Source organism: Campylobacter concisus, from assembly GCF_015230015.1.
Lineage (GTDB): Bacteria > Campylobacterota > Campylobacteria > Campylobacterales > Campylobacteraceae > Campylobacter_A > Campylobacter_A concisus_AF.
Map to the genome: position 1 here is coordinate 1 of NZ_JAAKZC010000010.1, position 56856 is coordinate 56856.

The 56856-nt window shown below is 38.1% G+C and carries 59 protein-coding genes, 5 tRNA genes and 2 pseudogenes (1 of these 66 only partly in view); 21 read left to right on the forward strand and 45 right to left on the reverse strand.

The window, feature by feature from the left end; all coding sequences use genetic code 11:
- Nucleotides 1-61 precede the first annotated feature (61 nt).
- From G6W42_RS06355 to G6W42_RS06370, 4 genes are all read right to left on the reverse strand, one after another.
- Complete coding sequence (locus tag G6W42_RS06355; RefSeq protein WP_194173371.1) at nt 62-478, reverse strand: hypothetical protein; 417 nt, start codon at nt 476-478, stop codon at nt 62-64.
- Nucleotides 479-481: 3 nt separating this feature from the next.
- On the reverse strand, nt 482-1366 hold the full coding sequence (locus G6W42_RS06360; RefSeq protein WP_194173372.1) for a hypothetical protein: 885 nt from the start codon (nt 1364-1366) through the stop codon (nt 482-484).
- Between the two features lie 264 nt (nt 1367-1630).
- A complete protein-coding gene (locus tag G6W42_RS06365) occupies nt 1631-1981 on the reverse strand; it encodes a hypothetical protein (protein WP_194173373.1) in 351 nt (116 codons plus the stop codon).
- A gap of 542 nt (nt 1982-2523) precedes the next feature.
- Nucleotides 2524-2742, reverse strand: coding sequence for a hypothetical protein (locus tag G6W42_RS06370; protein ID WP_012140307.1), 219 nt, complete (start codon nt 2740-2742; stop codon nt 2524-2526).
- Between the two features lie 734 nt (nt 2743-3476).
- Between G6W42_RS06370 and G6W42_RS06375 the strand changes: the two genes are divergently transcribed.
- Genes G6W42_RS06375 through G6W42_RS06385 form a run of 3 tightly spaced genes read left to right on the forward strand, consistent with a single transcriptional unit; the run spans nt 3477 to nt 4461 of the window.
- On the forward strand, nt 3477-3686 hold the full coding sequence (locus G6W42_RS06375; protein WP_103558097.1) for a helix-turn-helix domain-containing protein: 210 nt from the start codon (nt 3477-3479) through the stop codon (nt 3684-3686).
- On the forward strand, nt 3686-4153 hold the full coding sequence (locus G6W42_RS06380) for a hypothetical protein (protein WP_194173374.1): 468 nt from the start codon (nt 3686-3688) through the stop codon (nt 4151-4153). Before G6W42_RS06375 ends, G6W42_RS06380 begins: the two co-directional genes overlap by 1 nt.
- 11 nt (nt 4154-4164) lie before the next feature.
- Nucleotides 4165-4461, forward strand: coding sequence for a hypothetical protein (locus G6W42_RS06385; protein ID WP_194173375.1), 297 nt, complete (start codon nt 4165-4167; stop codon nt 4459-4461).
- A gap of 7 nt (nt 4462-4468) precedes the next feature.
- Here G6W42_RS06385 and G6W42_RS06390 read toward each other — a convergent pair whose 3' ends face one another.
- The 6 genes from G6W42_RS06390 to G6W42_RS06415 form a co-directional block, all read right to left on the reverse strand.
- Nucleotides 4469-4747 (reverse strand): addiction module antidote protein, encoded by a 279-nt coding sequence (locus G6W42_RS06390; protein WP_009293986.1) that lies wholly within the window; start codon nt 4745-4747, stop codon nt 4469-4471.
- Nucleotides 4744-5037, reverse strand: coding sequence for a type II toxin-antitoxin system RelE/ParE family toxin (locus tag G6W42_RS06395; RefSeq protein WP_012139914.1), 294 nt, complete (start codon nt 5035-5037; stop codon nt 4744-4746). Before G6W42_RS06395 ends, G6W42_RS06390 begins: the two co-directional genes overlap by 4 nt.
- 129 nt (nt 5038-5166) lie before the next feature.
- A complete protein-coding gene (locus G6W42_RS10825; RefSeq protein WP_430640610.1) occupies nt 5167-5421 on the reverse strand; it encodes a tyrosine-type recombinase/integrase in 255 nt (84 codons plus the stop codon).
- A gap of 284 nt (nt 5422-5705) precedes the next feature.
- Nucleotides 5706-6716 carry a hypothetical protein gene (locus G6W42_RS06405; RefSeq protein ID WP_194173377.1) on the reverse strand — a complete coding sequence of 337 codons (1011 nt, stop codon included), beginning with the start codon at nt 6714-6716 and terminating at the stop codon, nt 5706-5708.
- Nucleotides 6717-6749: 33 nt separating this feature from the next.
- The gene (locus tag G6W42_RS06410; protein WP_430640611.1) at nt 6750-8891 is read right to left on the reverse strand and encodes a DNA translocase FtsK 4TM domain-containing protein; all 2142 of its coding nucleotides are present in this window, start codon (nt 8889-8891) and stop codon (nt 6750-6752) included.
- Between the two features lie 89 nt (nt 8892-8980).
- Entirely contained in the window at nt 8981-11296 is a 2316-nt protein-coding gene (locus G6W42_RS06415; protein ID WP_194173378.1) for a flagellin, read from the reverse strand.
- A 141-nt stretch (nt 11297-11437) separates the two neighbouring features.
- Between G6W42_RS06415 and G6W42_RS06420 the strand changes: the two genes are divergently transcribed.
- The 4 genes from G6W42_RS06420 to G6W42_RS06435 all read left to right on the forward strand — a co-directional run bounded on the left by G6W42_RS06420 (nt 11438) and on the right by G6W42_RS06435 (nt 13917).
- On the forward strand, nt 11438-12184 hold the full coding sequence (locus G6W42_RS06420; protein ID WP_194173379.1) for a YaaA family protein: 747 nt from the start codon (nt 11438-11440) through the stop codon (nt 12182-12184).
- 124 nt (nt 12185-12308) lie between these two features.
- The gene (locus tag G6W42_RS06425; protein WP_012001719.1) at nt 12309-12611 is read left to right on the forward strand and encodes an HU family DNA-binding protein; all 303 of its coding nucleotides are present in this window, start codon (nt 12309-12311) and stop codon (nt 12609-12611) included.
- Between the two features lie 71 nt (nt 12612-12682).
- Nucleotides 12683-12769: transfer RNA gene (locus G6W42_RS06430), tRNA-Leu, on the forward strand.
- A 104-nt stretch (nt 12770-12873) separates the two neighbouring features.
- The gene (locus tag G6W42_RS06435; RefSeq protein ID WP_194173380.1) at nt 12874-13917 is read left to right on the forward strand and encodes a Cj0814 family flagellar-dependent secreted protein; all 1044 of its coding nucleotides are present in this window, start codon (nt 12874-12876) and stop codon (nt 13915-13917) included.
- Nucleotides 13918-13953: 36 nt separating this feature from the next.
- On the opposite strand, the gene G6W42_RS06440 is transcribed toward G6W42_RS06435, so the two are convergent.
- The 4 genes from G6W42_RS06440 to fliL form a co-directional block, all read right to left on the reverse strand.
- Nucleotides 13954-14742, reverse strand: coding sequence for a cell surface protein (locus tag G6W42_RS06440; protein ID WP_194173381.1), 789 nt, complete (start codon nt 14740-14742; stop codon nt 13954-13956).
- Between the two features lie 11 nt (nt 14743-14753).
- Nucleotides 14754-15557, reverse strand: a complete 804-nt coding sequence (locus G6W42_RS10370; RefSeq protein WP_196779956.1) for a hypothetical protein — start codon at nt 15555-15557, stop codon at nt 14754-14756.
- Nucleotides 15558-15696: 139 nt separating this feature from the next.
- On the reverse strand, nt 15697-16041 hold the full coding sequence (gene acpS / locus G6W42_RS06450; RefSeq protein ID WP_109147236.1) for a holo-ACP synthase: 345 nt from the start codon (nt 16039-16041) through the stop codon (nt 15697-15699).
- The gene (gene fliL / locus G6W42_RS06455; protein WP_002942267.1) at nt 16038-16574 is read right to left on the reverse strand and encodes a flagellar basal body-associated protein FliL; all 537 of its coding nucleotides are present in this window, start codon (nt 16572-16574) and stop codon (nt 16038-16040) included. Before fliL ends, acpS begins: the two co-directional genes overlap by 4 nt.
- A gap of 58 nt (nt 16575-16632) precedes the next feature.
- On the opposite strand from fliL, the gene ybaK reads away from it, so the two are divergent.
- A complete protein-coding gene (gene ybaK / locus G6W42_RS06460) occupies nt 16633-17115 on the forward strand; it encodes a Cys-tRNA(Pro) deacylase (protein WP_194173382.1) in 483 nt (160 codons plus the stop codon).
- On the opposite strand, the gene G6W42_RS06465 is transcribed toward ybaK, so the two are convergent.
- Both G6W42_RS06465 and G6W42_RS06470 read right to left on the reverse strand, forming a co-directional pair.
- Nucleotides 17104-18090, reverse strand: a complete 987-nt coding sequence (locus tag G6W42_RS06465; protein WP_194173383.1) for an SAM-dependent methyltransferase — start codon at nt 18088-18090, stop codon at nt 17104-17106. The two genes, ybaK and G6W42_RS06465, sit on opposite strands and share 12 nt — an antisense overlap.
- Nucleotides 18087-18695, reverse strand: coding sequence for a trimeric intracellular cation channel family protein (locus G6W42_RS06470; protein WP_194173384.1), 609 nt, complete (start codon nt 18693-18695; stop codon nt 18087-18089). Before G6W42_RS06470 ends, G6W42_RS06465 begins: the two co-directional genes overlap by 4 nt.
- A gap of 117 nt (nt 18696-18812) precedes the next feature.
- Here G6W42_RS06470 and G6W42_RS06475 point away from each other — a divergent pair, with 117 nt between their 5' ends.
- Complete coding sequence (locus G6W42_RS06475) at nt 18813-19478, forward strand: lipid-binding SYLF domain-containing protein (RefSeq protein ID WP_194173385.1); 666 nt, start codon at nt 18813-18815, stop codon at nt 19476-19478.
- 108 nt (nt 19479-19586) lie between these two features.
- Here the strand turns inward: G6W42_RS06475 and G6W42_RS06480 are convergent, their stop codons facing one another.
- Nucleotides 19587-19796, reverse strand: coding sequence for a hypothetical protein (locus tag G6W42_RS06480; protein ID WP_002942234.1), 210 nt, complete (start codon nt 19794-19796; stop codon nt 19587-19589).
- Nucleotides 19797-19946: 150 nt separating this feature from the next.
- Between G6W42_RS06480 and G6W42_RS06485 the strand changes: the two genes are divergently transcribed.
- The 10 genes from G6W42_RS06485 to modD all read left to right on the forward strand — a co-directional run bounded on the left by G6W42_RS06485 (nt 19947) and on the right by modD (nt 27073).
- Nucleotides 19947-20393: a transcriptional repressor gene (locus G6W42_RS06485; RefSeq protein ID WP_194173386.1), complete on the forward strand. Its 447-nt coding sequence runs from the start codon at nt 19947-19949 to the stop codon at nt 20391-20393.
- A 101-nt stretch (nt 20394-20494) separates the two neighbouring features.
- Nucleotides 20495-20818: an HMA2 domain-containing protein gene (locus tag G6W42_RS06490; RefSeq protein WP_002942231.1), complete on the forward strand. Its 324-nt coding sequence runs from the start codon at nt 20495-20497 to the stop codon at nt 20816-20818.
- Entirely contained in the window at nt 20811-21461 is a 651-nt protein-coding gene (locus G6W42_RS06495; RefSeq protein ID WP_194173387.1) for a ferritin-like domain-containing protein, read from the forward strand. Before G6W42_RS06490 ends, G6W42_RS06495 begins: the two co-directional genes overlap by 8 nt.
- A 31-nt stretch (nt 21462-21492) precedes the next feature.
- A complete protein-coding gene (locus G6W42_RS06500; RefSeq protein ID WP_242042706.1) occupies nt 21493-21804 on the forward strand; it encodes a hypothetical protein in 312 nt (103 codons plus the stop codon).
- 9 nt (nt 21805-21813) lie between these two features.
- On the forward strand, nt 21814-22128 hold the full coding sequence (locus tag G6W42_RS06505; RefSeq protein ID WP_012001863.1) for a hypothetical protein: 315 nt from the start codon (nt 21814-21816) through the stop codon (nt 22126-22128).
- Entirely contained in the window at nt 22128-22433 is a 306-nt protein-coding gene (locus G6W42_RS06510; RefSeq protein ID WP_194173389.1) for a YtxH domain-containing protein, read from the forward strand. Before G6W42_RS06505 ends, G6W42_RS06510 begins: the two co-directional genes overlap by 1 nt.
- A complete protein-coding gene (locus tag G6W42_RS06515) occupies nt 22402-24492 on the forward strand; it encodes a heavy metal translocating P-type ATPase (RefSeq protein ID WP_430640609.1) in 2091 nt (696 codons plus the stop codon). Before G6W42_RS06510 ends, G6W42_RS06515 begins: the two co-directional genes overlap by 32 nt.
- Before the next feature lie 14 nt (nt 24493-24506).
- Nucleotides 24507-25970: an alanine/glycine:cation symporter family protein gene (locus G6W42_RS06520; RefSeq protein ID WP_194173390.1), complete on the forward strand. Its 1464-nt coding sequence runs from the start codon at nt 24507-24509 to the stop codon at nt 25968-25970.
- A 10-nt stretch (nt 25971-25980) separates the two neighbouring features.
- Nucleotides 25981-26238, forward strand: a complete 258-nt coding sequence (locus G6W42_RS06525; protein WP_194173391.1) for a helicase — start codon at nt 25981-25983, stop codon at nt 26236-26238.
- 1 nt (nt 26239) lies between these two features.
- Entirely contained in the window at nt 26240-27073 is an 834-nt protein-coding gene (modD, locus tag G6W42_RS06530) for a ModD protein (protein ID WP_194173392.1), read from the forward strand.
- 547 nt (nt 27074-27620) lie between these two features.
- Here modD and G6W42_RS10830 read toward each other — a convergent pair.
- The 14 genes and pseudogenes from G6W42_RS10830 to G6W42_RS06595 all read right to left on the reverse strand — a co-directional run bounded on the left by G6W42_RS10830 (nt 27621) and on the right by G6W42_RS06595 (nt 44856).
- On the reverse strand, nt 27621-28781 hold the full coding sequence (locus G6W42_RS10830; RefSeq protein WP_430640612.1) for a methyl-accepting chemotaxis protein: 1161 nt from the start codon (nt 28779-28781) through the stop codon (nt 27621-27623).
- Nucleotides 28782-28790: 9 nt separating this feature from the next.
- Nucleotides 28791-29588, reverse strand: a pseudogene (locus G6W42_RS10835) (nitrate- and nitrite sensing domain-containing protein); the annotation flags it as partial.
- A 278-nt stretch (nt 29589-29866) separates the two neighbouring features.
- Nucleotides 29867-32434: a molybdopterin-dependent oxidoreductase gene (locus G6W42_RS06540; protein ID WP_194173394.1), complete on the reverse strand. Its 2568-nt coding sequence runs from the start codon at nt 32432-32434 to the stop codon at nt 29867-29869.
- 9 nt (nt 32435-32443) lie between these two features.
- Nucleotides 32444-33019 carry a cytochrome C gene (locus G6W42_RS06545; protein WP_194173395.1) on the reverse strand — a complete coding sequence of 192 codons (576 nt, stop codon included), beginning with the start codon at nt 33017-33019 and terminating at the stop codon, nt 32444-32446.
- A 98-nt stretch (nt 33020-33117) separates the two neighbouring features.
- Nucleotides 33118-33540, reverse strand: coding sequence for an EamA family transporter (locus G6W42_RS06550; protein WP_021085058.1), 423 nt, complete (start codon nt 33538-33540; stop codon nt 33118-33120).
- Between the two features lie 51 nt (nt 33541-33591).
- A complete protein-coding gene (locus G6W42_RS06555) occupies nt 33592-34515 on the reverse strand; it encodes a Dyp-type peroxidase (protein WP_194173396.1) in 924 nt (307 codons plus the stop codon).
- Between the two features lie 23 nt (nt 34516-34538).
- Nucleotides 34539-35234 (reverse strand): DUF4230 domain-containing protein, encoded by a 696-nt coding sequence (locus G6W42_RS06560; protein ID WP_002942821.1) that lies wholly within the window; start codon nt 35232-35234, stop codon nt 34539-34541.
- Nucleotides 35235-35290: 56 nt separating this feature from the next.
- Nucleotides 35291-36124 carry an MBL fold metallo-hydrolase gene (locus tag G6W42_RS06565; RefSeq protein WP_194173397.1) on the reverse strand — a complete coding sequence of 278 codons (834 nt, stop codon included), beginning with the start codon at nt 36122-36124 and terminating at the stop codon, nt 35291-35293.
- A 92-nt stretch (nt 36125-36216) separates the two neighbouring features.
- A complete protein-coding gene (gene ilvA / locus G6W42_RS06570; protein ID WP_009293964.1) occupies nt 36217-37428 on the reverse strand; it encodes a threonine ammonia-lyase in 1212 nt (403 codons plus the stop codon).
- A 14-nt stretch (nt 37429-37442) separates the two neighbouring features.
- On the reverse strand, nt 37443-38552 hold the full coding sequence (gene trmA, locus G6W42_RS06575; RefSeq protein ID WP_194173398.1) for a tRNA (uridine(54)-C5)-methyltransferase TrmA: 1110 nt from the start codon (nt 38550-38552) through the stop codon (nt 37443-37445).
- A gap of 2 nt (nt 38553-38554) precedes the next feature.
- Nucleotides 38555-40258, reverse strand: a complete 1704-nt coding sequence (locus G6W42_RS06580; protein ID WP_194173399.1) for a Na+/H+ antiporter NhaC family protein — start codon at nt 40256-40258, stop codon at nt 38555-38557.
- 9 nt (nt 40259-40267) lie between these two features.
- Nucleotides 40268-41014: an SDR family NAD(P)-dependent oxidoreductase gene (locus tag G6W42_RS06585; protein ID WP_194173400.1), complete on the reverse strand. Its 747-nt coding sequence runs from the start codon at nt 41012-41014 to the stop codon at nt 40268-40270.
- A gap of 8 nt (nt 41015-41022) precedes the next feature.
- Nucleotides 41023-42234 carry an ankyrin repeat domain-containing protein gene (locus G6W42_RS06590; RefSeq protein WP_194173401.1) on the reverse strand — a complete coding sequence of 404 codons (1212 nt, stop codon included), beginning with the start codon at nt 42232-42234 and terminating at the stop codon, nt 41023-41025.
- Nucleotides 42235-42270: 36 nt separating this feature from the next.
- A complete protein-coding gene (locus tag G6W42_RS06595) occupies nt 42271-44856 on the reverse strand; it encodes a bifunctional aconitate hydratase 2/2-methylisocitrate dehydratase (RefSeq protein WP_194173402.1) in 2586 nt (861 codons plus the stop codon).
- A 122-nt stretch (nt 44857-44978) separates the two neighbouring features.
- Between G6W42_RS06595 and G6W42_RS06600 the strand changes: the two genes are divergently transcribed.
- A complete protein-coding gene (locus tag G6W42_RS06600; RefSeq protein WP_194173403.1) occupies nt 44979-45437 on the forward strand; it encodes a methylated-DNA--[protein]-cysteine S-methyltransferase in 459 nt (152 codons plus the stop codon).
- Between the two features lie 39 nt (nt 45438-45476).
- On the opposite strand, the gene G6W42_RS06605 is transcribed toward G6W42_RS06600, so the two are convergent.
- From G6W42_RS06605 to G6W42_RS06640, 8 genes are all read right to left on the reverse strand, one after another.
- Complete coding sequence (locus tag G6W42_RS06605; RefSeq protein ID WP_194173404.1) at nt 45477-48572, reverse strand: type I restriction endonuclease subunit R; 3096 nt, start codon at nt 48570-48572, stop codon at nt 45477-45479.
- A gap of 10 nt (nt 48573-48582) precedes the next feature.
- Nucleotides 48583-49710 carry a restriction endonuclease subunit S gene (locus G6W42_RS06610; RefSeq protein WP_194173405.1) on the reverse strand — a complete coding sequence of 376 codons (1128 nt, stop codon included), beginning with the start codon at nt 49708-49710 and terminating at the stop codon, nt 48583-48585.
- A 129-nt stretch (nt 49711-49839) separates the two neighbouring features.
- Complete coding sequence (locus tag G6W42_RS06615) at nt 49840-51393, reverse strand: type I restriction-modification system subunit M (protein WP_194173406.1); 1554 nt, start codon at nt 51391-51393, stop codon at nt 49840-49842.
- A gap of 10 nt (nt 51394-51403) precedes the next feature.
- Nucleotides 51404-52417, reverse strand: a complete 1014-nt coding sequence (locus G6W42_RS06620; protein ID WP_194173407.1) for a bifunctional 3,4-dihydroxy-2-butanone 4-phosphate synthase/GTP cyclohydrolase II — start codon at nt 52415-52417, stop codon at nt 51404-51406.
- Nucleotides 52418-52977: 560 nt separating this feature from the next.
- A tRNA-Asp gene (locus tag G6W42_RS06625) sits at nt 52978-53054 on the reverse strand.
- Between the two features lie 11 nt (nt 53055-53065).
- Nucleotides 53066-53141: transfer RNA gene (locus G6W42_RS06630), tRNA-Val, on the reverse strand.
- Nucleotides 53142-53157: 16 nt separating this feature from the next.
- Nucleotides 53158-53233: transfer RNA gene (locus tag G6W42_RS06635), tRNA-Glu, on the reverse strand.
- Nucleotides 53234-53247: 14 nt separating this feature from the next.
- Nucleotides 53248-53323 (reverse strand) — tRNA-Lys (locus G6W42_RS06640).
- A 153-nt stretch (nt 53324-53476) separates the two neighbouring features.
- Between G6W42_RS06640 and lepB the strand changes: the two are divergent.
- A pseudogene (gene lepB, locus G6W42_RS10535) lies at nt 53477-54175 on the forward strand (signal peptidase I).
- A 162-nt stretch (nt 54176-54337) separates the two neighbouring features.
- Here lepB and G6W42_RS10840 read toward each other — a convergent pair.
- The 6 genes from G6W42_RS10840 to rpsP form a co-directional block, all read right to left on the reverse strand.
- Entirely contained in the window at nt 54338-54859 is a 522-nt protein-coding gene (locus tag G6W42_RS10840; RefSeq protein ID WP_103601355.1) for a ComEA family DNA-binding protein, read from the reverse strand.
- A 136-nt stretch (nt 54860-54995) separates the two neighbouring features.
- Nucleotides 54996-55352: a 50S ribosomal protein L19 gene (gene rplS / locus G6W42_RS06655; RefSeq protein WP_002941851.1), complete on the reverse strand. Its 357-nt coding sequence runs from the start codon at nt 55350-55352 to the stop codon at nt 54996-54998.
- A gap of 8 nt (nt 55353-55360) precedes the next feature.
- Nucleotides 55361-56053, reverse strand: a complete 693-nt coding sequence (trmD, locus tag G6W42_RS06660) for a tRNA (guanosine(37)-N1)-methyltransferase TrmD (RefSeq protein WP_194173409.1) — start codon at nt 56051-56053, stop codon at nt 55361-55363.
- Nucleotides 56050-56580 carry a ribosome maturation factor RimM gene (gene rimM, locus G6W42_RS06665; protein WP_194173410.1) on the reverse strand — a complete coding sequence of 177 codons (531 nt, stop codon included), beginning with the start codon at nt 56578-56580 and terminating at the stop codon, nt 56050-56052. The genes trmD and rimM overlap by 4 nt, the downstream gene beginning before the upstream one ends.
- A complete protein-coding gene (locus G6W42_RS06670) occupies nt 56573-56815 on the reverse strand; it encodes a KH domain-containing protein (protein WP_009293991.1) in 243 nt (80 codons plus the stop codon). The genes rimM and G6W42_RS06670 overlap by 8 nt, the downstream gene beginning before the upstream one ends.
- Nucleotides 56815-56856 carry the 3' portion of a 30S ribosomal protein S16 gene (rpsP, locus tag G6W42_RS06675; RefSeq protein ID WP_009293992.1) on the reverse strand. 186 nt of this gene lie beyond the right edge of the window, so only the last 42 of its 228 coding nucleotides appear in the window; the start codon falls outside the window, past its right edge — the gene reads right to left on this strand; the stop codon is at nt 56815-56817. The genes G6W42_RS06670 and rpsP overlap by 1 nt, the downstream gene beginning before the upstream one ends.

Here is a 56856-nt window from a genome sequence, read left to right on the forward strand (position 1 = left end):
CATAAATACGGCGTAATATGTTTTTCCGCTTCCAGGATTGCCAATTAAATAAGTAATCATATTAAGACTTTGCAACAACAAAAGATAAAATTGTTTCTCGAACAAATTTAAAGACAACAATGCCTATCTTTGTAGCATAGATAAGAAAAAAACTTAAAAAGATAGGCGAAAAAATAGCCATTACATCACAAAGAGCATTCCAAGCGCCGAGCGATTTTATAAACGATAAAGCAGTAGTTAAAATTTTATCATTACCAGTTGGTAAATTATTAACATAATCAACCACAAAGTTAAATTTTGAATATATAAAATTTATTATGTAAAGAACAGCAGTTGCGTAAGAAAGGATTAAACCACCCAAAATGGCATTAATGATAACCATTTTTGAAAAAATGAAAGCACGAAGAGCATAATCAACAATTTTTCCCCATTTAAAGAAGCCAAAAAATGAAACAATCATTGCTATAATAGCTTGCATATCCTACCACCCCATAAAAGTTAAAATAAATAGCTTAATTACAGCAAGCAAGAATAGAACAAAAAAGCCCAAATAAAACAAAATATAAAGAGATGAAGAAACTGGCGAAACAATTTTGCAAAAATCAAAAGTTAAATTCTTAGAAAAATAAGTCATATCAATTTGAAAACTCAAAGGGCAAGTTGTCGGCACTGCCCCTTTTTTCAAAGACATTAAATTTCCGTCTTTAATCTTTTGCAAAGTATCTGCTAGGCTAGCTTTTACATCATTTACAAAGCTAAAACTATCATCAATGGCAGTTTTAAATTGACCTTCAAAAGTATCCGCACTACTTTTTAAACCTTCGTAATCTAATTTAGCAGGTCCAATATTATCATCGCCCTTGCATTCTTCACCTTTGCCATCACTCTTGCCATCTTCTTTGCCGTTGCCGTTATGATTTGGATTTGGCTTTGTTTCTACACCAGTCCCACCGCCACCACTAGAACCATTACCAGAAGAGCCACCACTATTATTATTCGAAGCATTACTATCTTGTCCGTTAGGCTTGTTTCCGTTTTCATTATTGTCCTTTTTATCAGGATTTGGATTATCCTTATTGCTTGAATTTGTAGAGTTGTTATCTTTTTTCTTATCTTTATCTTTGTCAGGTTTAGGATTTTCTTTGTCTTTATCAAGTTTAGGATTTTCTTTGTCTTTATCGCTTGAAATTGTAGAGTTGTTATCTTTCTTTTTATCCTTGTCTTTATCTTTGTCATTCAGGCGAGATTTAAAACGAATTTGAATGCCACTTTTACAATTACCAAGTTTAAAAGATGGATCAGATGGATATTCAGAAATAACGCCAGGTTCATAAGAAGAACCAAAACCAGAGCAAGCACAACGCATTATTTGATCATTACTTAAAGCATTCGAGCAATCAACGCACCCACCTTGAGCTGTGCCATTTGAATAGCCAAATTTATTTAAATCTTTATCGGAGCAATCAGAATAACAAACTTCGTTTTCATAATCCCAAGACTGACCAGCTGGGCAAGCAGGGAAACATTTTTTTGATTTTATGCCATAATTATCACCAGCAGAACAATCAACATAAGATGATTCATTTAAACGAAATTCGGTTATATTTGTATAGGTAAATAATTTGCCACTTTAGGCATCACTTTCAGCATATCTATAAGATGAATATTTATTTACATACTTAAAATAACCACTATATTGAACCTTATCAACAAAGTAATAATACATTGTATTGTAATAATAACCGCTTGATCTAGTTGGATTAAAATACAAATATTCATTAGCAAAATTAACCCTAATAACTCTATATTTACCAGTTTCTGGAATAGTGCATTTTAAGAATTTTTTACCCAAGAAAAATTCACAATTATTCATAGGTTTTAAACTATCTAAAAGATCATCAGTAATTACCCAAACTTCTTTTGAGAATGCAAAAGAGATTAACAAACTAAGCAGACAAAAAAGCTTTATAAGAAATTTCATTTGAAATCCTTAAAAAGCCTTTTTTATGAATAGGACTAAGCCAGCACAAACCGGCAGGGTTAAAATCATAAACCAAACGAATATTGAAAAGAAGTAGTCAAAAGCTGGGACACCAATTACGCTAAACATTTAAACACCTTTTTTTAAATTTTGGATAAGACTATATAAATAAACATACATAGCAAAAACCCGCACAATGCCCCAGTTAAGGACATCAAGAAGTTATATTGCTCTAATGTTAAATTTAGATAGACTTTATCCATAATATTTAATTCCTATTCATTACTGACGCACTTCGTTTGTCGGCTTAAAGCTTTGCTTCGCACTCTGCTTTAAGCTATAAATTTAAGGGCTAATTTTTAAAAAGGTTTAAGGCTGAAGATATGGAAAAAATTATCGCAAAAAAACGATCACAGAGCCAAAGAAAGAGTTTAAAAATATACCAAATTTCGTAATATCGATAAAATCAAAATACATTTTTAACCTTTTTAAAAATTAGCCCCAATTGAGGGGCATACACTATTTCAAAGAGAAAAAGCCTTTTATCTCAAAAGACCAAGACCCTTTTTAACAGCAAAGAACACGCCATAAGCAACAAGAACAGCACCAGCGATACTCATAAACGGACCAACATTAAGATCACCCGTAACAGTGCCATCAGACGCCATTGTTATACCAGCGGCTAAAGCATTACTAGAAAGAACACCCATTGCCGCAACACCAGCTAAAACCTTAGATTTAGCAGAAGCAAGAAATTTCATCTGAAATCCTTTTTTAAGAAATTTAGTAGCTTAGTAACCTTAACTACTTATATAAGGAAACACGCTTATATAAATAGTTAAAGGGGCTAAACCCCTTTATTTACTTGTTTTCAGTCTTTTTAGCTGGCTTTGTATCAAATAGGAAGTATTCAACTGGATTTGCTATTGTGATAATTCTTTGATCATTTGGGAAACCGCCTTCAACTGGTATCTCTTCGCCTTTACGAAATTTCTCTTTTATTGCGCTAGCTACAAGCCCAGCCGTATTGTTATCAGGGCAAATGATCTTGAAGATAACTTTTTGCTCTACTTCATCAGTAAAGCCAGTCTTTTCATTGACAACGTCATAGATATTTGAAGAAGATATGCGAACAGAAGAAGAGTAGTCATTACCTTCAAATTGCCAGAAGCTGAACTTCTTACAAGACCACCTTTTAGAATGTATTTTAAATCATAGTCAGATTTAACGATTTGCATGTTTAACACCTTTTTTTATTTATTTATTTTTGAAACACCATTTAACTTGGCTCCGAAAAGGTGTTTCGTCCAAACGGAGCCAGAAAAGTTTATTGCCATATTCAGGGCAAAAGCCACACAATTTTTGATATAATTTTGTTGCGAACAAAAATCAAAAATTTTATGCACAATTATTGTGCATTTGGATAATGAAATGTTAAATAAAAAAACCTTAAAAATTAATAAAATGCCAAATAATTTGTCAAAAAGTGTTAAAAATGACTAGGCAAGAATTAGCAGATAAATTAAACATTACTAGAAATACACTCACGAACTGGGAAAAAGAAAAACCAGAACTAATAAGACTAATAAATCAAGGATTAGCACTAGACGAACAAATTTTAGAAACACAAAAATTCTTAGAAAAGTTAGAAAAAATAAAAGAAAAAGCAAATAATGGAAAAATAAATATAAAAGAAACAAAGTAATGCAAAAAATACTAATAATACTCATATTTTCAATAAACGCTTTTTGTTATGACTTTGGCGAAGATGTAAATATAATGGGTAAATGGGAAATCACAACCGAGAACAATCAATTTATTAATTTTATGACAAGTGCAGGCAGTAAATGGAAAGTTGAGATCAAAGATGATGGTTTCATCTATGATTTAGATAATGGCAAATTTATACACGAAAAATGGAGCTATACAAGAGAACATGGAGTAATAAACATAGAATTTTATAATCAAAACAGCAGAGGTGAAAAAGTGTTTAATGGATACTTCGGAAGCCTTACAAACAGCAATATTAAAATAATTAAGAAAATAGAATTTAATAAATACTTGGTTGAAATAATAGACACAAACGATAAACTAATAATGCAAAGGCTAGGAGATAGCAAGCAAGTAAAGAATACAAGGCTTAAAAAAGATATAAAAATAGAAGTGAAATAAAAAGGGAAAAAATGGAAGAATACCTTAACAATATGAATAAGCTAATGGAACAATCAGCAAAATTTACACAAAACATTAATCAGGAAATGGAAAAAGGAATAACACAAATGTATTATATAGGTGCGATGGAAACAATAATAAGCATAATAATAACAATAGCAATGGTATATTACATCTACAAAGCAAACAGCAAAGCAAATGAAGCAGAAAGAAAAATAAGAAATTTAGAAATGAGAATTTATGAACTTGAAGATCATATAGAAAAAACAACAGGAGAAAGTATAAAACACAAAATCTTTTTTGACTAAAATAATATTAAGCATAAACAAGCTTAATATCAAGAGCATTCACAACCTTAAATATACTTTCAAATCTAGGTTTTGAATTCTCTTTAAACATCTTATAAAAGCTTTCTCTATTTAAATTTGCTTTCTTTGCAACATTTTCAATGCCTTTTGATTTTGCTATATAAAATAATGCTCTTTTAAATTCTTCAATATCGCCATCGGCTAAGACTTGATTTAAATACTCTTTTCTTAATTCATCAGTTGTTAAATAGTCTTCTAAATTAAATTTAGTAAATTCTTCTTTCATTTATAATCCTTTAAAATTTCTTTTGCCTTTTTAATATCATCGCTTTGGCTATCTTTATCACCAGCATTTAACAATATAATTATTTCATCGCCATTAAAAGTAAAAAATATCCTTAACCCACCACGATTAAAAAACCTAAGTTCGTATAAGTCTGTATCAATAAATTTATAATCTCCTAAATGATCTTTTGTTTCTATCTGCTCCAATCTTCTCAATATAGAAACCTTAACAATAGGATTATTTAACTTATGCAACCACTTATCAAATGTCGAGCTTTTTAATACTTTCATAGGGCAAATTTTAACAAATGTAGCTTAATGGCTACTTATAAAAATAGCGCATAACACTCATAACCCGAAGGTCGGCGGTTCAAATCCGTCCTCCGCAACCAAATACCAAGTACTTTTACCACCTTTTTGCTAAACACCAACTTCCATACCATCACGTATATCATCAACATTTAGATGGACGTAATGCAGGCTACTTTTAATATCTGTATGACCCATAAAAGCCATCAGTTTATGAGCATTAAATCCCTTCAAACTCACTAACCTAGAAGCCACTGTATGGCGTAATACGTAAAGTCCGTGAGTATTGCTAGTCCCTAAATATCCAAGATGGTTTCTCACAGCCCACCACATACGATTTGCTGTATCGTGATTTAGGTGGGTTATAGGACACTTATCTAGGGGTAAGTCTTTGCAGTTATCATAAGGCTAATTAAAAGTGTCAAATTTATTTCGTTAACGTCAAGAGCAATGTTTTTTGTAGTTATGATATAGCTCTTTTAGGTATCAATTAGCACGTTATGCGAATTTGTTTCATAAAGAGTTTAAATATTTTTAAATGCTTTTAGCTATTTTTAAAATTTATTTTTAAATTTTTAACGATAGTTTTAATTTGCAAACTTTCATTATCCATTAAATTTAGTAGATAAATTTAAATTAACACAAAGCTTTTATATCTTATCCGTGACACATCTAGCAAGTTCATCTGCATTATCGCCCAGATATTCATCACCCCAAAAATCAATCTTCAAAATTTTCCCTAACTCTTTTGAATTTTGTAGATCATCCAGCCAACGACCACCTATATAATCAGCCTTCTTAACTTCTGAGAGTAAAATTTCTTGCGTTTTTAGCTCATAAGTTTTTCTAATAAATATTGCATCATAATCTTCCTCTCCTTGCGCATCATCAAAAGATCTGTACTTTTCTATACACTCTTCGTATCTCTTATGCTCTTCATCGCCCTGATATAGCAAATTTGCACTTTTCTCTAGCCTATGATTTACAAAGTCCATTTGCACTATATGCTCTGGTTTAGGACCATTGTTAACACTACTAAAATACTTTATAAGCTTAAAATCTTTTCCATCTAATGCAAAAACATACTCCCAGTATCCATACCTGCCATGGCCATATAAAAATTTTAGTTCGTTATTTTCTATCTCTACTGCAAGCTCTGGTGGATAATAAACGCCACCATATTCATTTGGGCTCTCAAAGATATCTCGCTTAGTTACTACAGCCTCATATTTATCACCATTTGAGAGTAAGATCACGACACCACGACGATTTTTATTTACTATTTGACACCATTTATCGTCTTTGGTGCTCTCGTCACAGCCATCACTAAACGGCATAAATTTATCCTTAAATGTTTCTTGAGTTACCACAACTACATCCTCTATGCCGTCTTTATTTAGATCACTCTTGATGACATCATATAGCGCAGTTTGTTTTGGCAATGATGCTTTTACAGCCGCTAGCATCTTATCATCTAGCTTGGATAAATTCTCTATCTCATACTCATCGCCAGAAAAAGGTATATCCATCTGTTTTAGAGTTTTTAGTATAGAAGCTAACTTTGATGAGTTTTTCTCTACATTACTCGTATTAAGATCATTAGCAAAGTTAAAATTTAGCACAAAAAAAGGAATGCAAATGATAACTCCAAATTTAAACATTTTTATTCCTTTATCTTTACATTGATTATAAATTTAAACCAAAATTTCTCTTTGGCCTTTTGCATTTACAGGGCTTAAAACGCCCATTTTTTCCATCTGTTCGATTATATTTGCAGCCTTGTTGTAGCCTATTTTTAGGCGTCTTTGTAGGTAGCTGATCGATGTTTTTTGCTCGCTTAAGATGATCTCTTTAGCTTCCTCATATAGCTCGTCAAGCTCTTCTTCGCCTAGCACGCCAGCAGCCGAGCCTGCGCTAGAGCCCTCCTCTGCTAGAAATTTCTCGTCATAGATCACGTCTTGTTGCTCTTTTAAGAAATTTACGATCGTCTCGATCTCTTTTTCACTAGCAAATGGCGCATGCAGTCTGATCACTCCAGGACTTCCAGGAGGCGTAAATAACATGTCCCCGCGTCCTAGCAAGCTCTCAGCTCCCATTTGATCTAAGATGACCTTACTATCGATCCTCTGCCCTACTCTGTAGCTTATCCTGCTTGGTAAATTTGCCTTTATAAGACCGGTCACGACATCGACACTTGGGCGCTGGGTCGCTACTATCAAGTGTATGCCACTAGCCCTTGCCATCTGCGCTAGACGCCCTATATAAAGCTCCACATCCTTGCCACTAGTCATCATAAGATCGGCTAGCTCATCGATGATCACGACGATGTATGGAAACTGCTCGTCGCCCTCGCTCTTCATCTTTTCGTTGTAACTCTCTATATTTTTTGTGCGAGTTTGGCTCATTATCTTATATCTTCGCTCCATCTCAGCGACCATATTTGAAAGCGCTGTGATCGCCTTTTTAGCCTCTGTGATGACCGGCGTCAAAAGGTGTGGGATGTCGTTATATATGCTAAATTCAAGCATCTTTGGATCGATCATCATTAGACGCAAGGTTTGTGGGCTATTTCTATAAAGCAAACTTAAAAGCATCGCATTTATACCCACACTCTTGCCTGATCCTGTTGTTCCAGCGATCAGCAAATGCGGTAATTTTTTAAGATCGGTCACAAAAGGAGCACCAACGATATCCTTGCCAAGAGCCATAGTTAGCGGGCTGCTGGCATTTTTAAAGACTTCACTCTCTAAAATTTCTTTTAGATAGATCGTCTCTAAATTTTGATTTGGCACCTCGATGCCTACGACGTCTTTGCCAGGGATCGGCGCTTGGATACGGATCGTTTGAGCCTTTAGCGCCATGGCTAGGTCATCTTGCAAAGTAAGAATTTTACTTACTTTGATGTGTGGGGCTGGGCGAAACTCAAATGTCGTGACGATAGGACCAGTGTAAGTTCGCACAACATCGCCATCTATCTTAAATTTACGCAGTTTATCGAGCAAATTTGAAATTTGCTGATCGATCTCTGCCTCATTTATATTGTGTGAGCGCTTTGGAGGGTCGTTTAGAAATTTAAGCGGTGGCAAGACAAAGTCTTTTGGCTTTTCGACCTTGCCACGTTCTATTTGATCAAGAAGTTTTTTGTTTTCAGCCACTTCATTTAAAATTTCAACCCCACTTATAGTTGCAGATCTGCTCTCTTGTGCGGGTTCTGTCTCTGGCTCACTCTCTAAATTTGCCTCATCATCATTTAATACCTGAGCGTCTATAAGCTCTTCTTCTTTTATCTCTTCTGCTTTTGGCTTTTTGCGCTCTATCTTTGGTATCTGCCTAGCCCTTACCTCTTTTACGCTTGCGCTTTTTTCTTCATAGCCATTTGGCTCTTTATCTACAAAGGCCTTTCTTAAAACGATGATAAAATTTTCTCTAAAAGCAAGTCCAAGTGAGATGATAAATATCATAAGTATAGCAACTGCAGTGCCGATAGCACCGATAACTTCTTTTAGTGCTGAGACTATAAAGCCCCCTATCACGCCGCTGTTTGTACCAGAAGTGCTCAAAGCTTGAAACATCAAAAATGCGATAAAAAATAGAAAAATCCCAACTACAAACTGAGCAAAATCAAAGTCAAATTTCTTAAAATTTTTATATACAAAATAGCCTAGAACGATAAACAAAAACGGATAGACATAGGCAATAAGTCCAAAATATTTAATATTAAAAACGCCAAGGCTCTGTCCGAGTGAGCCTACAAAATCAGCAGTCGGAGCAGCCGTAGCGATACCAAAATATATAAAAAAACAAACAAAAATAGTAAATAATATATGTCTTAAAATTTTAGATCCTTTTGTTAAAAAGGCTTATTATAGCACGCTTGAGTTTAATTTTTAAAAAATCAGCAAGCTAGGCCTGCTGATTTATCATTTTAGTTTAAGTAGTTTAGCAAGCTTAGTTGATTTATCTTAGCGCTTGCTTGAAGAGTAGCTTGATATGAGAGTGAAAGCTGTATAAATTTAAGATATGACTCTGCATAGTCTGCGTCTATGACGTCATTTTTAACGGTTAACACATTTACTTTCATTATCTCTGCGCGCTCTTTTGTCGATGTCAAAAGCTTGGTTTGAGAGCCGATCTTTGTAAGCTCTTTGTTCGCGTGGTCTATCAGGTGATCAAGCCTTTTTAGAGCGCCCTGCATGCCGGTATTTCGCGGATCGTGGTTCTCAGAGTCAGCTCTATAGTAGCCATTTCTAACAGCATATATCATATCGTCAAGGTCTTGAAAGACGCTAGTGCTTGGCTCATCGATCGTTAAAGCGTTATTTTCGTTAAAGCTAAAAACAGAGCCCTTTCCTTGAGCGTGACCAGCAACGCCAGCTGTATTCATACCAGTGCTATCTCCGTCAAATTTATCGCCATTTTTTGCGTCATACATAGTAACTTCGATGTTTGTGACTGATTTTGTCTTATCAGTTAGCACCATCCTGCCACGATCGTCTAAATTTACCTCTACCGCGCCCTTAGTCTTTGATAAGGCGTCTTTGTAGGCGTTGTAGTTTTGATCTCTTCTGACCTTTTCGATATCTGTGTCGAAATTTGCATTTTCTACGTTTTGAGGGTCAGGGATATTATCGCTTGCTGCCATCGCGACGATATCCATGAGCTGACGGTATGTGAAGTCGCTAGCATAGGTTCTGTAGCTGCCAAACTCATCTGAGTTATAGACTGTTAAATTTCTAGTTGGTGAGACCACGCCAGCAGTCGTTGTTGAAGTTATCTGAAACTGCACTGGGGTGTTTGTGCCGCCTGCTGTGCCCATTTTGACTTTGATATCATACATTGTGCCAGTGATCGACTTTACCTGCAGACCTATCTCTTGACCGTCGATATTAAAAAGTTCCCTCTTTCTAGCGTCAACATCTCTTGGGTATAAATTTCTATTGTAGCTCTCTTTTGTGCCAGAGACCTCGCTTAGCTTTGTCTGGTCGGTTGCGTATTCGCCAGTTTTTCTAGCAATTTGTGGTAAATTTGCCACTAGCTCGTTATCTTTTCGCTCAAATCTAACCTTGTCATAGTCAAATGCGTTTGTTAAATTTCCATCTTTATCAAGGTATTTGCTCTTTACAAATTCAGTTATATGAACCGTTTTTGGCACAGCATTTGCCATGTTTTCAAGCGCCTCTAGCGAATTTACAGTATCAAGTGCCGTGCTTGGGGCGATAGTATCACGATTGGCCGCAACAGAAGTAGCTGCAACCATGTGAAAGTCTATCGTTTGATTACCTTTTGTAAGGTCTTTTATATTAAATTGTCCGTCGTTATTTATGCTCACATCGACAACTTTTGTCGTCTTTGTGTTGCCAAATTCCATACCGATCTTCTCCATCAAACCAGACATCGACGTATCAGCACTCATCTTAAATTTACTTGTAAATGTCGTGCCGTCTGGCTTTTTACCCTGCATAAAGAAATATGTGTCAGGAAAATTTATATTTGAAGTATCCAAAAAGTCATAATCAGGCTCGATCGTGCCTTTATAAGAACCGTCACTGCCCACGACTGAGTCACTAGCGTAGTTTAGACCGATCATATTTTTTATCTTGCTATTTTCATTAAGATATTTTGGTGCATAAGAGATGTCGGTTCTAGTTTGATCAGCTAGCATCACGTTTGTTGTCAAAACTTTGTTGTAGTCGCCATCTTTTCCTAAAAATAGATCAAATCCCGGGATATTGTAAGGAAGCTCAACCTGCGCGCCGGCTGAAGTTTTCATATAGTCGCGGTTGCCTTGATATTTGCCTGAGCCATCGATCGGCTTAGTATCCACAGCACTTCCTGAGAATAAAAACTGCCCATTTATAGAGGTATTTGCGATATTTACAAGGTGGTTTTTGATGCCCTGAAGGTCGTTTGCCAAAGCTTCAAGAGAGGTTGTGCTATGCACGTCACTGGCTGCTTGAACGACTTTTGTTTTAAAATTTTCAAGCTGTTTTTCAAATTCTTTCAGCGCATTGTCCGTATTTTTTGCAAAATTTACTGACTTACCAGTAGCGTCTGCCACTTGAGTGAGAGTGGTCGCTTCATAATCAAGCCTCATCGCATCGTTATAAACCGCAGCACCGTCGTATGGATCTTGGATTTTAAGTCCGTTTGAGAGCTGCTGGTAGCTTTTATTTACGCCAACCATATTTTTTTGATAGTCGTGCAAAGTCTGACTAAAACGTAGTTGATTTGTAATTCTCATAATTTTTCCCTAAATTTTTATTCACTCTAAGCAAGAATAATTCCGCTTTGTGATATATCGGTGAAAATTTGATTTTTTTTAGTGCAAAAAAGTTTTATTGTATAATCTGCCAAAATTTACATATATAAAATAGGAAAGAAAATGGCGTTAAAAATCCTCTTCTCACCAAGCGAAAGCAAAATTTCTCTAAATACAAATGATAAATTTGATGGTAAAAATTTGATATTTTCTGAGCTTTTTAGCAAAAGGGCTGAAATTTTAAAACGATATGATGAGTTTTTAAAAAGTGCAAATTTAGACGAGATAAAAAAGCTTTTTGGACTAAAAGAGCTTGAGGATAGCGAGCAACTGCGAGAAAGCCTATCTAAAAAAGGTAGCATAAAAGCTATCTTAAGATATGACGGCGTTGCCTACAAGCACCTAAACTACCGCGGACTAAGCGTTGAGGCTCAAAAATATATAGATAATAATGTTTTGATATTTTCAAATTTATTTGGGCCAATTTTAGCAAAAGATAAGATAGCTGAATATAAACTAAAGCAAGGCGAAAAGCTAGCTAGCTTTGATATTTGTAAATTTTATGAGCAAAATTTTAGCAAGGCAGTCGATAGCTTTTTAGAAAATGATGAAATTTTAGATCTTAGAGCTAAATTTTATGAGAAATTTTATGTGGTAAAAAAAGAATTTACGACATTTTGCTTCTTAAAAAACAAAAAGATACTAAGCCACCATGCAAAAGCTTATAGAGGTGAGGTTTTACGCCAGATCGCAAATGCTAAAGTGACAAACAAAGATGAGCTAATGGCTCTAAATTTTGAAAATTTAAAGCTTGTAGATATGAAAAAGATAGGGCTAAAAAACGAGCTTACGTTTGAAATTTGCGAGTGAAAGTTCAAAATTTGGTCTTTTTTACTAAAAAAATGCAAAAAAAGAGCTAAATTTAGGGAAAAAGTATTGTATTTTTTTTTAAAAGAGTGTAGAATTGCCGCATAACTTCTTAAAAGGATGGTTCATGAAAAAAGCTGAATTTATTCAAGCGGTTGCCGACAAGGCTGGTCTTTCAAAAAAAGATACTCTAAAAGTTGTTGATGCTACTTTGGAGACAATCCAAGCGGTTCTTGAAAAAGGCGATACAATTAGCTTTATAGGCTTTGGTACTTTCGGTACTGCTGACAGAGCTGCAAGGAAAGCTAGAGTTCCTGGAACTAAGAAAGTAATCGACGTTCCTGCTAGCAAAGCAGTCAAATTCAAAGTTGGCAAAAAACTTAAAGAAGCAGTTGCTGCTGGTGCTGCTAAAAAAGGTAAAAAGAAATAATTTTCTTTTTCGGGGAGCAAGTCTCCCCTTTTTATTTCTTCTCACAAATCTAAAATTTCAATCATAACTTAGCCCGAGTGGTGAAACTGGTAGACGCGTCAGACTCAAAATCTGGTAAGGGCAACCTTGTGTCGGTTCGAGTCCGACCTCGGGCACCATATATCATTACAAGTAATTATTTTTTACAGAATAATAACAGAGTAAGAAATACTAATTCACTCACTGGAACACCTTTTGCTTTAAACTAGCTAGGAGGCAAACCATGAATGATATTAGCATCTTAAGCACAAATGTAAATTCATACACCAAGCAACAACACAAACAAGATAGATCTTTAAATTTTAGTAATCTTATAAAGCAAAGTGTCAAAGAAAAGAGTAACGAGCCAAGCCAAGAGCCAGCTAAATTTACTTATACCACTTCTTCTCAAAATAGTCTCATCTCTTTAAATTTCAGTGATCTTCAAGCTTATGGCTACACAGTAGATAAAGCTGGCTTTATGGGAGCTGATTTTAACAAAGCAGCAGGCTTGCCACAAGATTTTAAACTTCACAAAAGCACGCTTGATGAGATAGTTAGATACAACAACAAAACATATCTCTTCACACAAGATAGAAGCAAGGCTGCCTTTGAAAAGATAGACGTAGCTGATACCACAAAGCACTACTATAACCTTTTTAAAAGCATTGTGGGCGATGAAAAAGATAGATATAGCGAGGCTGATCTAGTAAATTTACCAAAAGGCTTTAGCTTGGATACTAACCAAAAAACCTTTGGTAAAAATGCAAATTTCTTAAAAGATGTGAGCCTAATATCTGTTACAAATGTATATAAAACATTTGATCAATTTAACGATGCAAAGAGCGTTAGAGATGAACTTAGAGGCTTTGGAGTAAGCCACGAGGTCTATGAGCTAAATTTTAGTAAAGAGCATCTTGACGCAATAGCCAGCGACGAATATACATTTAACCCTGATATGTTGGTATATCAAGCAGATGATACTTATAGCAATGCTGGTGTATTTGTGGGATTTTTAAAGAGTTTTAGCCCTATCGCTAGTGATAGTGGCGAGACAAAGCTTAGCGTAGAGGCAAGCTCTTACTCAAAGCTAATGAGCGAGCAAAGCTTGGCTGATGATATAGTGCCTCTTTCAAGACTTTTAAAAAATGAGAAGATGATCAAATTTATCTTAGAAGAGCTACTAAAGAGAAATTTACTCACTTCAAAAGATGGCAAAAGTGCGAGCGAGATAGTAGATAGTGTGCTAGCTCATGCCACAAAGCTTCAAAACGAGACAAAAGCTTAAATAGATAAATTTAAAAAGGTAGCTCTGTTTTATCCATCAAGCCATCTTATTTAAAATTTGCTTCTTGTCTATCTTTTGCATAAGCTCTAAGACATCTATGCCTCTTTTTTCTTTGAAATTTAAAAGCTCTCTTGCATAGAGAAATTTTTGATCCTTGTTTATATCATAGGTCTCATACTTCTTTTTAACCTGCATAGGTTTAAATTTCTTCTCGCTTTGTTCTTTGACAAAATTTGCATTGTATTCTTGTTCTTCTTTGTGTAGTTTGGCTAGAAATTCTTTATGCTCTTTTGTAGTTTTTTCTACATCTTCTCTATAAAGCTTCTTAAACTCTTCTATGCTTAGATCCGCTCTAGCAAACAATCTAGCACCATCATTACTCATCATTGTATCTTCAGGAAACGAGTTCATAAAATCTTCTAGCTCAGCCTCTTGTTCTGCTGTGCCGATACCAACCATCAGTCCAGAAATTGTTGGCTTGCCATCTACTGAGTTAGAAAGCAACCAGTCCATGTGCCCTTGCAAGACACTAATCTCAAGCTCTTCCATCTTTTCTGGATATTTTGCTATCAACGCACGTCTTTGCTCGATAGTAAAATCATATTTCTTAGAAAGCATAGTGTCTATCTTATTTATAGCATCCGTTATCCAGTTATCTTTACTTTCATCTATATCAATAAATTCTGGCAATACTTCTACAAGGGGTTTATGCATTAGTTTATCTATTAAAGCCTTTTCTTGCTCATTTGACATTTTTGCATTTTCTTTTTGGATAGTGCTTTCTTGTATCGGTGTGTTGCTAAGTCCGTTTATGCTAGTTATCATTTCAGCTCCCCTTATGCTGTTTTATCCACTTTAAACTTTGCTACTTTTTCTAAAATCTCAAACATACTCTTGCCACTATCAAATTCACTCTTTATAAATTTATATATCTCTTTAAATCTCTCATCAGCTTCAAGCTTATAGGTTTGAGATTTTTTAGTAACTTGTATAGGTGTAAATTTCTTCTCTTTTTTATCTTCTTCGTTTTGTGTTTCAAGATCGTTGATAGAATTTATAGTCTCTTTTGCTAGCTCATCGTCAAGCTCTAAACCAAAGCGCTCATTTAGTGCAAATTTAGCCCATTTGCCTTTAAACTCATCAACACTCATATCGCTATCAAGTAGTTCAGCTGTCTTACTACCGCCAAAAGCTATAAAAGAGAGGATTTTTTTATTTGCAAACTGATCTATAAAATCATCAACGCTAAGCTTTTTACTACTTAATGGATCTTTAAAAATCCCCTTTGGCTCAAATGCTGGATTTCTCTCAAGCCCTAAAACACCGCTATCATCTATAAATTTCTTTAGCTCATCTATCTCATCTTTTGAAAAAGCGTCGTCATAGCCCATTAGCTTGCCAAGTATGCTTACTCTTGGCTCTCCTTCACCTTTTACAAATCCAGTGAGTGAGTGATCATATCTATCGTATTCTCTTGCCCTTTCTTTATCATCTAGCCTTGCATACTTAGTAAATGTCATACCATGACCCATATCGTTACTAAGTATCTCGTTTATATCGTTAAATTTAAAGCCCATCTCTCTTACTATGTTCTCTCTTGAGAGATAGTTAGAGGTTGAAAGATTATTAGAAATTTGCATTTTACTATCCTTAGTTTTTATGATCACCAAAGGTTACATCAAATTTCGTCTTTTTTGTAAAAAAGTTTATATAAGTATTTATTTGTAAATTAGGCTTTTCTTCAAAAAACAGCTAGAAATTGGTAAAAACAGACAAATTTTACACAATCATCACTGCAGCTACGGCAAATCCGCCGTCGTGAGTTATACTAAGGCTTGCTTCTTTGATATTAAAGCTTGTATAAATTCTTGGGCTAAATTTTATCTTTGGTGCGTTTTTTGCATCTTTACTGAGCATAATGTCTAAAAAGCCACACTCCTTGCTGATGCCCACACCAAGGGCTTTGCTAGCTGCTTCTTTGGCCGCCCAAAATCCAGCCAAAGTCGCATCATTTTTTGCTAGCGCGATCTCGCTATCACTTAAAAATCTCTTTAAAAAAAGCTCGCCGTGACGAGCCTTAAGTCTTGAAATCCTATCTATCTTAACGATATCGATGCCTATCATTGCACCACAAAATCAGTAAAAAATATGTTTTTGATGTAGCCATCATTTAGCACTTCATTTAGCTTACCGACGATCTCGTCTTTTAGCCTATCCTTGCCCTTTGCAGTGCTTACTTCTTCGTAAGTTTTAGAAGAGAGCGTTCTTATGATGATATCTCTTAAAAGTGCCTTTTTCTTATCAAGCTCGGCTGTTAGTAGCTCGTCGCTTTGCTCTAGATCGATCTTAGTTTTAAGAAATCTCGAGCCATTTTCACTAAGTAAATTTACGACAAACTGATCGAGCGGATATATCGGTCCCATGTTCGAATAGTCGTTGCCACCGCGTTTTGCTTTGTTTTGAGCGGGTGCTGGTTGAGTTTGAGTCTGAGCTGGTGTTTGCGCCATATTTGCCTCTTTTGGCTCGTCAGAACTAAGCATCAAAAACGCCACTAGCCCTCCGATAACTAGCAATAAAACAAATATCGCGATGATGATTATCATCAAAGCGCCATTGCCACCTTTTTTTGCTTTTTTCTCTTCAACTTCTTCAGCCATCTTTCCTCCTTTAAGTTTTGGCTATAATTATACAAAAAATTCACAAAAATGAGAAAAGATGATACATAAAACCAACGCCGCTAGGCTTTTAGACAAGCTAAAAATAGAGTATGAGATATTAGAATACGAAGTCGATCTAAACGATCTTTCAGCCGTTCACGTAGCAGCTAGCACCAAGCAAGATATAAAGCAAATTTATAAGACAATCGTCTGCCAGTGCGAGCCTAAAAATTTTGTCGTTGCTTGCTTGCAAGGCGATCTGGAGCTTGATCTAAAAGCACTTGCTCATGCGTGTGGAGCCAAACGCTGCGAGCTTATAAATTTAAAAGACCTAGAAAAGATCACCGGCTACATCAGAGGCGGCTGCTCGCCACTTGCTATGAAAAAGCACTTTGCGACTTTCATCGATGAGCGAGCAAAAGAGCAAGAGTACGTGCTAGTAAGCGCTGGAGTAAGAGGCAAGCAGATAAAGATAGCTCCAAATGACCTTTTGAAGGCTTGTGAGGCGGATTACGCTGATATCGTCAGACTAGCCCTTTAAAAACTCTATAAATTTAAACTTCTCGCCTAAAAACTCAGGCGAGAGTAGAAATTTCGCCTGTTTGGTGACATTTTCATAGGCTTGTTTGCTCCCCTTTTCAAGCACTAAAGATAAAATTTCATCCACGCCAAAGTCGCAAACCAAAGCTTCATTTTGCTTTTTAAATTTGACCATTTTAAAGCCAGCCAGAGAGAAAGCCTCTTTTACCTGCTTAAAACAAAGGCTATAAGTTAGATCTGAGCTTTTAAAATATGGCTCTAGGTTTGAAATTTCAAACAAAGAAAAAACTTGATGATCTTTAAAAACTCTTAGACTAAATTCATTTTTTGGCTCAAATTCGCCGTAGTCAAAGCTTAAAAATCTAACCTTTTTAGCCGCATTTGCAAGCTGAAGCGCAAATTTAGAGTAGCTGGTTGAAATTTCACCCTTTTTTATGCCAAATTTCTTTGCTAAATTTAGTAAATTTTGATCTGCCTTTTGCCAGTAAAATTTTAGGTCACTATTCACAAAAAGCATATTTTCCCCCTCTATCACCTCGCAGCTAAATGCGTCAAACAGCTCATTTGATATGACAAAAATTTCATCAAACGAGCACTCACCTAAATTTTCATAGTGTTTTATTTTTACTTCGTTGCCAAAGCGATTTTTAAAGGTTTCAAGCTGTTTTTTGCGTAAAATTTCATGAGGTTCGATGATGATAAACTCTAAATTTGGCAAAATTTCTGGCTCAAGTGTAAAAACACCTTGTGCGAAGTCAGCCAGCATATCGCCTGAGTTTGCGCCGATCTCCACGACCTTGCAAGAGCTAGAAATTTCGCCATTTTTAAGTAGCTTTATAAAGTAGTTTGCAAGGCAGGCGCCAAAGAGGTAGCCAACGCTTACATTTGTGTAAAAATCGCCCTTTTTGCCGATATCCACGCCAAATTTATAGTAGTTTTCATTGACCCAAATATCAAAAAACTCGCTAAATTTCATAGATCAGGCAGCTTCCAGCCTCTATAAAATGCAAACATCCTCACCGTGATGCCAAATGCGAGCAAGAGCATAGTAAAAAATATGTTACTAAGACCTAAATGATAGAGTATAAAGTAGGCAAGCCCCACGCCAAGGCTTATCGTGCCGTAAAGTCCGGTGCGTAAAAACCACGGGACTTCATTTAGCAAGATATCTCTTAAGATACCGCCGCCAACGCCGTTAAAAAAGGCGATCATCATGACGCCAAAGATGTTGTAACTATACTCGATCGCCACCATCGCACCAACGATAGAAAAGCAGATAACGTCGATCGCGTCGGCAAAGATAAAGACAAATTTCTTCTCCAAACCATCTCTTTTTATATGTAAATTTGTGATCCTAGATACAACAAGCATAAAGATGACGACGCTTACTGGCATGTAGTGAGTGAATGAATAAACCGCCCTACCAACGAGCATATCACGCATGATACCGCCTCCAAGTGCGGTCAAAAATGCGGACAAAAAGACGCCAAGCCAGTCGCACTCCCTCTTTACTGCAAATAAAAAGCCACTAAGCGCAGCTGATGCGATACCAACGTATTCTACAAAAAGTATTAAGCTCATATTTTTTCCTTAAAAATGGGCATTTTATAATGAAATCTCATAAAATTTCATTAATAAATTTTTAAATAATAGTTTATTTTAGGCTATAATAACAAAAATTTTAAATAAGGAAATTTGATGAAAAAAATTCTAACTTTACTCTTTTTGATCGGCTCATTTTTCACGCTAAATTTAGAGGCCGACGTCATCCAAAATCAAAAATTAAAAAATGCGATAAACATTTTAAACGCTTTTGGCACTAGAAATTTAAAACCAAATACTAAATTTACAGGCATCAAAGCCATCGCTATCATCCCAGACGTAACAAAAGCAGGTGCGATCATCACTGGCTCAAAAGCCAGAGGTGTATTTATCGCTAAAAACGACGATGGCGAATGGTCAAGTCCGTTTTTTGTAAATTACACATCTGGCAGCATCGGACTTCAGCTAGGATATAGCTCGGCTGATATGATCATTTTGTTTAAAAACTCAGAAGCCTACGCAAGCTTGTTTAACGCAAAAGATACGATCAGTCTAAAAGCAGAAGCAACTGGTGGCGTTGGCAACGAAGTAGCGATAGCTAGTGATTTGCCTGAAATTTCAGCATTTGTCGAGGAGCGTGGCAAGACAAGTGGAGCTTTCGTGGGCGTTAGCTTAGATGTGGCAAGACTTAAGATAAACGCACAAGATACAAACGACTACTATGAGAGAATGTATGACTTTGAAGATATCTACAACAACAGCCCAAAAGCTAGCAAATACACAATCAAATTTAAAGAGATAATCTCAAAATACTTCTTATAATAACCTCATGTCTTGGCTCTTTTAGAAGAGTCAAGCTCTCTTTTTTATATTTTAAAGATTTTAGAAATTTAGTTTATAAATTTAGAAAGATTATGGCTTAGCCTTTTGCTAAACCATAAATAGTGATACAAAGCGTTTTTTAGGGATTGGAGAAAATTGAGTCATATATTCAAACGCCTCTTCGTAGTCGCCGTCAGTGTATTGCGCGACTTGCTCGATAAGCTCATAAAGCTCTTCGTCATCCATCGAGTCAAAGCTGCCTCTATTTTCCAAAACCTCTAACAAAACGGCGTCTAATTCTAGCTCGTCGTAAGTCATTTCGTTCCTTAATTCTGATTTAAAAAATGCGAAACTATACCAAAAGAAGCTTATAAAATACTTTACTTTAAATTCGTAAGAAATTTTATGCATTTTTTAGTAGAAAAGTTGTAAAATCTTTACATTCATTATCAATTTGATAGGGATTTTGTGGAAGACTTTGAACTATTTTACAAGCATTTTAACGAGTTTTTAAAAGCTTTTGATCAAAAAGGCTCTGAGATAAAAGAGCAAATTTTGCGTGTGCTTTTTGCTAGCAAGTCGCATCTAAGTGCTCAAGAAATTTGCCAAAAAATTTATGAAACTTACAAAAATGAAATTTCAATGACTTCTATATATACCTTTTTAAATTTTCTTGAAGAGCACCATCTAGCAAATAGTTTTGAGCAAAATGGTGTTAAAAACTATGAGCTAAATTTAAAATCCTCTCACGATCATCTAATCTGCGAAATTTGCGGAAAGGTGGTTGATTTTGAAGATGAGATGATAGAGCAAAGGCAGGAGCAAATTTGTAGCCAAAGTTCATTTAGCGCAGAGTCTCACAAGATGATACTTTATGGAATTTGTAGTGATTGCCAAGCAAAAAATGGGGTTTAAATTTATCATTTCATTTTGCTTTTTGATAATGAAAGACAAAAAAATTTCAGATTTGTTTAAGTTACATAATAGATAATATGCCATCAACTAAAAGGAAACAAATGGATATAAAAACACAAACTTTAGCACAAGTTGCAAGCTATTTTTCGATGATAGCTCACACAAATGGCAGACTAAGAGTAAGGGTTAGCCCAAAGATAAAGGAGCTAAGCAGCAGCGTAAATTTAGCCAGTTTAGATGATATGATCGCTCAGATAAATGGCATAAAAAATGTTAAATTTAACAAGATAATCGGCTCTGTAACGATCGAATACGACCACGAAATTTTCCCTAAAAATCTCTGGGAGGATCTCTTAAAAGGTCAAAATTTAGAAGAAATTTCAGCTAAAGTAAATGAAGTAGCAAGAGAAGTAAAGTATGCTTAATGAGCTTTTAAACGCCTCTTATACGAGCGAAAAAAACGCACTTAGGCTATATGAAAGCCTAGCTTCATTTGGCGAAGTATTTGATCAAATCGCAAGCGTGAGAAAAAACGCGACCATCTTGATAAAAAAATTTGCAAGCGCGCATAAGTATGAGCTTGTTTGTGAAAATGAAGCTATCTTTTTGCCGGCAAAAAATAAAGAAGATGCGCTGATAGAAGCGCTAAACTATGAAAATGAGCTAAACAAAATGTATGAAAAATTTTGTGAAAGCTTAGATGATGAGGAGTTAAAAGATCTATTTTTTAGACTTTGGGCTACTTCAAATAACGAATACATAGCCTCTTTAAAGCACTGCTTAAAAGAAATTTATAGTGGAGTTGGGGAAAAAAATGAGCTAAATTTAAATGAAATTTCACAAAATTTTGAGCAAAATGGCATAACAAATATTTTAGAGAGCTATCAAAATGACTTTAATGAGATAACTAAAAGCTTGCAAAATATCGCAAGTGGCAAGGCTGATAAAAGTGAGTTAGCAAAGATAACCAATAATCCAAATTTCTCGTTTTTTAGCGGGCTTGCACTTGGGGCATTAGGCATTTCAGTAGTTAGTAAAAATTTAAATAAGGATGAAGAAGATGAATAATTTACAAAATCAAACAAAGAAAGGATTTAAAATGGCATTACCATTTTTAGCAGGTTTAGCAGTAGGCGGTTTGGCAGTAGTTGCTTGGAGTAAAAGAGATAAGATCAAAGAGTGCGCAAAAGACGGCCTAGACAAAGGCAAAGAGGCTGCAAAAGATCTTTACAAAAAAGGCAAAAACGTCGCAAAAGACGCAAAAGACTTCATGGTAAAAGAAGAGAAAAAAGCAAAACGTGGCGCTAAAAAAGTAGAAAAAGAGGCTGAAAAAGTGGTTAAAAAAACAAGAAAACCACGCACTAAAAAGCCAGCAGCTCCAAAAGCTATCACACCAAACGATATAGCTTAAGGATAGAGAATGCAAGAAAATAATCTTTTTACGCTTTCAAACACAAGGCTTCCGTTTGATCACTTCATCAGCGGAGCCTTAATCGCTGGCATGGGTGCGGCTGCACTTGGCTTTAACGACTATCTAAACAACAGAGCAACTAAAAAAGATGTCGCTAAGAAGATAGTAAAATATGCTGTAACTGGCGGTTTTGTAGGTGCTGTTGGCATTCACGCTTCAAATTTGATAGCGCAAAAAAAATATCTAAACGCAGCAGCTTTCACAGCAGCTGGCATCGGCGGTCTTTTGATAGCTGAAGAACTAATAAAATTGGAGAGCAAATAATGAATAACCCTTATATCAATGAAGAAAACGCAAATGACGCAGCAGCAACTCAGCCAAGTGCAGTTGATAATGCGATAAATAATGCAGCTCAAAATTTACCATTTGTACCTGAAAATTTTAACGCAGCTGGCTTTGTAAAAGGCCTACTTTTAGGCGGCATAGCAGCTTATGTGCTAACTAATCCAAAAGCACAAGAGTGCGTATTTAAAGCGATCATCAAAGGTGGCGAGCTAATAAACGCTGGCATAGAAGAACTAAAAGAGCGTTTTGAAGATGTCAAAGCAGAACTTGACTCACAAAAATAAGGTCACTCTAGCTCACAAGAGCAAAAATAGAGCGAGGTTTATTTGCGAGAGCCTAAACGCTAGAAGCGATGTCAGCGCCATCGAGGCTGCGATCTCAGAGCGAACCGATGCAAAAAGCGTGCGCGTAAACAAATACGCAAAAAGCATCGTTGTCGAGTTTGATAAGAGCTATGAGAAAATTTTAGATTTTATAAAGAGCTATGATTTTCCAACCAAGCCAAAAGATGAGAGCCTACCTAGCAAAGCAAATATCTACAAAGCTGCTGCTGCACTTGGTGTAACGCCATTTATGAGTAATAAAACTCTAAAATCAGCCGTGACTCTTTACGCCACAGCTCCAAATTTAATAGAAGGCGCAAAAGAGCTAAGGCACGAGGGCGTCACATCAAAAGTGCTTGAAGCAACTGCTATTGGCACAAGCCTTGCAATGGGCGACCACCTAGCTGCAAATAGCACAAATTTGATGATAAATATCGGCGAATATATGGAAGAAAGTGCTAGCCACAGAAGTGATGATCTAATAAAAGAGCTAGCCAAACCAAACATCGAAGAGGTATGGGTCGAGCGAAATTTAAACGGTGAAAAGACGCTTGAAAAGGTAAAAACCGAAAATTTAAAAAAGGGCGACATCGTTGTCGTGGGAGCTGGCGAGACGATAGGCGTTGATGGCTACATCGTCGAGGGTAATGCTGATGTCAATCAAGTCTCAATGACTGGAGAAGCCGAGCCTGTGGCAAAAGCTAGAGGCGACCGCGTCATAAGTGGCACTGTTGTTGATGAAGGTAGGATCAAAATTTGGGCTGAAAACGTAGGTAGCGACACCGCAACCGCAAGAATCAAAGAGTACATCCAAACTTCACTTAATGAAAAATCAGCCATCGGCGTAAAAGCTCTAAAACTAGCTGATAAACTTGTGCCAGTCACGCTCTCTCTTGCTGGGCTTTCGTATGTTATAAATAAAAATATGAACAGCGTTGCTAGCGTGCTTCAGGCTGATTACTCTTGCGCACTTAAGCTTGCTACGCCAGTTGCGTTTAAGTCAAGCATCTCGAAAGCCGGCAGAAACGGCATCCTTATAAAAGGTGCAAAGGCGATCGAGGCTCTAAGCTCGGTTGATACCTTTGTCTTTGACAAAACCGGCACTCTAACTCACGGACGCCTAAGCGTGGTTGAAATTTACTCTTTTAAAGATGGCTTTTCAGAGGCTGATATCTTAAATTTAACAGCAAGTGCCGAGGAGCACTACTTCCACCCAGTAGCTGAAGCGATAGTTGAGGCTGCAAACAAGCGTGGATTTAGCCACATTCACCACGATGAGGTCGAATTTATCGTGGCTCACGGTGTAAAAACAGCGATGCACGGCAAAGAGGTGGTTATCGGCAGTAGGCACTTCTTAGAAGATGATGAGATGATAAACTTTAAAGCTCACGAAACACTCATAAATAAGGCATTGCAAAGCGGTCTAACCTTGCTTTACGTGGGATACGACAAAGAGCTTGTTGGCGTCATAGCCATGAAAGATGATATGAGAGCAAACGCTAAAGATATGGTGGCAAAACTACGAAATCTTGGCGTAAAAGAGATAGTTATGCTAAGTGGCGACATCAAGAGCAAGGCTGAAGAGGTAGCGCGCGAGCTTGGACTTGATAGAGTCTATGCTGAGTGCTTACCAACGGACAAAGCAGCGATCATCGAAGAGCTAAAAAATGAAGGCAAAAAGGTCGCCTTTGTCGGAGATGGCATAAATGACGCGCCAAGTCTAACAAAAGCAAATGTTGGCATAAGCATGCACAAAGGTGCAGATATCGCTAAAGCAACGGCTGATATAAGCCTTTTAAAAGACGACATCATGAGCGTGGCGCTTGCAAAAGAGCTCGCAAATAAGACGATGAAGCTAATAAGCTCAAATTTCCGCTCAACCGTTGGCGTAAATACAGCCATACTAAGTGCCGCAACGCTTGGCATGCTAAATCCAATAGCAACTGCTATGCTTCACAATGGCACGACGATCTGGCTTCTGCTCAACTCAATGAAGGGCGTGAAGATCAAGTCAAAATAAATTTGAAAGGATAGATGGTGTTTGAGAATTTCTTAAACTTTTTAAACGGCAAAATGGATGTAGCCAACGACTTTTTATATGGATATTTTTTGGTTATCATCCTTGTAGCTTCAGGAATTTACTTTAGCTATCTTACCCGTTTTGTGCAGTTTAGGATGTTCTTTGAAGCTTGCAGAGTTCTGGTAGAAAAAAAGGACAAGTATAACAAGCACCATCTAACGCCATTTCAAGCGCTGATGATCTCGACTGCTTCACGCGTTGGTATCGGCAACATCGCTGGAATTTCAGCGGCTATCGTCGCAGGTGGCCCTGGAGCACTTTTTTGGATGTGTTTGATGGCGTTTTTAGGCTCAGCTTCAGCCTTTATTGAGAGTACTCTAGCTCAAATTTATAAGACCAAAGATGTTTTTGGCTTTAAAGGCGGTCCAGCTTACTACATCAAAAATGGGCTTGGTATAAAGTGGCTTGGCTCTTTGTTTGCCATCATCCTCATCATCACCTATGCTTACGGCTTTAATGGGCTTCAAAGCTACACCATGACCTCTGCCTTTGAAATTTACTACGACCAAGCAGGCAGCAACGTGAGCTTTTCACAAAGTGGCTTGCCTATTGGCATCGGACTTATCCTTACAGCATTTACGGCTGTGATGTTTTTTAGCAAGAGCCACGTCATCGGCAAAGTTAGCTCATATATCGTGCCTTTTATGGCTCTTACTTATATCTTGCTAGCCCTCATCGCGATCGTTTTAAATTTCAAAGAAATTCCAGCCGTTATCAAGATGATCATAGAAAGTGCATTTGATTTTAAAGCGATATTTGGCGGTTTTGCTGGAAGCGTGATCGTGATAGGCATAAAAAGAGGACTTTTTTCAAATGAAGCTGGCATGGGTTCAGCGCCAAATGCAGCGGCTGCGGCGCACACAAGCCACCCAGTCAAGCAAGGCCTAGTGCAAGCAATGGCGGTCTTTATCGATATGACGATATGTATCGCTTCTGGTATGATCGTGCTTTTTTCTCAGGCATATCTTACAAAACAAACTGGCGTAAGTGGCGAAGTGCTAACCGCCCTACCTCTCGTTCAAGCAGCGATGAAAGAGTATTTTGGCGACTTTGGGCTACACTTTACGACCCTTGCAGTAGTGCTATTTGCCATCACTTCACTCATCGGCAATTACTACTACGCCCAGGCAAATATGAAATTTCTAACTAAGAGTAAAAATTTAACGCTAGCATTTAAGATCACAGCAGTGATTATGATATTTATAGGCGCTCAGATGAATCTAAAGCTCGCTTGGAACATCGCTGATATCACGATGGCGGCTATGGCTACGATAAATATCATCGCCATTTTCTTATTATCAAAAGTGGTGATAATAGCGATAAAAGACTACGAAGCTCAAAGAAAAGCTGGTAAAAACCCAGAATTTGACCCAGAGAGCCTAGGCATCAAAAACACAAGCTGCTGGAGCAAAAACTAAAGGAGAAAATTTGGGAAAAGATATAAAGATAAGCGGCAAACTACTAGATCTAAATATCCATAGACAAGTAGCGAAGGTTGGCATGAGCATCACTTTGGCATCTGTTTGCCTAAGCGCACTTTTTATGAAAAATAGATCTGTTAAAAAAATCCACGTAGTTTCTGGCATCGCATTTACATGCTTTGCCCTTTACCACGCTGGACTTTACGATAACGGCATCTTTAAAAAGATGATCGTAAAAGCAAAAACCGCTTCAAAAAAGGCATAAAATGAGACTAAGCGACGCTGAAATTTTAGACTACATAAACGAGGACCTACCCTACTTTGACCTCACAACGTCGCTTCAAAGTATTGATAAAAAAGCCTCACTTGAAATTTACTCGCGTGATGAAATTTGCGTAAGCTGTGTAGATGTGGCAGCGAGTGTGGCGAGGCTACTTGGGTGTGAGAGTGAAATTTTCGTGCAAAACTCTCAAATTTGCAAGGCTGGCGATGTTATCATAAAAATTTATGGTGGCTACGAAGATGTGCATAAGGCTTGGAAACTAGCCCAAGTCGCACTAGAATACGCCAGCGCCATCGCAACCTACACAAACAAAATGGTAAAAGCTGTAAAAAGCGTCAATGAAAAATGCGAGATTTTAGCAACCAGAAAGAGCTTCCCATTTGCAAAGAAATTTTGCGTAAAAGCCGTGCTTGAAGGTGGTGGTGGCATGCACAGGCTGGGGCTTAGCGACAGCGTTCTTTTCTTTAAAAATCACATAAAAGCCTACGCTAGCTTTGATGAATTTATCTCACATTTGCCAGAATTTAAAGCCAGAATGGTCGAGCGAAAGATCTGTGTCGAGGCTGAAATTTTAGAAGAAGCAAGCAAGCTTTTAAAGGCAAAATGCGACGTCGTGCAGTGTGACAAATTTAGCCCAGAGCTTATCAAAAACGTGCTAGCTTTAAGAGATGAAATTTCACCAAATACCATGATCCTAGCAGCTGGCGGTGTAAATTTAGCAAATGCAAAAGAATTTGCAAATGCTGATGCGATAGTCACTTCTGCAATGTATTCAAAAGGCGCTGCTGACATCAGCGCAAGACTTGAAATTTTGTAAAATTTTACAAATAAAAATACATATAATCTATATATCAAACAAGTTTTTATCAAATTTTATAATTCCGCATAATACCTTAGCAAGTATCAAGCAAATTTTAAAATTTGACAGAGTTTTTTATACGCATGCAGTGCGTCAGCACTATTGCATGCCACCTTGAACGTTGTCGGGGTTGGGGGATTGTTAAGGGGGAAGGGAGCGACTTCGTAATTCAAGCCTCTTCCCCCTTAACAATAAAATTTATAATTATGTCGCACAGTTGCGAGCCTGCGAAGCAAAATTCAAGTCCCCTTGTCTCCCCTTTTTGATAAAGCAAATTTAGAAATTTAATTAAGCTGTCTTTGCAAATTTTAAAACTTTACTCACTCGCCTTAGCAACTTACTAAATTTAGAAGCGTGATATGCTCGCTCATGAAATTTTAAAATTTGCTTGAATTTTCTTGAGTATTAAATTTAAAGTTTAAAGCAGAAAAACAAGTAGCCTAAATTCACATAGCCCTCTAATGCTTCAAAGAGCTATGCTTTGTATTGTGCTTGGGTTTGTTTGTTAAAACCTCTTCTTCCTAACCTCTTCAACTATAGCTTTAGCCATCTCATCTACTTCTGATGTTACTTCGTTTGCTTGGTTAGCAATTACAACGTTTTCTTTTGTTAGGTGATCTATTTGAGCAACTGATTGATTTATCATATTTATGCCTTCACTTTGCTCTTTTATAGATTCACTCATCTCATTTATTGATTGAGCTAATACATTTGTATTTGCTTCTATCTCACCAAGTGATTTTTGAGTTCTTTCAGCTAGTTTTCTAACTTCATCAGCAACAACTGCAAATCCTCTGCCATGTTCTCCTGCTCTTGCTGCTTCTATAGCAGCATTAAGTGCTAGAAGATTTGTTTGATCTGCTATATCTCTAATGATAGTTATGATGTTTTTAATCTCATCACTTTGTCTTATAACATCAGCTGTCTTTTGAGAGATGGCATTCATTGAGCTAGACATTTGCTCAACTGCAGCTGCACTTTCTTGTAAGCTATTTGCTTGAGTGTTTGCTGAGCTTGCTACTTTTGATACTGAGCTAGCTAGAAGTTTGGCTTTTTTTTCTAGGACTTGAGCTTGGTTTAGATTGTCATTTAGCATTTTAGATATCTCTATGCCAAGGGAGTTTATACCACTTGCTATCTTACCATCATCATCAAGTCTTTTTGTAAAGTCTTGGTTTTTATAAGTGTTTAGTAGATCAAGTACATCTTTACCATTACAAGAGATTGCATTTTTAAGAGCAAGTTGTAGATCTTTAAATGTGCTTTTTAGTTGATTTAGAGCTGGGTTGTTTGTATCAGCTTCTAGGCTTGCTTCATAGTTGCCATCTTTTATCTCATTTACAAAGGTGTTGGCTTTTTGGATGAAGGTGTTCTCATGCTCTTTTGCCGTCTGTATAACCTCTATATTTTCATTTATAAGTGACGACATGATACAAATTTCATCTTTGCCTTTTAAGCTTAAAAGTTTGGCAGAATTTGTTTTGTTGTTTAGATATAAGAAAAACTCACTTAGTCCATTTTTAACGCTATTGATACCCGAAATGATATTTTTACCAACAACAAGCGAGATAAGCACGAGTGCTACGATAAAACAGGCAAGCATGATAGCCATAAATAGCACAAGGTTGCTGGCCTCGTCTTTGTCGTGTGTGGCTAGCTCTTTCATATCATTTAGCAAGTAAAGCTCGTAGTTTCTGAGGCTATCGATCAAATTTGTTATAGTTTTAAACCAGCTAGCCGCCTCGATCTTTCTGGCTGTCTCTTCTGGGCTCGCAATAGCATCTTTGATGATCTCATCTATTTGCTTAAATTCGTTGCTTTGCAAGATATCTTTTTGCAGGCTGTCTGCGTATTTGCCGCTATTAAATTTGACATAGTCGTTTAAAAGCATTTTGATGTTTGCGTCGTGAGAGATCAAATTTACATATGTGTTTTTGTCGATCTCATCTTTGATAAAGGCGACGTTCATTATCGCTCTTGTGATGCCGTAGTACTCTTTGATCTTTGAAATGCTAAAAATCCTAGCCACATCATCTTTTATAGCTGGCTTGGCGTCTTTTGAGAGAGAATTTAAAAAGACAAGCGTGTTTTCTATCATACCGCTATATTCGCCAAGGAGGTTAAATTTCTCTTTTTTATCGACCTTTGCCCTTATGCCACTAAGTACTCTTAGCACCTCATCTTTGTTTGAGAGCTCTTTCACGATCCCATCGACCTTTGCTCTTTGCTCTTTTAAATTTTTCTCAGAGTCTTTGCCGTTTGCCATGAAAGCTGCGCTATAACCACGCTCTTTTTGAAGCTCATGGATAAATTCGCCCTGCTTTATGATATCTTCGCTCATTGAAAGGTTTGAAATAGCTTCACTTCTGCTATTTAAAACGCCTTTTAAGATGTAAGCACTAGTCACGCTTAGACAAAGCAAACTCACAAAAACGATGAGTAATATTTTAGATTTTATACTTAGATTATTCATTTTATTTTTCTATCCCTCAATCAAAAACCACTATCCAGTGGCATTTTTTGGTATTTTGGTGCGGATTGTATAATTTTTATTATTAAATAAAACTTGAAACCAGAAATTACCTTTAAGCAATATTTAATAAATTTTGGCTTGCAAATGCCGTATTTTAGGGATTTTGTCTAATTATTAATTATAAATAAATAATAAAAATTAATCAAAATTATTTAATTTGTTTCATAAATTTGTCAAATTTTATATAAAAAGCAGGAGATCACTCCCCTGCTTTGAAATTATTTAGAAAATTTTGGCTCAGAAAATGCTGTAAGTTTTGGTGCTTCATCGCCTTGATATTTTCTGATATTTACAAGAGCCGTGTGGCTGATGTTGCCGTTTGCTAGCTTACTCGTTGGGATATCTATGGTTAGCACGTTTGCAGAGCCGTTTTTGCAGATGCCGCTATCAAAGCCGTCATACCAAGCGCCCTCAGCTAGTTTTACAACGCCCTCTTTGATGTTTTTAGTGACATGAGCACCTGCCAAAACCTCGCCACGAGCGTTAAATACACACACCAAATCGCCTGTTTTTACGCCAAGCTCTTTTGCGTCATTTTCATTTATCCACACTGGCTCGCGGTTAGCGATAGCATACTTCTCACGAAGTGAAGTTTGGCTTAGCTGTGAGTGCAAGCGGTCAGTTGGGTGAGAGCTTATCATGTGGTATTTCGCAGGTTTGTCTTTCATGCCTAGCCACTCGATCGGCTCAAACCAAGTTGGATGCGCCTTGCAGTCATCATAGCCCATTTTCTCGATCGTATCTGAGTAAATTTCGATAAGACCGCTAGGCGTTCCAAGAGCGTTTAGCACAGGATCTTCTCTAAATTCGCCAAGTCTTACCCAGTTATCACTATCTTGAGATGAGGCAAATGTGACTGGTTTGTTTTCATTCCAAAACTCTTCAAATGGCTTCATATCGCTTGCAAGCTCAGGGACGGCCTTTACTTGAGCGTAGGCTGCGTCGTAGTACTCTTTGATCCAGTCAAATTCGTCTTTGCCGTTATCTGTGTAGGCGATAGCTAAATTTTTAGCATAAGCCTTACAAAGGTCAGTGAAAATTTGATAGTCATCTTTTGCCTCGCGGTATTTTTCAACGACTTGTTTCATTGGCACGATGTTCATGTTTGAGTAGTCGCCTGTCATCGTGATGTCGTTTCTCTCATACTCTGTTGTGACTGGAAAGACGATATCAGCCATTTTTGCTGTCGGTGTCCAGTAAGCTTCGTGAACGACAACCGTTCTAGGCTTTCTCCACGCTTTTAAATTTGTATTAGTATCTTGGTGATGCACAAGCGGGTTGCCGCCGACCCAGTAGATAAAGTCGATATCTGGGTAGGTGATCTTTTTGCCGTCGTGATCGATCACTTTGCCAGGGTGAAGCAACGCATCAGCGATACGAGCTACTGGGAAAGCGTAGTCAGTTGCTTTTTGTAGCCAGCTTTGACCTGTACCTGCTACTGCGGCTGCTTTTGCGACGAAGCGACCGTGTTTGTCAAATTCGCCCGTATCAGTGCCGATAAACTCGCCTTTTTCGTTAAATTTACCCACACTTGCGCTATTTACACCGCCGATGACTGCGCCTTTGCATGTTGGTGCGCCGCCGTTTGAGTAGTGGTAGCTTAAGCCAAAGCCTCCACCAGGAAGTCCAATCTGACCGATCATCGCAGCTAGCGTTACCATCGCCCAGTGTGGTTGCTCGCCGTGGTGAGCGCGCTGCATGCCCCAACCGCTCATTAGCATCGTGCGGTTACTTACAAATGTATCAGCTAGCTCTTTTAAAGTATCTTTGTCGATACCACAAATTTTGCTCGCCCACTCTAAATTTTTAGGAGTGTTGTCTGTCTTGCCAAGTAGATATGGGAGGAATTTATCAAAGCCATAAGTGTAGTTTTCAATAAATTCTTTATCGTATTTGCCACTTTCATATAGGTAGTGCATCATACCTAGCATCATCGCTGTGTCGGTGTTTGGCACTGGAGCGATCCACTGAGCTTTGTCGAAGTATTGTGCTGTTTCAGACCTGATAGGATCGATCACGATCACTTTGATATCTTTTTTATTTTTTAGCTCTTCAAAGTATTTAAAGCCCTGCTCATCAGTCGCTGTCCAAGCTATGCGAAGTGTCGCAAGTGGGTTTGCGCCCCAGATAACTACGACTTTTGAGTTTTCAAGTACTACCGGCCAGCTAGTTTGCTGCTCATAGACCTCGATGCTACCTACAACGTGAGGCATGATGATCTGGCTAGCACCTGTTGAATAGTCACCAAGTGAGCCAACAAAACCACCACTAAGGTTCATAAATCTATGAAGTAAAATTCTTGAGTTATGCACATTGCCGCTTGATTTCCAGCCGTAGCTACCTGCAAAAACGCTTTGTAAGCCTTTTTGAGCTCTTGTTTTTTTAAGCTCTTTAGCAACTAGCTTGATCGCCTCTTCGTAAGGCACCTCGACCCACTCATCGATGCCGCGAAGCTCTGGTTTTGGGCTGTCTGGGTTTTCAAGGTAGCTTTTTCTTACCATTGTGTGTTTGATACGACTTTTGTAGATCATATCTGGTGTGTAGTGTTGAAGTGGGTTGTAAATTTCACTTGTCTTTTGGATAGGCTCTGACTTTACAGCGATGCCGTTTTTAGTTGTAACTTTTAGCATGCCCCAGTGAGCAGCTGTAAGAGTTTCACCATTTTTTACAATGCCCTTTTTAACCTCATCAGCAAACAAATTTGAAGCTGTTACACTTGAAAGCAAAGGTGTCGCTACAATCGCTGTAGCACCTTTTTTTAGAAAATCTCGTCTGTTCTCGTTCATTGTTTCTCCTTATTTGCCTAAATTTACATCAGATGAGTGTTTTTGTAGGTACTCGATAACTAGCCACTCGTCTTTTTTCTCTATTGCGGTTCTTCCGATCATTGATTTTAGAAGTGACGGCCATTGATTTGCGTTAAAGTGCGTAGTTTGAGGTAACGCATGGCAAACGCCACAGCTCTCTTTATACATCTTATCAGCTTTTGCAAACATCGCATTTACATCGGTGCTAAAGCCATCTTTTTGAACAAAAACTGTTGTTTCTACCTCGTTCCATTTGCCGTTTTTGCCCTCTTTGATCACTTTGATATCAAAAGGTGCAGTTTTTGCAAATGCTACTGAGATGATCCTCGCGCCATCAGCAAAATAAACTACGTTGCTAACGGCTGGGTTTTGATAGCCTTTTACTTTGATCTGCGCTCTGTCGCCGCTTGTTTGTAAAATTTCAACTGCGTTGGTTGGTAGCAGTCTGCCTATACTTTTGTTTGAGCTAGCATCACTATAAACGTCTTTTACGACATCTGTATAGTTCATACCTGCACCAAATGCCGCACAAGCCACGATGGCTGAAAGAATGATTTTTTTCATATTTCTCCCTTTAAAATGAAATCGATCAAATTCTAGGGGCTTTTTGATTAATTACAAATTAAAATTAAAAATATACTTTAAGAATAACGCAGAAAATTTTATTTAAAAATGAGTAAAAACACGCCAGATACGATAAGGCAAACAGCTAAAATTTCTTTTAAATTTAGCCTCTCGCCAAGAAATATGACAGCCAAAATGATAGCCAGCACAACGCTAAATTTATCAACCAGCGCTACCTGATAGACTTTGCCTGCTTGCATAGCTTTAAAATACATAAGCCATGAAAGCCCAGTCGCCATGCCACTTAGTATGAGAAAGAGCCAGTTTTTGGGACTTAGCGAGCTTAGCGGTTGCCATTTTTTAGCCACACTTAAAAGCAAAACAAGCATCAAAATGACGACGATCGTTCTTATAAATGTCGCAAAATCGCTGTCGATGTCCTTTACGCCTAGCTTTGCAAAGATCGCTGTAAGTGCAGCAAAAACAGCCGAAAGAGCTGCGTAGATAAACCACTCTGGCATCTTTATCCTTATAAATTTAAAGGGGCAAATTTGCTTCGCCCCAAGCTAAATTTATCCCTCGTAATCGCCAAGCATATCAAGTGTAGGAGCAAAATATAAAGCCCCAGTTACTGGCGTACTAAAGTCAAGCAGCCTATCTGAGTTGCCTTTTGGCTCACCGATAAACATCTTTTTAAGCATAAGCTCAACCGTTGAAAATGTGCTTGCATAAGCGATGAAGTAAGTGCCTGTTTTGCTACCTTCAGTAAATGGCATATTACCACGCACGACCTTTTTATCGTCGCCGACATTTGCAGCAGCTGAGTGTGAATTTGTAGGTTTTACGCTCTCATCCATCTCGATGTCATACTCTTTTGAGCGGCCTATAACCTTTTCTTGCTCGCTTACGCTTGTAGCGTTCCACTCTTTCATTTTGTGGAAGTATTTTTGAACAAAAACGTAGCTGCCGCCTTTAAATTTAGCATCCTCTTTGCCGACTTTTGCAAAAAGATCTCTATCTTCGCCATCAGGGTTTTCAGTGCCATCTACAAAGCCGATGATCGCCCTGCCGTCGTGGTACTTAAAGCCTTGAGTCTCATCTGTAAGCTCTGCAAATTTAAACAAAACTTCTTTGATATTTTGCGCCATGTCAAAGCAATCAGCCGCGTTTAGCGCACGGATGTGGATGTGGATATCGCCCTTTGTGCTAACGGCTTCATGTTTATCACCTTTGATCGCTTTAAAATTTACAAGCTCTTTTGGCAATTCTTTTGAAATTTCAAGCTTTTTCCAAGCATCATGACCCACGCCAAGGACGCAATTTACATTTTCATTTGCGCCAAATCTAACTTTGGCAGTTTTATTTAAATTTACAACCAAAGCACAAAGCTTAGCAAAGCCCTCTTTACATGCCTTTTTGTCGCCTTTTAAGACCCATGTTTGAAAGACTGTGTTGTTACCAGGTGTTTGTGTGACCTCTTGTGAATTTATACTCATTTTTTCTCCTTTAAATTTAATTTTTATGCGATATTTTCTAAATTTAGTTGCTCGTTTATCTGCTCATCGCTATCATCAAAGACAAACTCGACCTTATTTGCACCAAAGCTCTTAGCTATCGCCTCAAGCGTATCGCGAGCTGATTTGTGGATTTTGCTTTGAAGCTGCGAGATAAGGCGAACGCTCATCTTTTTCACTTCATTTCTTGCCTCTTCGATTAGTCTATTTTTATCTTCTTCTGTAAAAGTGCTTCCAAAAAAGCCATTTAGCGAGTCAGGCAGCAAAAATGGTATAAATTTGCCGTTTTTCTCATCGTAAAATTTCATATCGGCGATTGAAAATTTATACTTACATGGGGGCATTTTTATCTTATAGCTAGAGTTTGCGATCTGCATGATCTCGAGCTTTGGGCTGGTTAGATCGTAGATAAAATTTATCTCAAACTCAAATATCATCGAAAGCTTCTTCTCGCTTACCAGCCACCTTAGATACTCTTTGCCAAAATTTCCAAACGCATGGTCGGTTTTTGTGACGATCTCCTTGCTATATACTTGAAAAACTGAAAGTTCGCCTATGCTTTTAAGCTGCGAAATTTCAGTGCTTACTGAGACATTTTCGCTATCATCTTTTGCCTTTTTTAGCGCCTTGTTTGACCTATAAAATGCAAATGCCAAAATAGCTAGCAAGATAGCTAATATCAAATTTGCGTATTCGCTCATATTTTCTCCTTTAAAGCCCGCATTTTATCCTAAATTTGTAAAGCAAAAGAAATTTATCACTCTGGCAAGGTGATAGGGCTCTTATAAGGCATATGAGCTCCCACTATCTTTGTAGTCTCGTCCTCCAAGCCATCAAGCACCTTTTCTCTTGTTTTGGCAGCTTGCACTGGATCTACATCATAAGTGATAGATATGCTTGGCTCGACCTCTTGCACTGCTAGGACGTGAAGAAGATCAGCTATAAAGATGATCTTGTCGTTATCTGCCTCAAAACTTATCATGTTGTGCCCTGGAGTGTGGCCGTAAGCTGGGATAGCTCTGATCTTTAGCGCCCCGTCAAATAGTGGCTTTTTATGGTCAAAAAAGCTCTTATCATCCTTATAAAGCGATAAAATTTCTTTTGTCTTTTCGTCTTTGCCCTTCATCCAGTAGTCCCACTCCTTTTCATCTATAAAAAGTTTGGCGTTTTTAAATGTCTTTTTGCCGCCATCTATGAGCCCACCTATGTGATCAGGATGAGCGTGCGTGATGATGACGTAGGTTAGATCCTCTGGCTTTATATTGCCAAAAGTTTGTAGATCATACTTTAAATTTTCCAAGCTATCTTCATAGCCGCTATCTATGAGCGCTGTGTAGTCATCACACTTTGCAAACATTACGTTGTGTTTGTTTGGTAAATTTTTAGTATTTACCACAAGCTCTTTTTGCGCCTCATCTTTGGCTATTAGCTTATCTACTGGCGCATCAGTCGTCTTTAGTGAAAATACATAAAGCTTGCATCCGCCCATAGCTCCTATCCATACTTGATCATTTTGTTTGCCAACCACCTCATCATCGGCACAAAAAGCTAAAGTACAAAACAACGCAAGGCTTAATAAACTCTTTTTCATATCTCATCCTTGAATAAATTTGTGAAATTTTAGTCCTGTAAATTTAATGAAAGTTAATGCTCGCTGCTTTAAATGGTAGCGAGCTTATGAATTTAGAAGAGTTGAGTGAAAGAAAAGCCGTTTTTATTAAGTGTATCTTTGATCTTTTCTTGATGCTCAAGACCCTTTGTCTCAAGCGTGATAGTGATGCTTGCATCGCCGTAGTCAAGCTTAGTAGAGAAGCGGTCGTAGTCGATCTTGACGATGTTTGCATTTGCTGATTTTAAGCTATCAGTTAGGCTCATGAGCGCTCCTGGCTTATCTACAAGTGTGATTTGCAAGGTCATCTTGCGGTGAGACTTGATAAGACCCTTTTCGATGATGATAGAAAGTACCTGAACATCGATATTTCCACCACTTAGAACCACGCCTATCTTTGCACCTTTTTTAAATTTGATCTTATCATGCATAAGTGCTGCCACGCCAGCTGCGCCAGCTCCCTCAACTACGATCTTTTGCGTCTCTAGTAAAAACAAAATCGCAGTTGCGATCTCCTCATCATCGACCTGCACAAACTCATCCACACACTCAACGATATTTTTAAGCGTTATCTCGCTCGCATCACGCACAGCGATGCCATCAGCTATGGTGCGAACTGACTTTGAGTTTATGCTCTTTTTAGCGCCGTAGCTGTTAAACATCGCTGGAGCGCCCTTTGCACCGACGCAAACGACCTTTGTTTTTGGATTGACTTGCTTTATACAGCTTGCTACACCGCTAGCTAAGCCACCGCCGCCAACTGGCACTACAACCATATCAAGGTCGCTTATCTCATCAAGCATCTCAAGACCCACAGTACCCTGCCCTGCCATGACGTACTCATCGTTAAATGGATGAACAAAGGTCATATCTTTTTCTTTGGCGTAATTTACTGCAAATTCATACGCCTCATCAAAGTTATCACCTTTTAAGATCACTTCAGCGCCAAGATCCTTTGTGCCAGCCACCTTTAGAAGCGGGGTTGATTCTGGCATGACGATGCAAGCATGCACGCCAAATTCTTTTGCGCTTATCGCCACACCTTGAGCGTGATTGCCAGCGCTTGCAGCCACGACGCCACGTTTTCGCTCCTCTTCGCTTAGGCTAGCTATTTTGTTATATGCGCCTCTTATCTTATATGCGCCGGTTCGCTGTAAATTTTCCTCTTTCAAATAGACATTTGCGCCCAAAATTTTACTAAGTTTTGCACTTAGCGCAAACGGAGTTTTATTTACAAAGTGACCGATCGTTATCTTTGCTTGGATTATTTTGTTTAATGAAACCATTTTCAACTTTCCTTTTAAAATTTATCTTTTGCCTCTAGTAGCACGCCACACTCAATGTGATGAGTGTTGGCAAACTGATCAAAGAGCGCAAATTTTATCACTTTATGGCTTTTAGTAAGCTCATTTAAATTTTCTTTTAAAGTCTCTGGGTTGCACGAGATGTAGATGATGTTTTTGAAATTTCTAATGAAATTTATGACACTTTCACTAAGTCCAGCACGTGGCGGATCGACAAGGACGTGCGAGAAGTTAAAGTCGCTCAAATTTATATCTTTTAGCCTATTAAACTCCCTAACGCAAGCAAATGCGCTCATCAGCTCATCAGCGTCCATACGCAAAAATTTGATATTTTCTACCCCATTTAGCTCACAGTTTTTAAGGGCATTTGCGATCGAGCTTTTTGAAATTTCAGTGGAAAGGACATTTTTAAATTCAAACGAAAGTGGGATAGTAAAATTTCCATGTCCGCAGTAAAGCTCCAGCAGGTCAGCGCCACCTTGCACGCACTCTTTTGCCCAAGCTATCATCTTCTCATTTACCGCTTTATTTGGCTGGATAAAGGCATTTTCACTTAGGCTAAATTTATAAATTTGCCCATCAACATTTAGCTCATCAACTAAATTTAGCTCGCCACTTAGCAGCTTTTGACCGCGAGATCTAGCTAAGATCATCACGTCAAGCTTGCTAGCTATAATTTTCATCTCCGCTTCAAACTCACCATCAAGCTTTTTATGATAAAGAAGCGTGACTAAAGTGCCACTTTTACAGGCGATAAACTCCACTCCAAAGAGCTTTGTGCGTAAAATTTCATCATTTTGTAAGCTCTCAAGTAGCCTTGGCATGAGATGTGAAATTTGCTCGCAAACCTTTGGACACTCATCTATAAAGACCCTTTTGCCTTTCTCGCTTGCGTGCATCGTATAGCTAAGCTTGCTGCCCTCGTGCCAGATGCCAAACTCAGCCCTCGTGCGGTAGTGCTTTGGGCTTGAGCTAAAAACATCAAATTTGCCATCATAAAATGGGGAAAAATTTTGCTTGATAAGATCAGTTTTAAATGAAATTTGCTCACTATAAGGGGTAAAAAGAGTGCATGATCCGCACTCTTTTAGGTATTTGCAGTCCAAATTTATGCCGCTTTCTCTTCGACTTTTTTGCCTACAAATCTAACCAAAGCCCAGATCGCTAAAAATCCGCAAGGAAGTGCGATCCAAACGCTAAGACCAAGTGCCACTGGCAAGTAGCCAACAAGCACACAAACCACGCAAACGCTAAGTGCGTAGATCATCTGCGTTGAGACGTGATCGATGTGGCTGCATCCTGCACCCATTGATGAAAGTATCGTAGTATCAGAGATCGGCGAGCAGTGATCGCCAAAGATAGCGCCCGTTAGAACGCTTGAGATATTTACGATCATATAAGCATGCATCGCGTCACCATCTAAGCCGTAGTTTTTGCCTACTGCATAAGCTAGCGGGATAGCTAGAGGCATCAAAATGCCCATCGTGCCATAGCTGGTGCCAGTTGAGAAGCTGATAAATGAGCCAAGGATGAAAACAGCCACTGGCAGGATAAATTTAGGCGTTGAGTCGCTTAGTAGATCGACCAAATATCTTGAAGTGCCAAGCTCTTTGATAACCGCGCTAAGGCTCCATGCAAGAAGCAAGATAACAACTGTGATAATCATAGTTTTCCAGCCCTTTACCCATGTGCTAATAGCCTCTTTTACATCAAAAATTTTGCGCCAAACGCCCATGACGATAGCTACTATACTAGCAAGAAGTGCTGCTTGAAATAGCGATGTAGCAGAGTCTGCTGCACCAAAAGTATCTTTAAATGTTGAAAACGAAAGTGGATTTGCAAGTGCATTTTTAAGAGTATCGCCCTCAAGTGCAGCAAGACCGCTAAAATAAAAGCTAGTAAATGCACCGATAACTAGCACAAGAAGCGGCACGATAGCATTTGAAGCGCTTAGTTTTACGCCTTCTTTTGGCTCAAGAGTCTTGTCTTCAAGGTCTTGAATTTGAGTTTTGCCTGAATGAAGCTCGCCTCTTCTAGCGCGTCTTTCAGCTGCTAGCATAGGGCCATACTCGCGTTGCATCAAGGCTGTGCAGACGATGAAAAATAAGATAAAGAGGTTATAAAATCTATATGGAATGGTCTCGATAAATATAGAATAAGCGTTTATGCCAGTCTCGCCGATAAGCTCGTAGCCCTTTTCGATGAGCGAAACCTCAAGTCCGACCCATGTCGAGATGATAGCTATACCAGCGATTGGTGCTGCAGTAGCGTCGATGATGAAGGCTAGCTTTTCGCGGCTTATTTTAAATTTATCGCTTATTGGTCTCATGATAGGACCAACAATTAGGGCGTTTGCATAGTCATCAAAAAATACAAAGATACCCATAAGCCAAGTTGAAATTTGAGCTGAGACGCCAGTCTTTGCCTTTTTGCTAAGCCAAAGAGCAACCGCTTTTGTGCCGCCCATCTTTGTGATAAGTGCGACCACGCCACCTATACAAAGCACTTGAAGCAAGATACCAGCATCGGTGCTATCAGCCATTGACTCAACCACTCTTGAGACGATGCCTGTAAAGCCTTTGATGATGCCCATAAAGACATTTTCATTAACGATATTTATAAGAAAAGTTCCACTAAAAACACCGATAAATAGCGACAAGATGACATCTTTTGTGATAAAAGCAAGTGCTATGGCAACAACTGGTGGTATAAGCGTGAAAACGCCGTAAATTTGTGCGTTTCTTTTGGCGACTTCTGGATCAACTCCAAAAAGCGCGACACTAAAAAATAGTAACAATAAAATTTGTCTCACATAAACTCCTTAAAATTTTTCTATCGCAAGTCCAGCCCAAGTCTGCGTATTTGCCATGACTTCGACCCTGTTTATATTGACACTTCCAGGCATATTTAGACAATTAACCAAAATAGTCGCGATATCCTCAGATGTGATGAAATTTGTATGCTCATAGATGCTATCAGCCTTTGCCTTATCGCCCTTAAATCTAACCTCGCTAAATTCAGTCTTGCAAAGCCCTGGCTCAATGTTTGTTACCCTGATATTAGTGCCAACTAGATCGTTTCTTAAATTTAAGCTAAACTGCTTTACAAAGGCCTTTGTAGCGCCATAAACGTTGCTGCCAGGATATGGCCACGAGCCAGCTGTTGAGCCAAGATTAAAGATATAGCCCTTTTCTTGCTTGTAAAGTAGCGGCAAAACGGCCTTTGTAGAGTAGATGAGACCCTTTACGTTTGTATCTATCATCGTCTCAAAGTCCTCAACCTTCGCATCTATCGTCTTTTCTTGTCCCAAGGCAAGCCCAGCGTTATTTACAAGCACTTCGATGTCCTTAAATTTATCAGGCAGGCTCTCTACCGCCTTAAAAACAGCTTCTTTGTCACGTATGTCAGCTACGATGATGTGCGTGTCACCAAGCTCGCTAGCTAGCTTTTTTAGCCTATCTTCGCGCCTTGCAAGAGCGACTATCTTGTAGCCCTCTTTTGAGAGTCTTCTAGCGATCGCCTCGCCAAAGCCAGATGTCGCACCTGTCACAAAAGCTGTCTTTTTCATATCTTTTCCTAATTAAAATTTGGCTTTAAACCAAGCTCTTCTAAAAATTTAATATTTTTTTCGTTTTTATCTTTAATCGCATAATCAAGCGCATTAAATCCAGCATCATCAGTGGCGTTCATATCAGCGCCGTTATCTATCAAAAGCTTTAAAATTTCTGGTGTCGCGTGAGCCGCTGCATGCATAAAAACGCTTCTGTTTGTATGCTCAAGGCCGCACGTATCCTCTACTTGCATCATGCCTAAATTTATCATATTCATCTTAGACTGCTCGTCGATATAGCTCTCGTTTGCATTTGCCCCACTCTTTAGCAAAAGCTCACAAAGAGGCGCATCCTCAAACTGCACAGCGTAAAAAAGCGCACTTTTGCCAAAGAAATTTTTGTGATTTACATCAGCTCTATTTTTAAGCAAAATTTTTACATTTTCTAAATTTTTAAGAGCAAAAAAGAGCGGTGTCTCATCGCCTAAATTTAGATCAGCCCCGCGCCTTATGATCTCTTCTATCATGTCGCCACTTTTGTCATTTAGCAGTGCGATATCAAGTAAATTTGTAAGCTCAGCGGTGCTGTAATTTTTAGAATAAAGCAAATTTGCAAGCTCGTCTTGACTTAGCTTTTGAGCCATCATCTTTTGCTCAGAAGTTAAAGTTTTAGCCTTATTTATCTTTTTGCCAACGCTAAAGCTTAAAAACTCATTTATCACGCTAGTAGCGTAGTAAGCGGCACTTGCACTATCAACGCCTAAAGCCTCATAAAATTTAACCAGCGGAGTTTGAGCGTTTTTATAAGCTTCGCTAAATTTTTTATATTTTAAAAAGTTAAACAAGCTCTCATTCGCCCAGTACCTAAAATACTCCATCTGAGCATCTTTTTGGGCTTCTGCGACCTCTGGTTTTTCAAGCTCTTTTTGATAAAGCTCAGGTGCAAACGAGGCTTTTAGCAAGTTCCATCTAAATTTATTTAAATTTTCTTTATAAACGCCCTCACCAACGCAGCTTTGAGACTCACTTCTAACTGCCACGCTTGCGTCAAAAAGCTCTTTTACCTCTTTTAAATTTAAAAGCGAGTCATCACAATAAAATATCCCCTCGTTCACGTAAGCAAGCTCTTTTGGAGTAGTTTTAAAGCTCTCTTTTTTAGCAAAGTCGCCACACTCTAATGCATGCAAATTTGCAAAAAGGCAAACGCTAAAAAAGAAGGAAAAAACTATCTTTCTCATCAAAGCTCCTTAAAATTTCGCGATATTGTAACAAATTTATATACTAAACTCGCTTATTTCATTAAAATTTAGGTATTTATAAATTTGATCTTTGTTTAAACTAAGGCTATCTCTTACTATTTTTTTATACTCACTAACGCTTGGCAAACGCCCTAGCAGCGCACATACAGCGGCTAGCTCGGCACTTCCTAGATAGACCTTTGCGCCCATGCCCATTCTGTTGTCAAAATTTCTTGTCGAGGTCGAAAAAACAACGGCGTTGTCGTTCACCCTTGCTTGATTACCCATGCAAAGCGAGCAGCCTGGCACCTCTGTCCTAGCATTTAGCCTCTTAAATATCTCATAAACGCCCTCATTTTCAAGCGTCTTTTTATCCATCTTTGTTGGCGGAGCGATCCAAAGTCTAGTAGTGAGCTTGCTCTCGCGCTCTAAAATTCTAGCCAGCGCCCTGTAATGCCCGATATTTGTCATACAGCTACCCACAAAGACCTCGTCGATATTATGCGCTCTTTTGCTATCAGCTAAAATTTCACTTAGCGTCGCCACGTCGTCTGGGTCGTTTGGACAGGCTAGGATCGGCTCATCTATCTGCGATAAATCAATCTCTAAAATTTCAGCGTAGCTTGCGTCCTTGTCGGCTCTTAAGAGAGTTGGGTTTTCTAGCCATTTTTGCATCTTCTCTTTTCGTCTAGCAAGCGTTTCATGGCTCTCATAGCCTGCTTTTATCATTGCCTCTATTAACGTAACGTTTGAGCGAACGTACTCCGCGACGCTTTCAACGCTTAAATTTACCACGCAAGCAGCCGCAGAGCGCTCAGCCGAAGCGTCACTTAGCTCAAATGCCTGCTCCACTTTTAGGCCCTCTAACCCCTCGATCTCTAAAATTTTACCCGCAAAAATGTTCTTTTTATTCTTTTTCTCAACGCTTAAAAGTCCCTTTTTGATAGCAAAATATGGTATCGCATTGACTAGATCACGAAGTGTCACACCCTCTTTTAGCTCGCCTTTAAATTTGATCAAAACTGACTCAGGCATATTTAGAGGCATCATCCCAAGCACCGCTGCAAAGGCCACCAGACCACTACCCGCAGGGAAGCTAATGCCAATAGGAAATCTCGTGTGGCTATCGCCGCCAGTGCCAACCGTGTCAGGCAAGACCATGCGGTTTAGCCACGAATGGATGACACCGTCACCTGGCCTTAGGCTCACGCCGCCACGCAAATTTATAAATTTTGGCAGGCTCTTTTGCATCTCAAGGTCGCTTGGCTTTGGATAAGCAGCTGTGTGGCAAAAGCTTTGCAAGACAAAATCCGCCCCAAAACTAAGGCTAGCAAGCTCTTTTATCTCATCTCTAGTCATCGGCCCAGTGGTATCTTGCGAGCCAACGGTCAAAATTTCAGGCTCCACGTAGGCCCCAGCTCTCACGCCAGCCTTACCACAAGCCTTGCCGACCATCTTTTGAGCGAGCGTATAGCCACCGCCTAGCTCTTTTGGCTGATCTGGCTTTATGAAAATTTGCTCCTCGCCAAGCCCCAAGACCTCTCTAGCCTTTTTGGTGACCTGCCTACCTATCATCAAAGGTATCCTGCCACCTGCTCTTATCTCGTCGCTTAGGGTGTTTGGGCTTAGTTTAAAATTTGCCACGAGCTTTTTTTCGTTGCCTGCAAGCTTGTAAATTTCGCCTTTAAATGGCCAAATTTCTATCTCATCGCCCATTTCTAGCTCATTTACGTTTGCAACTATCGGCAGTGCGCCGCTATCTTCGGCGGTATTAAAAAATATCGGAGCTATGGTCGTGCCGATCACGATGCCGCCAGTTTTTTTGTTTGGCACGCCCTCTATCTCATCGCCAAGGTGCCACTGAATAGAGTTTATACCGCTCTTTCTGCTGCTGCCAGTGCCGACCACGTCGCCCACATACGCCACGCTCTTGCCGCGACTTTTTAGCTCTTTTAATATCTCCAGCCCCTCAGGCATCTTTTTAACCAGCATCGCCTTTGCGTGAAGCGGTATATCAGCCCTTGTGTATGCCTCACTAGCAGGGCTTAGATCATCCGTATTTGTCTCGCCAGGCACCTTAAAAACCACTGCCTTTATGCACTCATCAAGCGGCTTTTTATGCCTAAACCACTCCGCATTTGCCCAAGAAGCAAGCACCTCTTTTGCAAATTTATTGCTGCTTGCTAGCTTTGCGATCTCGTCAAAATGTTCATGCACCAAAATGATATTTTTTAGCTCATTTGCCGCAGCTTGTGCGATATCTTCATTGCTATTTTTTAGCGCTCGCACCAAAATTTCCACATTGTATCCGCCAAGCATCTTGCCTAAAATTTTAATGGCACGAACCGCATCAAGCCCGTCTATCTTAAGCCCGTCTATCACCTCGCCAAGAAATTCTGCCTTTATCTTTGCCGCGTCATCAACGCCAGGATTTACGCGATTTGTGAGCAAATTTATAAGAAATTTTAGCTCATTTTGCGCCTTTTCATCGCCACTAGAGTTGCCAGCAAGTCTCATTAGCTCGCAAATTTCGCTTGTTTGCTTGGCATTTAGCGCAAGCGGTGGCACGCCCTCTTTTTCTCGCTCACTCACGTGTTTTTCGTAGTCGGTAAAAAAGCTCATAAATTTCCTTTGTGATTTTGCTCGTTTTTAGTCCAAAATCGCTGATTTTGCTTGCATTTTATCAAAAAGCAAAACAATCTAAAGTAAAATTTGCCCAAAAATTCAAATTTCAAGGAGCAAATGTGTCAAAAGCCTACCTAAAATCGCCCATTGGAATTTTAGAGATCGTTGCTAGCAAAAATGGAATTTGTGAGATAAATTTTGTAGATAAATTTGAAAAAGTTGCGGTAAAAGATGAAAATTTAAAGCTTTGTTTAGATGAACTGGAGGCCTATTTTAAGGGCGAGCTTAAAAAATTTAGCGTTAGGCTTGATGTAAAAACAACCAAATTTAGAGCCAAAATTTATGAAGCTTTACAAAAAGTGCCATACGGCGAAACGACCACATACGCAGCTCTGGCACTTGCCGCAGGTCACAAAAACGCCTACCGCGCAGCAGGCTCGGCAAATGCCAAAAACCCACTGCCTATCATCGTCCCTTGCCACAGAGTGCTAGCCAGCAGTGGTCTTGGTGGCTACTCAGGCGGCGAGGGTCTGCCAACTAAAATTTGGCTACTAGAGCACGAAGCCAAGCATAAATAAGCCAAATGCAAAACTATAAATTTTGCTTAAAAACGTCTCTTAAACCGACGAGCCAACCTCTTTAAATTTATCAACAAAATGCGATATCTCATCGATCACTTTTTGCCTGATTATTGGATAGTTTTTATTTAAAGGACTAATCTTAGGCAGTATCTCGCCTATTTGCGTTCCACTTTGGCTAACAAAGCCACTCTTTAACGACGAGCTTATAAACCTTCTTGCGCCAGCCTCATCTAAATTTAAAGAAGCGATAAGCTCGTCCGCCTCTTTTTTCATCACAACTTTTGCAAATTTAAAAAACTCTTCTATCACGCTGGCTCGGTCTTTAAATTTATCCAAGTCGCTTTGGTTTATAAAATCAACTATCAACCCCTCTTTTGAGCGGTTTTCTAAGCTCGAGCGGATGATGCGACGCACCTCATCAGTAAGTGCTGCTTTATCTTTTATCTTTTTATTATGCTCAAATATCAAACCCAAAATATAGTCTAAATTTATCTCCTGAGACTTTAGCAGATCAACCTCAAATACCACATCATCCCAGTTTATCCTCTCTTTTTCCTTCTCTTCACCAGCCTTTTCTTTTCTTAACCACTCTCTTATATCATTATATGTCCCGCGGTAGTCTTGTAAAGCCCTTGCGTTTGGCACTTTTATGCTTTGCATCTCTTTGATTTGTTCATCACTTAAGCCAAATTTATCCCTAAACTCACATACTGCTTTTTTATCGTCTAAATTCAGATCTTGCAAAGCCCTTAGAGCAACAAACTCATCGTAGTTTTGCAAAGCATTTTCTACCCTTAGATACTCTCCAAAAAGCTTTACAAATTCTTTCTTATCCTTTTGCGTCTCTATCTTAGTAGGATCAGGGAATTTCGCCTCTAGCTCGCTTACTACATCTACAAAGCCCCTTTTTGCCTCGCCAGATATCGCATCTGTAAAGCCATCCATATACTCTTTATAGCTTTTTTCGAGTATGACGCTTTTAGTGCTGCCTTTACCAAAAAGAGTTATAGCATCTTCTGTCGCTTTTTCTAGGTCTCTAAATGTCACGATATTGCCAAAAGTTTTTGTAGCACCATAAATTCTATTTGTCCTAGAGTATGCTTGTATGAGTCCGTGATAGCGTAAATTTTTATCCACAAATAGCGTATTTAGACAAGGCGCGTCAAATCCAGTTAAAAACATACCCACAACCAAGAGCAGATCGATCTCTTGCTTCTTTGTGCGCTCGCTTAGATCTCGGTAGTAGTCTTGAAACGACCCGCCATCAACGCTAAAATTTGTCTTAAAAAAAGCGTTGTAGTCTTTTATCGCACTACTTAAAAACTCTTTTGAGCTAACGTCCATCGCCTCTGGCTCAAAGCCCTCATCAGCTATCTCACCAACCATATCTTGCTCTTCATTTTGTGAAAAAGAAAATATTGTCGCTATCTTTAAAACTCGCTCTTTGTTGCTTTGCAAATTTTTAAACGCTTCATAATAAAGCTTTGCCGCCTCTATAGAGCTTACTGCAAACATAGCGTTAAAGCCCTTGCCACTTGCGTTTAAGCGGTGAGTTTTTTGATGAAATTTCTCTAGCACATACTCAGAAATTTCTTTGATACGCTCAGGGTGTAAAAATGCACTTTTATTCTCAGCTGCACTTAGCTTTAGCTCATCTTTTTCTGTCTCTATGCTCTTAAATTTAGGCACGACGTTGTTATAATCAACCTTAAATTTAAGCACCTTCTCATCTCTAATTGCATCGACTATCACATATTCATGAAGCGAGCTTCCAAAGACACTTTGCGTCGTCTCTGCTCCGATGGCATTTTGAGGAAATATCGGCGTTCCAGTAAAGCCAAACTGATAAAATTTCTTAAATTTCTTCTTTAAATTTTTCTGTGCTTCACCAAACTGAGACCTGTGGCACTCGTCAAATATAAAAACAACCTCTTTTTGATATATACTTAGATCATCTTCGCTTTTCATTAGGTTATTTAGCTTTTGTATAGTTGTTACGATGATCTTTCCGTCATCTTTTTGAGTGTTTCGCTTTAGTTCTGCTGAGCTAACTGAGCCATTTACGCTATCTTTTGAAAATTTTTGATACTCCTTCATGGTCTGATAGTCAAGGTCTTTTCTATCCACCACGAAAAAGACTTTATCTATAAATTCAAGCTGCGTAGCAAGCCTAGCTGCCTTAAAGCTAGTTAGCGTCTTGCCAGATCCTGTCGTATGCCATATAAAGCCGCCACCTTCTGGCTTTGCGTAGCATTTAGCATTATGCGAGCTATTTATCTTCCAAAGTATGCGCTCAGTCGCTGCTATCTGATAAGGACGCATTATAAGCAAGGTGTTATTTGTATCAAAGATGCAGTATTTGCTCAGTATGCTAAGAAGTGTATTTTTCGCCAAAAATGTAGCTGTAAAGTCCTTTATATCTTTTATGGCTTCGTTTTTTGAATTTGCCCAGTTTATAGTAAAGTCAAAGCTGGTTTTATCCCGCTTGGTTGTGTTTGCAAAGTATCTTGTATCTGTGCCATTTGAGATGATAAAAATTTGCAAATATTTAAAGAGAGAATTTGATGAGTTAAAGCTCTCTTTTGAGTAGCGATGAATTTGATTAAAGGCTTCTCTTATCGCCACGCCTCGCTTTTTAAGCTCTATTTGCACGAGCGGCAAGCCATTAACAAGTATAGTGACATCATATCTGTTGTGCGATGAGCCAGTTTGCTCAAACTGATTTATCACCTGCAGGCTGTTTTTAGCGATATCTTTTTTATCGATAAGGCAGATATTTTGTATATGCCCATCTTCAAAAGTAAAGTCATAGATATGATCATCTTGTATCTTGCGGGTCTTTTCTATTATGCCATCGTTTGGCTTGTCGATATACTCTTCAACTAGCCTTTTCCACTCTGAGGGGCTAAATTTAACGTTATTTAGCCTCTCTAGCTGCTCTTTTAAATTTAGTAAAAGCGCTGTTTGAGAGTTTATATCTTTTTTATACTCATAGCCTTGTTTTACAAGGTCATCTATAAGCTCACGCTCCATATCCGCTTCGCTTTGGTAGCTTGAAGACTGAGGCAATCTCTCATATCTATCTAAAACGATGAAATTTTCTGACTCAAGTATGGTTTTACTCTCTATCATTTTTACGCCTTTATGCTGTCATTTTTGGTTTGAAATTTAAAAGTAGCTCTCTGTAATACTCATACTGCTTGCGCCTTAGCTCTATCTCTCGTGGCAAGCCTTCGGTTATAGAATTTACAAGCGTATCAAATTTATCTAAGATATCAACGACTTTTTGCTGTGTTTGAAGTGAGGGGATAGGGATTTTTATTTTAGAATACTTGCTAATCCAATAACGTTCGTGATTTGTTGGTTCAAATTTTATACATCTCATTGCATAATACACAAATCTAAAATTAGTTTTTTGATTATCTCTATTGTTTAATATTTTAATAGCTGATGATTTAACTTTAAAATCAAAATCTACCCATTGAAACGAAGTCGTAAAATCATCAAATATTATTGTGGGATTTTCAAGAGCCTTATAAATTCCAAAAGTTTCGTTTGTATAGCCTAATAAAAAACTTTGTCCTGCCGTTAAAACAGGTATTCCAAATTTTTCTTTATAATTTGTATCATTGACAATAAAATTTGCGGGCTGAGTATAACCTAAAATTTCTCCAAGCATTTTTAGCTCACACCCCCCCCCATTTTTATCAAGCTCGTCAAAGCTTAAAAGAAAGTCGCGGTAAAATTCATACTGCTTTTTCCTAGCTTTAAGCTCTGCTGTAAGCTCTGCTGTAAGAAGCGTGAAAGAGTCTAAGATACGGACTATTTCACGCTGCACTTCCATCGGAGGCACAGGGAGTTTGATTTTTGAAACATCTTTTGCATAGACGTGCGGAATACCTGCGCCTTGCTTCATATTGTAGATTTTTTCTTGCTTGCTTAGTAAAAAATGATACACAAATTTTATAATTACCCTGTTTTCTTGTGATTTTATAGAAAATGCATCCGCAACAAAAATTGGTCTATTCCAATACATTATAAAACCAGCATATGCCCCACTTCCAGCAATAGTTATTGTTTCTCCATCTCTATTATATTTATTGTGATAATATGCTGGTCTTTGCCCTCCACTAATTACTGGAATATCACCATCATTTATATCTTTTGAAGTTATTGTATTCCCGCGCTCTAATTCACAAATCTCCCTAAGCTCTCTAAATTCAACCCCATCAGGACAAAGCTCATTTATAAGATCAAAAATTTTACTCATTTCAAGCCTTTTAAAATTTTGCTCGACTTCGCGAGTGAAATTTCGGAGCCATCGCTCGCATTGCTACGCAATATGCTCCACTCACTCGCAAAGAGATGGATATAAAGCAGTTCAGATCAAAAATTTTACTCATCTCTCGCCATCCAGCTCTATCTGCGCGATGATATCATCTATCTGCGAGCGTAAATTTGATATCTTAGCCACGGTCTCTTTTATCTGCAAATTTAGCTCATTTATGTCTATCTTCTCGCGTGTATCTTTTGGCTCGACATAGGAGCTTACTGCTAGGTTGTAGTCATTTTGGGCGATAGTGTCATTATCCACCGATGTAGCTACGTGGGCGATCTCTTCTTTACCAGCAAAAATTTCTACTATCTTTTTAATGTGCTCATCGGTTAAAACGTTATTATTTGTCCTTTTTTCAAAAAACTCGCTAGCATCGATAAACTGCGTTTTATTTTCAGTTTTGTGTTTTGAGAGCACAAGGATATTTACAGCGATCGATGTGCCGTAGAAGAGATTTGGCGCTAGGGCGATGATGGTTTCGACGAAATTTTCTTTTACAAGATACTCACGTATCTTCTTTTCTGCACCACCTCTATAAAAAATGCCAGGAAAGCTAACGATAGCGGCTCGCCCCTTGGCTGAAAGATAGCTAAGAGCATGCATGATAAAGGCAAAGTCTGCCTTGCTTTTAGGCGCTAGCACGCCAGCTGGAGCAAATCTAGCATCATTTATAAGTGTGGGATCATCGCTGCCGATCCAGTTTATGGAGTAAGGAGGATTTGAGACGATAGCGTCAAATGGCTTATCGTCCTGAAGCTTTGGGTCTAAAAGCGTGTCGCCAAGCTCTATGTGAAATTTAGAGTAGTTTATGTTGTGTAAAAACATATTCATACGAGCAAGGTTAAATGTCGTGTGGTTTATCTCTTGTCCAAAAAAGCCCTGCTCTACCTCATGCTTGTCAAATCTCTTTTTAGCTTGCAAAAGTAGCGAGCCTGAGCCACAAGCTGGATCGTAAATTTTATTTACACTTTCTTGTCCGTGCATGGCTAGCTCAGAGATGAGCTTTGAAACATTTTGCGGAGTGAAAAACTCGCCACCTGACTTGCCGGCATTTGCAGCGTAGTTTGAGATGAGAAACTCATAAGCATCGCCAAAAAGATCGATGTGATTATCTTTAAAGTCACCAAAGTCAAGCCCAGCAACTCCGTTTAAAACAGCAGCAAGCCTTCTATTTTTATCTGCGACGCTATTGCCAAGTCTGTTGCTAGTCGTATCAAAGTCAGCAAAAAGACCTTTGATATCTTGCTCTGACTCATAGCCAGCGGCTGAGCCTTCGATACTTTTAAAAATTTGATCCAGATCGGTATTTAAATTTGCATTATTTGAGGCATTTTTTACAACATTTTTAAAAAGCTGGCTAGGATAGATGAAGTAGCCCTTTTCTTCTATGATGACTCTTTTTTGCTCGTCAAGTATCTCATCGTCGCCCATGCTAGCGTAATCGAGGCTCTCATCCCCGGCCTCTATGTAGTCGGTGAAATTTTCGCTGATAAATCTATAAAACAAAGTTCCAAGGACATACTGCTTAAAGTCCCAGCCATCAACAGCACCCCTTACTTCATTTGCGATGCTCCAAATTTGATTTTGTAAGGCTCTGCGTTGTGCCTCTTCGCTCATTTTATCTCCTTTAAATTTCCTTATAGCCGACTATATTTAGTCCAAAACCGGCTAAGCTTACAAATTCTTTATTTTTATTTGAGCTTAGAAGCTCGATATCCTTTACGCCAAAGTGATTTAAAATTTGCGCTCCGATGCCGTAGTCTTTGCTCGAATTTTGGTTGTCGCTATCTAAAAAGATCAAAATTCCACCATTTTGGCTTAGAAATTTGATAGTTTTTAAAAGCTCTTCGTATTTTGGACTGCTCAAAAGCTCGTGATCGGCAAGGATCTTTTGAAATTTGACATTTGCCTTACTCTTTGGCTCGCCAAAAAGATAAGCTGAGTGGATTTTGCCTTTGTGATCGGTGATATCGTATCTTGCTGCAGCGCAGTCTGCGATCATCACGTCACTTTTTTCACCAACTCTTATGAGGCTTTCATGGCTTAGTCTATACTCAACCAAGTCAGAAACGCTGATCATATTTAGCCCAAATTTCTTGCAAAACTCCTCTAAATAGTCACGTCTTGCCATCGTGCCATCTTCTTTTACGATCTCGCATATCGAAGCCATCGGACTAACGCCAGCAAGCTTGCAAAGATCGACCGAGCCCTCGGTGTGGCCTGTGCGAACAAGCACGCCGCCATTTTTGGCGATAAGTGGAAAAATGTGTCCTGGGCGCACGAAGTCCTCAGGCTTTGAGCTGGCCTCTGCTGCAAGCCTGATCGTCATATCGCGCTCATATGCGCTAACACCCGTTGTTGCGTCCTTTGCGTCGATCGTAACCGTAAAAGCTGTCTCGTGGCTTGATGTGTTTTTAGTTACCATTAGTGGCAGATCAAGCCTTTTTGCATTCGCCTCGTCCATCGCAAGACAGAGCACGCCCTTTGCATGAGTGATAGCAAAATTTACCTTTTGCATGTCGCTACTAGCTGCTGAAAAGACCAGATCACCCTCATTTTCGCGGTCCTCATCATCAACCATTACGACCATTTTTCCATTTTTTATATCTTCAATCGCTCTTAATACATTTTCAAGTGCCATGTTTTTCCTTTTGCTGATTTTTACGTGATTATATTGATTTTTCAATAACTAAGAGATAAAAATAATATTTTTTCTTTGTCGGTAATCACTTTTGAGAAAAAATAGAATTTACACCAAAATTTAAGCTTTTGAGACTAAATTTAACTATTTAGTAGGATAAATTTATCTCACAAAAGCATAAAATTTAAATGCATATTTCGTGATAAAACAAATTTTGACTTTAAATTTTAAAAAATGCCTTAGACAAAGACAAATTGCTATTTTAGTTCGCTAATGACGATATGAAAGATAATTGAAATTTACATTAAATAAAAAAGTATAGTTTGATAAGTAGGCTTAAAATTTAAATATTTTTATTTAAAAACGCGAGCCAAATTAGGCTCTCATCGTTATTTTAGCTATAAAAGTAAAAATTTTTAATAGAAAAAATATTTTGGATTTCTCTAAAGACAATATTTTATGTATTATTTTACATATTATTTAACAGAATATTTTTATAAAAAGTTTGCATTAAATTTAAAAAAACAAAAATAAGAAAATATGAAAAATTTAAAAGTAGATGGCGCAGCGGACGGGGCTCGAACCCGCGACCTCCGCCGTGACAGGGCGGCATTCTAACCAACTGAACTACCGCTGCACCTAAAGTAATGGTGGTCGCTATAAGACTCGAACTTATGACATCCACCTTGTAAGGGTGGCGCTCTACCAACTGAGCTAAGCGACCTAAAATTTAAAATATCTGGCGACCCTTAGAGGATTTGAACCTCTGTTCCTACACAGAGAAAGTAGAGTCCTGAGCCACTAGACGAAAGGGTCATAAACCCAAAAAATGGTGTCCTGCGTTGGATTTGAACCAACGGCCCCCTCATTAAAAGTGAGATGCTCTACCGACTGAGCTAGCAAGACATGATTATTTGAAAAGAATTGAGATTATACAAAAAACATTATTATATGTCAAGAAAAAACCTGCTATATCTAATCGTCTTGATATATTAAGGTCAAAACCAAAAAAATACTATACAATTGCATCCAACTTAGTAGATAAAGGATGCTTTCTTTATGAAAAAATTTTTTATAAAATTTATACTTGGTATCATTGCAGTATTTATCCTAATACAAATATTTTTCTTAAGAATATACTTTGTTCCTACAAGCTCAATGGAGCCAACATATAAGATTAATTCGGTTATAGTTGCAACTCTTTTTGACTACGGCATATTAAACCCATATAGCCCTTTCTCGCAAACGCCTCTTATCTCATCAAAAGCCGATAGTGGGCACATATTGATTCTACTGCCCGTCCGGAGCGTGGAGATGTGATAGTTTTTAGAAATCCACTAAGTCCAAAAAACTCACCTTATGAAACGCGTTTTTGCTGTTGGTGGGGATGAGGTTCGATTCACTTGTGACGGTCTTTATTTAAAACGTCCGCAAGACAAAGAATTTATTTTTGATCCGTATAAAGAACAATTTGCAGGTATACACTATGATGAAGACAGTGCAATGATGTTTAATGCCTTAGAACATGAGTATCAAAAAGGGCTAGAAGAAACTCTTAATAATAAAGACACTTCAGAAATGGCTTCATCTAAATCAAATTTAGATACTCCGGATTGTCAAAATGCTTTTATATGGAAATTAGAAAAAGATACGTTTTTCATGGTTGGCGACAACCGCAATCACTCTTTTGATAGTCGTTTTTTCGAGGCAGTTCCATATAAATTTTTAGTTGGCAAAGTTAGATGGCAGCTATTTTGACACAATTTAGAAAAACGCCTTGACCAAAGATTAAAATAAAACAAATTATCGGATCAATGAAATTTAAAGAAGGTTGTGATATTTTTTGTCAATTATAATTAAAAGAAAAAATATATGAATTTATAAAACCCACTTGTAAAGACAAGTGGGTTTTAAAATGTTTTATTTCTCTAGTTTTTCTTTAAGTTTTTCTTTTTTAGATTTAGCTTTTGAAGCAGCTTTTTCTTTCTTTTCTTTTACCTTGTCAACAACTTTGTCTTTTTCATCTTTTGCTTTTTCACCCATACTAGTTTCATCTTCTTTGCTAGAAGTTAGCTCTTCTTTAGTTTTAGAAGCTTTCTTTTTAAATTTATCTTTTTTATCAGAGATTTTATCTTTCATCTCGTCTTTTGCCTCATCCATTTTCTTCTTACTAGCTTTTGCTTTTTCGCTTACTTCGCTCTTGCCAGTAGTAGAAATTTCACCCTTTAGGTTATCAAAAGTTTTATCGCCGATGCCATTTACATTTTTAAGATCGTCAATTGAGTTAAATTTATTTGCTTTTCTATACTCAATGATAGCATCTGCTTTTGCACTGCCGATACCATCAAGACTCATAAGCTCCTCTTTTGTAGCTGTGTTTAGATTGATTGCTGCCATAGCCAAAGACGCAATAGCTGCAAGTGAAATCAAAATCTTTTTCATTTTTATTCCTTAAAAGTAAATTTGAAGTAAAATTCTAGCAAAGAGTGATTAATGAAGTATAAATATGAAGTAATATAAAAATGATTTTAAATATAGTTTATAGGAGAGAATCCCTGAAAATTTCAGGGAAAAAGTTTTATTTTCTAAGTTCGCGGATCTTAGCTGCTTTACCACGTAGTTCGCGTAGATAGAATAGCTTAGCTCTTCTAACACGACCTTTTCTAAGAACCTTTATCTCTTCGATAGAGTCACTAAAGATTGGGAAAATTCTCTCAACACCAACACTGTTAGCACCTATTTTTCTGATTATAAATGTTTCGCCGGTGCCGCTACCACGTCTAGCTATACAAATGCCTTCAAAATTTTGAATTCTCGTTTTGTCTCCCTCGTGAATACGAGTAGCCACACGCAATGTATCTCCTGCACGGAAGTCAGGGATATTCTTACCAGCAATTTGAGCATTTTCAAACGCTTCAATGTATTTATTTCTCATGTTTTTCCTTATTTATGTGGCTTTAGCTTTTGATATAAATCAGGGCGAAAGTACCTTGTTTTGCAGTGAGCCATCTTGTTTTTCAAGTTGTGGATTTTAGCATGATTACCCTTTAAAAACTCTGAAACCACAAAGAGAGATTTAAAATTATCAGGTTTTGTAAAAGATGGGGCTTCAAGCAAATTATCTTCAAAACTCTCCACTTCAAGGCTCATGTCGTTTCCCAAAACCCCAGGCACGTTTCTTGATACCGCGTCACTCATACAAAGTGCAGGCAGCTCTCCGCCTGTTAAAATAAAATCACCTATGCAAAAAACTTCGTCCGCCCAAAGCTCAACAACTCTCTCATCAAGACCTTCATATCTACTGCAGACAAAACAAATATGATCTTTTTTAGAGAGCCTTTTCGCGTCATTTTGACTAAATTTTTTACCAGCTGGCGTCAAAAAAATAACATGGGCATTTTTATCTTTTTCTTTTAAAAATTTGATCGACTCATCCAAAGGCTGCGGAAACATCAAAAGCCCTGCTCCACCTCCGATCATATAGTCATCAACTTTATTATGTTTGTCTTTGGTAAAATTTCTTGGATTTATGAAATCAATTTCAATAAATTTATTGCTAATCGCACGTTTTAAAATAGAATCGCAAAAGTAAGGTTTAACTAAATTTTCAAAAAGTGTAATAAACGTAAATTTCATGAATTTTCTAAGATATCTCTAGCGCCTTTTACCAAAATCTCTCCACTATCCAAATTTACGCTTTCGATAAAACGCTCCAAATATGGAATGTAGAAATTCTTTGGTTTACCAGCCGTAATAAGCACTTCATCAGTTTTTATGTATAAAAGTGAGTTTGCAAAATTATCTTGAATATCTTCTACAATACCCAAAATTTCACCATTTTCTACGACTTTTAATCCAATGATATCAAACTGAAAAAATTCATCTTTTTTTAGTTTGCAGTTTTTTCTAGTAAGTTCTTTTGTGGTATAGATAGTTCTATTTACGAGTGTTTTAGCAAGGTCTAAGTCATCAAAATTTTCAAACAAAACCAGCTCTTTTGATCTGTTGTAGTCTTTTATGATGAGCTGATCATTGTTTTTATCAAAAAAGGTCGCGCCCTTTTTAAATTGCTCTGGGAAGTCGCTCTTGTTGTGAAGCTTCAAATAGCCCTTTAAACCAACACATCTCCCGATGGTAGCGACTTCAACAATATCACTATTCAATAGCTTTTACCGTTACCCTATAACTTGTATTGTCTTTTGCTTTACAGCCAATAATAACGGTCTTTATAGCATTTATCATTTTGCCGTCTTTACCGATAAGCTTTCCAGTATCAACCTTATCAGCACTTATAATGATCTCGACAAAATTTTCACCAAGCTCTTGACGCTCAATAGTCACCTTTTCAGGAAAATCAGCTATCAGCTTGGCGTATTCGTATAAAAAATTTTCAACCATTATTTTGTAATTTGTGCAACTCTGTCGCTAAGTTTAGCACC

Coding starts and splice junctions, on each gene's coding strand:
- G6W42_RS06555 (WP_194173396.1), bottom strand. CDS start 34,515: ATGAGTATAAATTCACAAGAGGTCACACAAACACCTGGTAACAACACA.
- rplS (WP_002941851.1), bottom strand. CDS start 55,352: ATGAGAAATAAATACATTGAAGCGTTTGAAAATGCTCAAATTGCTGGT.
- G6W42_RS06465 (WP_194173383.1), bottom strand. CDS start 18,090: ATGAAATTTAGCGAGTTTTTTGATATTTGGGTCAATGAAAACTACTAT.
- G6W42_RS06560 (WP_002942821.1), bottom strand. CDS start 35,234: ATGAGCGAATACGCAAATTTGATATTAGCTATCTTGCTAGCTATTTTG.
- G6W42_RS06515 (WP_430640609.1), top strand. CDS start 22,402: ATGTCAAAGCAGAACTTGACTCACAAAAATAAGGTCACTCTAGCTCAC.
- G6W42_RS06440 (WP_194173381.1), bottom strand. CDS start 14,742: ATGATAACTAGCATAAACGGACTTAGCAACACACCGATACAAGAAAGC.
- fliL (WP_002942267.1), bottom strand. CDS start 16,574: ATGGCTGAAGAAGTTGAAGAGAAAAAAGCAAAAAAAGGTGGCAATGGC.
- G6W42_RS10840 (WP_103601355.1), bottom strand. CDS start 54,859: ATGAAAAAGATTTTGATTTCACTTGCAGCTATTGCGTCTTTGGCTATG.
- G6W42_RS06585 (WP_194173400.1), bottom strand. CDS start 41,014: ATGAAAAAGACAGCTTTTGTGACAGGTGCGACATCTGGCTTTGGCGAG.
- G6W42_RS06620 (WP_194173407.1), bottom strand. CDS start 52,417: ATGGCACTTGAAAATGTATTAAGAGCGATTGAAGATATAAAAAATGGA.
- G6W42_RS06355 (WP_194173371.1), bottom strand. CDS start 478: ATGCAAGCTATTATAGCAATGATTGTTTCATTTTTTGGCTTCTTTAAA.
- G6W42_RS06375 (WP_103558097.1), top strand. CDS start 3,477: ATGACTAGGCAAGAATTAGCAGATAAATTAAACATTACTAGAAATACA.
- G6W42_RS06420 (WP_194173379.1), top strand. CDS start 11,438: ATGGCGTTAAAAATCCTCTTCTCACCAAGCGAAAGCAAAATTTCTCTA.
- G6W42_RS06395 (WP_012139914.1), bottom strand. CDS start 5,037: ATGAAAGTATTAAAAAGCTCGACATTTGATAAGTGGTTGCATAAGTTA.
- G6W42_RS06390 (WP_009293986.1), bottom strand. CDS start 4,747: ATGAAAGAAGAATTTACTAAATTTAATTTAGAAGACTATTTAACAACT.
- acpS (WP_109147236.1), bottom strand. CDS start 16,041: ATGATAGGCATCGATATCGTTAAGATAGATAGGATTTCAAGACTTAAG.
- G6W42_RS06490 (WP_002942231.1), top strand. CDS start 20,495: ATGGATATAAAAACACAAACTTTAGCACAAGTTGCAAGCTATTTTTCG.
- G6W42_RS06370 (WP_012140307.1), bottom strand. CDS start 2,742: ATGAAATTTCTTGCTTCTGCTAAATCTAAGGTTTTAGCTGGTGTTGCG.
- G6W42_RS10370 (WP_196779956.1), bottom strand. CDS start 15,557: ATGCAAATTTCTAATAATCTTTCAACCTCTAACTATCTCTCAAGAGAG.
- G6W42_RS10830 (WP_430640612.1), bottom strand. CDS start 28,781: ATGAAAGAGCTAGCCACACACGACAAAGACGAGGCCAGCAACCTTGTG.
- G6W42_RS06360 (WP_194173372.1), bottom strand. CDS start 1,366: ATGCGTTGTGCTTGCTCTGGTTTTGGTTCTTCTTATGAACCTGGCGTT.
- G6W42_RS06520 (WP_194173390.1), top strand. CDS start 24,507: ATGGTGTTTGAGAATTTCTTAAACTTTTTAAACGGCAAAATGGATGTA.
- G6W42_RS06510 (WP_194173389.1), top strand. CDS start 22,128: ATGAATAACCCTTATATCAATGAAGAAAACGCAAATGACGCAGCAGCA.
- G6W42_RS06615 (WP_194173406.1), bottom strand. CDS start 51,393: ATGAGCGAAGAGGCACAACGCAGAGCCTTACAAAATCAAATTTGGAGC.
- G6W42_RS06590 (WP_194173401.1), bottom strand. CDS start 42,234: ATGAGAAAGATAGTTTTTTCCTTCTTTTTTAGCGTTTGCCTTTTTGCA.
- G6W42_RS06550 (WP_021085058.1), bottom strand. CDS start 33,540: ATGCCAGAGTGGTTTATCTACGCAGCTCTTTCGGCTGTTTTTGCTGCA.
- trmD (WP_194173409.1), bottom strand. CDS start 56,053: ATGAAATTTACGTTTATTACACTTTTTGAAAATTTAGTTAAACCTTAC.
- G6W42_RS06495 (WP_194173387.1), top strand. CDS start 20,811: ATGCTTAATGAGCTTTTAAACGCCTCTTATACGAGCGAAAAAAACGCA.
- G6W42_RS06385 (WP_194173375.1), top strand. CDS start 4,165: ATGGAAGAATACCTTAACAATATGAATAAGCTAATGGAACAATCAGCA.
- G6W42_RS06415 (WP_194173378.1), bottom strand. CDS start 11,296: ATGAGAATTACAAATCAACTACGTTTTAGTCAGACTTTGCACGACTAT.
- G6W42_RS06365 (WP_194173373.1), bottom strand. CDS start 1,981: ATGAAATTTCTTATAAAGCTTTTTTGTCTGCTTAGTTTGTTAATCTCT.
- modD (WP_194173392.1), top strand. CDS start 26,240: ATGAGACTAAGCGACGCTGAAATTTTAGACTACATAAACGAGGACCTA.
- G6W42_RS06670 (WP_009293991.1), bottom strand. CDS start 56,815: ATGGTTGAAAATTTTTTATACGAATACGCCAAGCTGATAGCTGATTTT.
- G6W42_RS06405 (WP_194173377.1), bottom strand. CDS start 6,716: ATGTTTAAATTTGGAGTTATCATTTGCATTCCTTTTTTTGTGCTAAAT.
- G6W42_RS06435 (WP_194173380.1), top strand. CDS start 12,874: ATGAATGATATTAGCATCTTAAGCACAAATGTAAATTCATACACCAAG.
- G6W42_RS06605 (WP_194173404.1), bottom strand. CDS start 48,572: ATGATAGAGAGTAAAACCATACTTGAGTCAGAAAATTTCATCGTTTTA.
- G6W42_RS06425 (WP_012001719.1), top strand. CDS start 12,309: ATGAAAAAAGCTGAATTTATTCAAGCGGTTGCCGACAAGGCTGGTCTT.
- G6W42_RS06540 (WP_194173394.1), bottom strand. CDS start 32,434: ATGAACGAGAACAGACGAGATTTTCTAAAAAAAGGTGCTACAGCGATT.
- ilvA (WP_009293964.1), bottom strand. CDS start 37,428: ATGGTTTCATTAAACAAAATAATCCAAGCAAAGATAACGATCGGTCAC.
- G6W42_RS06470 (WP_194173384.1), bottom strand. CDS start 18,695: ATGAGCTTAATACTTTTTGTAGAATACGTTGGTATCGCATCAGCTGCG.
- G6W42_RS06505 (WP_012001863.1), top strand. CDS start 21,814: ATGCAAGAAAATAATCTTTTTACGCTTTCAAACACAAGGCTTCCGTTT.
- G6W42_RS06610 (WP_194173405.1), bottom strand. CDS start 49,710: ATGAGTAAAATTTTTGATCTTATAAATGAGCTTTGTCCTGATGGGGTT.
- ybaK (WP_194173382.1), top strand. CDS start 16,633: ATGATACATAAAACCAACGCCGCTAGGCTTTTAGACAAGCTAAAAATA.
- G6W42_RS06595 (WP_194173402.1), bottom strand. CDS start 44,856: ATGAGCTTTTTTACCGACTACGAAAAACACGTGAGTGAGCGAGAAAAA.
- G6W42_RS06475 (WP_194173385.1), top strand. CDS start 18,813: ATGAAAAAAATTCTAACTTTACTCTTTTTGATCGGCTCATTTTTCACG.
- G6W42_RS06545 (WP_194173395.1), bottom strand. CDS start 33,019: ATGAAAAAAATCATTCTTTCAGCCATCGTGGCTTGTGCGGCATTTGGT.
- G6W42_RS06480 (WP_002942234.1), bottom strand. CDS start 19,796: ATGACTTACGACGAGCTAGAATTAGACGCCGTTTTGTTAGAGGTTTTG.
- G6W42_RS06500 (WP_242042706.1), top strand. CDS start 21,493: ATGGCATTACCATTTTTAGCAGGTTTAGCAGTAGGCGGTTTGGCAGTA.
- G6W42_RS06565 (WP_194173397.1), bottom strand. CDS start 36,124: ATGAAAAAGAGTTTATTAAGCCTTGCGTTGTTTTGTACTTTAGCTTTT.
- G6W42_RS06380 (WP_194173374.1), top strand. CDS start 3,686: ATGCAAAAAATACTAATAATACTCATATTTTCAATAAACGCTTTTTGT.